Origin of the sequence: Hymenobacter sp. BT18, assembly GCF_012273015.1 — a bacterium.
Classification (GTDB): domain Bacteria; phylum Bacteroidota; class Bacteroidia; order Cytophagales; family Hymenobacteraceae; genus Hymenobacter; species Hymenobacter lutimineralis.
Genome location: NZ_CP050954.1, coordinates 4,267,267 through 4,324,937 on the forward strand (window position 1 = coordinate 4,267,267; position 57,671 = coordinate 4,324,937).

Here is a 57,671-nt window from a genome sequence, read left to right on the forward strand (position 1 = left end):
TTGCCATTCTTGTAGCGCGTGCCAAAGTCTACCGAGCCCAAGTTAGCGGGCAGGGGCGGGCCACTGGGCTTGGGCGACGTTGGGGCCGAGGTGGGTTTCGCGGCGGGTGTAGGGGCCGTCGTAACCGGTTTTGCCGGCGACGTGCTGCCTGCGGGTGCCGGCTTTTTCACGGGCGTCTGCTGAGCTTGGGCACGGGGTGTTGGTCCCAAGGCCGCGCACAGCAGCGCAATCAGTAAAGCATAGGAAGACCTCATAAAATCGAGGAGCCAGAAGATTAGGCGGGAGTACCACGGAGCCGCAACCAGCGCGCCTCCTCGCGCAAAGGTACGTAGTTGTGACGGGGAAGGGCTACGTCGGCAGAACCATTGAGCTACCCGGTAAACGCTGCCGCCACCGGGTATTTTGCCGGGCTGCCCGGGTAGAAAGCTGGCAGCCGTTGGCGTAGCTCCAAAAGATTACGCTACTTAGGGGCATGACGGCCTCCCTTACTTTCCTGTCCATGGCTCAGCCCCAGCTGCGGCAGCGCCTTAACCTGCTGCTAGTGCTGGGCGCCTCCCTGGCGCTGAGCGTGGTACTCATTACGTTTCGGGTGTTCATTACCCAAAAAATCACGTTCGTCTTTCTCCTCTGGAACCTGTTTCTAGCCCTGATTCCCTTTGGGCTGAGCACGCTGCTACGTCTCACGCATGGCCGGCTTAAAGCGCGGGTACTGCTGCCGGTAGGAGCGGTATGGCTGCTGTTTTTCCCCAATGCGCCCTACATCCTCACCGACCTTTTTCACCTGGAGCCCCGCGCCGGCGTGCCTTACTGGTATGATCTGGCGCTGATTCTGACCTGCGCCTGGAATGGGCTCATGCTGGCGTATGCCTCCCTGACGGACATGCAAATGCTGGTCACGCGCCGCCTCGGCTGGTGGGCCGGGTGGAGCTTTGCGGCGGTGGCCTTGCTGCTCAGCGCATTCGGCGTGTACCTGGGGCGCTACCTGCGTTTTAATAGCTGGGACATCATCACCAACCCGCTCACCCTGTTTTTCGACATTCTGAACCGCTTGCTGCACCCCTGGCAGCACCCCAGCACCTGGGGCGTTACGCTGCTGTTTGGGGCCTTCCTGCTGTTGGGCTACATCACCGTGGGCCTGCTGGGCCGGGTAAATGATGAGCCGCTGCGTGCCGCGTAGCCGGTTCGCCGCCAACTGCCGCAGGAAGGCAAATTGTTCGTTGCAGTGTACCTTGAGCGGGTTATGATGCACCTCCAGACCGATTCCTCTGCTGCCCCCGCCATGTCGTGGGAGAAGCTGCTGAGCCGCCGCCGCTACCCCGAGCAGCCGCAGCTGCACGTCGTAACGGATGCTCTGCCCGTGCGCGGGGCCTTCGTGGCCGACTACGACCGGGTGGTGTTCAGCTCGTCCTTTCGGCGGCTGCAGCGCAAAACCCAGGTAATGCCTTTGCCCGAAACCGACTTCGTGCACACGCGCCTTACCCACTCGCTCGAAACGGCCTGCGTGGGCCGCTCCCTGGGGCGGTTGGGTGGGCGCCTGCTGCTGGAAGAGTCGGAAAGCCTCCGGCAAAGCCTGCCGTATCTGGACAGTGACTTTGGGGACATTGTGGCCGCCGCCTGCCTGGCCCACGACATCGGCAATCCGCCCTTTGGGCACAGTGGCGAGGCGGCCATTTCGGCTTACTTCCGGAGCGGGGCGGCGGAGCCCTTTGTGCGGGTGCTCAACGCTGCCCAGCGCGCCGATTTACAGCAGTTTGAGGGCAATGCCGCCGGATTTCGGGTGCTGACGCACACGTATCCAGCCCACAGCAGCGGCTCCTCCGGGCTGGGGCTTACCTACGCTACGCTTGGCGCCTTCACCAAATACCCGCGTCCCTCGCTGGTACCTGAGACTAACCGGCCCCAAGGCACCAGCGAGAAAAAGCACGGCTATTTTCAAACCGAGGCTCCTCGCTTCCGGGAAATGGCCGGGGAGCTGGGGTTGCTCGCCAAGTCGGCTGAGGGGGCCGAGGGGTTCTTTCACCGACATCCGCTGGCCTTCCTGGTAGAAGCCGCCGATGATCTTTGCTACCGCATCATCGACTTTGAAGACGGCCTGAAGCTGGGTCTTATTCCGCGAAAAGCGGGCCTGCGCCTGCTGCGCGAAATGCTCGGCGACGCGCCCGACCGGCGGGGCTCCCTGGAGTGGCGCGACTGGCGGGAGGAACTGGGCTACCTGCGGGCCCGGCTCATCAACCACCTCGTGCTGCAAACAGCCCGGCGCTTCGCCGATCAGGCCCCGGAGCTGCTGCGCGGCCGCGCCGATGAGCCCCTGGTTCAGCAGCTCGACTGCTGGGAGCAGCTGCAGCTCATGCACCGGCTCACCGTTGAGCATCTGTACCAGAGCCGGCCGGTGCTGGAAATTGAGGCAGCCGGCTTTGAGGTGCTGGCCGGGCTGCTCGACGCCTTTTTGCATGCCACCTTCGATCCGCAGAGCAGTGCCCGGTCCCGCAAGCTGTTGCAGCTGCTGCCCGAGCAGTTTCGCGCCGTGGGTCCTCAGCAGTCCGCTACGGCCTACGAGCAAATTGTCCTGCTGACGGACTACATCGGTGGCCTCACCGATCAGAACGCCCTCTGCCTGTTCCGCACGATTCGCGGCATCGACCTGCCCAAGATGTACTGAGGCCTGTTTTTGGGTTTATTTCTTACTGCAGGAGCTGCAGCGTGGTATCCAAAGGTTGCTGCCGAAGCAGCTGCTGGTACTGCTCCAGGATGGCGGCCTGCTGGCGACGCTGGGCTTTTTTCTGAAATGGCCGCACCTGGTAGCGGCTGCCGGGCGCGCGGCGGAGGTGCACGTAGATGAGGCCGCGGCTGGGACGTTTAGCGGCTTCCCCGGTTTGCACCCGGCTGACGCGCTGGCGGTTGTCGCCGAACAGGGTCTGCATCGGGCTCAAACCCACAAACAAGTCTGCCCGGCCGTCGAGGGTGTATTCCCCAGTCACGGCCATATCTGTGAGGTTGCTGCTCAGGCTAAGGCTTGGAATGAGCAGGCGGTTGCCATCCAGGATAAACCGGGAGCGGACGGGCTCAAAGTACACGTGACTGGTGCGGCGCTTGCGGAGCATTTTCAGGGTTTGCATCAGGGCTTCCACATTCAGGAGCTCCAGGCCCTGCAAGTCCGTGCGCAGAAAGGCCTGGGTAGAAGCCAGGCGCGGCAGAAACGTCGCGTCCAGCAGGGTGTGGACATCAGCCTCGCTGCGCATCGTGCCCCGGATGTTGGCCGGCTTTAGTACATCAAGTCCCAATTCAGAAGCCAGGCCAAACAACTCGGGCAGCTGAATGTCCTGCAGCCTTACCTGGGTGTGCAGCGGGAGCTGGCCTTGTTCAGTCACCAGGGTTTGCAGCTGGCCCCGCAAATGCAGGGCGCCGCCCAGGGCTTGCAGACCACACTCGTGTACAACTACCCGCCCTGCTTCCAGGCTGCTGCGCAAGGAAAGTTGGCGGCCACGCAGCGCCCCGTAGCGGATATCATCGGCCAGCACGCGTACCGTACCCGTGACCGTACCATCGAGAAATGGCTTAGGCCGGGAAGCCGGGCGCGGCCCCCGGCGGCGCAGGGAATCGGGGGCGGGCTCGGGCACCGTGCTTAGGGCAGCCAGCAGTTGCAGTAGGTGCTGCACATCAAGCGTGGCGTAGCGGAGCTCCAGGTCGGCGTTGGCCGAGAGCAGGCGGCTGCCCTGAAGCTGCGCCGTACCCGCCAGCAAGCCAGTGCCCCCGGTCGACGTCTGAAACGTTAGCCGGGGTACTCTAAATACCGGCCCGTTCTTGTCGATACGTAGCTGCAAATTGGTGAGCTGGTCACCACCCGGCAGCAGCAGCGCCCCAATGGTAGCCGTGGCCTGACCGTTGGCAGCCAGAAGCAGCTCGCGGAGGGTTGGGTCGGTGGGCGCTTTAACTGCCCGCCGGGGCGGCTGCGTGATGCGGCTCAACAGCCGCGTGTACTGCATCTGGCGGAAGTGTACCGTGAGCCGTGCTGCCACGGGCTGGGGGCGCGTAATATCCGTGGGCCAGCTCACGGCGCCCTGCAAGTCACCGCCCCAGGCCTTGGCCCGTAAATCGGCCAGTTGCACGCGGTAGCCATTGTGGCGTACGGTGGCGGCCAGGTTTTGCAAGGTATCGGTGGCCAGGACCAGACGTCCACACTGGAGCTGGATGTTCAGGCGCAAGCCCGGCGGTAGAAAGTTGAGGGCACGCGTAACCACCCCTTGCGGATGCTTACGCCGTAAGGCCCGCGTTTGGGGCCGGATGCCCTGCCGTGCAGCCGGGGGCGCCACTAAGCGGCGTAGCTCCGCCAGGCGCAATTCATTGACCCGAAACGTGCCGGTTATATTGGTGGTGGGGTGCTGCCCGCTGAAATACGCCAGTAAATACTGGGTGGTGGCATTGGCCTGCACCTGCATGCCATTGAGTTGGCCCGTCAGGTTTTCCAGGCGCCAGAGGCTGTCCTGGAGCCGGACCAGTACATTCAAGCGCCGGATATCGGCCCCCCGACCCGGAATGAGAAACGAAGCATCTTCCAGACGCACCGTACCACGCGCGGCAATAGGTGCCAGCTCTTCGTCGACCTGCCGGACCTGGCGGGCAGCGCGGCTAGGAATTGTCGGGAAAGTGCCGTTCAGGTACAGATCCAGCGCCGCCTCGCCCCGGCGGGCCCGCCATAGGCTAGGCACCAAAACACTGGCCAGGGTCTGCAACTCCGTGCGCCCCTGCACCCGCCCGTACAAGTGAGGCTGAGTGAAGTCGTACACCGTCAGGCGGGCCGACAGCTCCCCGGCGTGCGAATACAAGCGGCATTTCTCGAAGGTGAGGGACGTAGTGCGGGGCGAGTGACTGACACCATTGTCGAACACTCCGCGGGCATCCCAGCGCCGGATGCGCCGCGCCGAGTCGGCCCACTGCACTTGCGCATTGTGGAGGGCGAACCGCAGAACCGTGCGCGGCCGGGCCGTGGGGCCGCTCAGGCCCCGAATGGAGTACCAGATCTGGGCGTGGCTGGGGCTGCGGGCTTTTTCCAGAAACCGGTCGAGGCCGGGAGGGAAGGCCACGCGCAGCACTTCCAGCAGGGGCTGGCGCCCGGCAAAGCGCAGGTTTAGCTGGGTGCCCCGGGGCTGGCCGGGGGCTGCCCCCTGGTGGGTGCCGCTCAAGCGGATGGTGTCGCCGTTGAGCGTGGCGCGGGTGCTCAAAAAAGTTCCGGTGCGCTGTCGGAAGGCATACTTGTAGTGCACTAACGCTACCATGGGCTCCTGCGCAAACAGGTTGCCGCGCCCACTGCGCAAGTATTGCAGTTCCCCCTGCAAGCGTCCTTTGGTATGCGCCACACCGTGCCAGACCGTAGCGGCAAGGCTGCCCCGGCGCACCAAGGCGGCAAAGCCACTGCGGTGAAGCTCATTGCGGTCCTGGAAATGCGCGTTAACCAGGATCAGGGAGTCGAGTTGGAAGCTGGGCGGGGTGGCGGGGGTGGCTTTGCGGGGGCCCTTGCCGCGCAGGCCCCAGTCGTGCCCTACCGAATCGGTGTACTGGCGGAAGGCCGCGTCGCGCACCGTTAGCCGACTCACACGGAACTCCCCGCGCCACAGCTTGCTGACTTCCAGGCGGGCATCGGCCCGGCGCACGCGCAGTACTTCCACCCGGCGCCCGTAGGAGGTGTCGGTGAGGCTGAGGTGGTGCAGGGAGGCTGTAAGGTGCGGGAACTCGCGCAACAGGGAAAAGCGCACGTCAAACGGCGCCAGTACCAGTTCCGAGTGCTGGCTTACCCGCTCGCGCACCAGTGCTTCTACCCGGCGCTGCCCCCAGCGGGTGCCCAGCAGCCAGGCGGTGCCCACTACCACCAGCAGCACGACCAGCACAAGCACAGCCAGCAACCGCGGAATAGTAGAGCGTTTCATGTAAAGCGTAAAGAAAAAGGCCGCACCAGGGAGAAGCTTCTTACGCAGCAAGTGAATCGGACAGCTAAGCCAAAGACAAGCGGCCGGGGCGCGGCGTAGGGCGTTCAAGGTAGAAGTTGTGAGGCTACTTTCAGCAAAAAGCCTGCGGGGTAGAAAACAATTGGGCTTTATTATTTAGAAAAATTCTAAATAGTTATACTTGCCGGATCATTCCTCAATTCCTCGCGTTTATGGCGCAGTTCTTTCACCACAACGAATTTGGCTACTGTGCGCGGTGCCCACGGACGCAGCACCTGCACGTGTGTTTTGGCAATGTTGCCCTGGCTACCACCGCCGCAGAGTTTGCGGAGTTTCGGGCATACGTAGCGCGTACCTGGCAGCACCACTGCCTGCACACCCAAGACCCCGAAGTGCGCTGTATTGCCCTGCGTACCCCGGTTTGCCGCATGGCGCTGGTCTTTTCGCTGGTTGAACTTACCCAGCTCCAGGAAATCCTCGAAAATACGGCGCTGCTGTTGGAAGTAGAGGAGCTACTCCGCTAGTCTGAGGGGCGCCTGCCCGTTAACAAACTCAATAAAAGGGTCGTTCTTGCCGGGCATATTCTCTGCTATGGCTATCAAACTACCCTCCCTCCAGCGCCTTACTGCCGAAGCAGCCCGGGTGGCACGGCGCTTTCCTCTCACGCTGCTGTGTGCCTTCGTGCTGTGCGGAGTTGGCCTCTACGTTATTGACCTCGACAATGAGGCCGAGCAAAACGTGCAATGGCTTTTTCCGGCCCTGTCGGCTGCCGGGCTGGGTCTTTCGCTCACGCTGGCCCTGGCTCTCACGGCCGAGCGGTACCACTGGCGACCAGGGCTGCGCTGGGGCAGCCTAGCTGGGGCATTGGGGCTGTTGGGCTTGTGGTTTGGCTTGGCGCCCGCTCAGCTGGATACCACTTGGGGAATACGGCTGGCGCTGCTGCTGCTGGCGTTACACTTGGCCGTAGCGGCCGGACCCTACGTCTCGGAGTTGCGCGGGCGGGCCGATACACCGGGCTTCTGGCGCTACAACGAAACCCTGTTTCTGCGCATTCTCACGGCCGGCTTGTATTCCGGCGTCCTGTTTGTGGGTTGTTCCCTGGCTCTGGTGGCCATTGATAACCTGTTCGATGTAAAGGTGAACGAGCGGCTTTACGCTTACCTGTTCGTGGTGCTGGCAACGGTATTCAACACGTGGTTTTTCCTGGCCGGTGTTCCCCGGAATTTTGACGAGCTGGAACAGGAGGCCGTTTATCCCAAGGGCCTCAAGCTGTTCACGCAGTTTGTGCTGCTGCCCCTGGTGGTGCTGTACCTGGTGATTCTGTATGCCTATCTGGCGCGCATCGTGGGGCTCTGGACGCTGCCCAAAGGCTGGGTTTCCACGCTGATCCTGGCGCTGGCCGTAGCGGGCATTTTCGCGCTGCTGCTGATTCACCCCATCCGGCAGGCCGCCGAAAATACCTGGATCCGGACTTTTGCCCGCTGGTTTTACCTGGCGCTGTTTCCGCTTCTGGGACTACTAGCCGTGGCTATTGGCACCCGCGTTGGGGAATATGGCGTGACGGAAGAGCGGTACATTGTGCTGGTGCTGGCCGCCTGGCTTTTCTGCATGGCCATCTACTTTCTGGTGCGCCGGGGGCAAGGCATCATCTGGATTCCGGCCTCGTTGGCGCTGGTGGCCTTTCTAGCGGCCGTAGGCCCTCTTAGTGCCTTTGCCGTTGCCCAGCGCAGTCAGCGTGGGCAGCTGCGCGAAATCAGCCTCCGGTACAAGCTGCTAAAAGATGGCAAGCTGGACGACGCCGGTGCAAGAGTGATGACGCTGCCTTTCGCAGTGCGTCAGCGCATTTCGTCCATCTTCTACTTCTTCGCCGAGCGAAATGCTGCCGAGCAGCTGCAGCCTTTATTTACCGCTTCGCTGCAGCTCCCGGATTCCTTGCTGGCCGGCACAAAATGGGAGCGAGTACAATGGCAGTCCAATCGGTTGTTTACTATCAGCCTGCTAGCCTGGACCGACTCAGAGGCTACTGACCAAGCCCAGGAAATTTCAGCCTCTTTTGCCGCCGATGCGACGGAATACTTGAAGCTGGGAGACGGACGTTATTGGTGGGCCAATGTGCGCTTTACCCAGTATACTCATGATTCAACCGACAAGGTTGTGGCCACGGCTTCCGTGCGGGAAGGCTCGTTCCGGCTACGCACCCAGGAACGTGGCCGTACATTGCTGCTGGAGCAGCTGGGAGCCAATCAACGCTGGCAACCGCGCCTCTCGGTGTTTCCCGGCCGCGTAGCCGACTCGCTGGCTCGCCAGCACGGCCACAATCAGCGCACATACTTGCAACTGCCAGCTACGAACCTCACGCTACGAGCCACGGCCGGTAACATCCGCTTCCAGCTGTTTATGAGGGAACTCACTCGCCATCAGCAGCAGAACACCGTAGGTTATGACTTAGAAGGCCAGGCCTTGCTGGAAATAGCTCAGCCCTAAAACGTCAACCGCCCGACCAATGGCCGAGCGGTTGGTAATGTCTACAAGTATGCTTCAGGTTGGCTAGGCAGCGCAACTCGCGCATTAGGACAGTAAAGCCAGCCGAATGGCGCGGGGCGGCGCCCCGCTACTGCCCGCGAACCGTCCCCAAAATCCGCGAAATCCGCCCAAATCCGTGGTTTCTATTCCCACTCAATCGTCGCTGGGGGCTTGGAGCTGATATCGTACACCACGCGGTTGATGCCGCGCACCTGGTTGATGATTTTGTTGCTCACTTCGGCCAGGAACTCGTAGGGGAGGTGGGCCCAGTCGGCCGTCATGCCGTCTACGCTGGTTACGGCGCGCAGGGCTACCACCCGCTCGTAGGTTCGCTCGTCGCCCATCACGCCCACGCTTTGCACCGGCAGCAGCATCACGCCGGCCTGCCATACTTTCTCGTAGAGGCCGTGCTCTTTCAGGCCGTTGATGAAGATGGCGTCGGCGCGCTGGAGCAGGTCTACTTTCTCGGGCGTAATATCGCCCAGGATGCGGATGCCCAGGCCGGGGCCGGGGAAGGGGTGGCGGTGCAGAATATTTACCGGCAGCTCCAGGGTATGGCCTACTTCCCGCACCTCGTCCTTGAACAAGGCCCGCAGCGGCTCCACAATGCGCAGGTTCATCTTCTCGGGCAGGCCGCCTACGTTGTGGTGGCTTTTGATGGTCACGGCCGGGCCTTTCACCGACACCGACTCAATGACGTCGGGGTAGATGGTGCCCTGGGCCAGCCAGCGGGCCCCTTCTACTTTCTGGGCTTCGCGGTCGAATACTTCAATAAAGGTGCGGCCAATGGCTTTGCGCTTCAGCTCGGGGTCGGTGAGGCCGGTGAGGGCCGCGTAGAACTCTTGGGAAGCATCCACACCGCGTACGTTCAGCCCCAGGTCTTTGTAGGAGTGGAGTACGTCTTCGTACTCATCCTTACGCAGCAGGCCGTTGTTCACGAAAATGCCGTGCAGGCGCTTACCAATGGCCTTGTGCAATAGCAGCGCCGCCACTGAGGAGTCCACGCCGCCGGAAAGCCCCAGAATCACCTGGTCTTCTTCCCCGATAGTGCGCTGCAGAGTAGCGACCATCGAGTCCACGAAGTGCTCCGGCGTCCAGCTCTGGTCGAGCCCGCAGATGTTCACTACAAAGTTCTGCAGCAGGGTTTTGCCGTCGGTAGAGTGCGTTACTTCGGGGTGGAACTGGATGCCATAGGTTTCCTGCTCCGCAATTTTGAAGGCAGCCACGGCCACTTCTGGGGTGCTGGCAATGATGTCGAACCCTGCAGGCAGGCTCTTAATGGTGTCGCCGTGCGACATCCAGACCTGCGACTCGGTGGGCACGCCGTGGAGTAACGGCGACTCGTGGTTTACGCGGGCCAGGCGGGCGCGGCCGTACTCGCGAATGGTCGCGGGCAGCACTTCGCCGCCCTGCTGGTGGGCCAGCAGCTGGGCCCCGTAGCACACGCCCAGCACCGGCACCTGGCCCAGGTAGCGGCTCAGGTCGGGGTTGGGCGAGTCGGCGTCGCGCACGGAACAGGGGGAGCCCGAAAGCACCACGCCCCGAATATCCTCAGTGAGGTTCGGGGCGTGATTATACGGATGGATTTCGCAGTAAACGTTCAGTTCCCGGATGCGTCGGGCAATGAGCTGGGTGTACTGCGACCCAAAATCGAGAATGAGAATCTGTTGAGGCATGGGCAAAGGTAAAACGCAGATTGCAGACCTAACACTGCCTGCGAGCATTCCGCGGGAAGAATATTTAGCCGCCGGCTGATGCTACCGTTACAGTGGAGTTGTCACAACGTACCGACAAATACCGGGATTTTCCTGCTGCCCAGCCCCAGTGCATGGCTTTTGCACAATGGTTATAGGAAATGTGCAAGTTTTTGCATCCAGGGTACTTGTCACGGGAAGGTCACAATCTGCCTTGATGCAGGCATCCGGTACGTGCACCTTTGTTCCGTTCCCTGTCTCACTAACCCCTTTGTCCGCCATGCGTTACGCTACTCTCGTTCTCGGTTTACTAGGGTTTGCGCTGCCAATCGGAGCAGCCCAGGCCCAGACTGCCACGCCAGCTCCGGAGCCCACTACGGCCACCATGGCGGCGGTACTGAAGCCCACTACGCCGCCCGATGAAATCCGGGACCCGGTACTGAGCAGTGAAGAAGAAATCACAGCGGATGCGGTGCTGGCCGCCCCAGCCCCCGAAAAAGTTACCCTCACCGGGCGGGTGATGGACGAGGATAGCCAGCCCCTGATTGGCGCTACCGTGTACGTGCGGGGGGCCGGTGTGGCCGCCAGCACCGATGCCAAAGGCTTCTACACCCTGCAGGTGCCGGCCGGCGTAAACAAGCTCCTCTTCAGCTACGGGGGCTACGTCGACAAGGAAATTGATGCCAGCAACTACCTGCCCGTAAATGTGAGCCTGGCGCCGCAGGCTGATAAAAAGAAATAACCGGCCTGGCCTTTTTCGGGCCGGCCTTCAATCTGACGCTACGAAAACAAACCAAAAGGAGCACGCAGGTGCTCCTTTTTTGGCTTCTGCCTCAGCTACATGGCCTGGGTTTGGAGTTAAAACAGAAAAAACCTTGCACCGGCCCGGAATCCGTGCGTATATTTGCAACGGCGAATCAGTACGACCAGCTCCTGCTGAACTCCCCCAGGACCGGAAGGTAGCAAGGGTAGGCGGTTGAGCGGTGCGATATTGGTTCGCTTTTTTTTGTCCATGCCCCAACGAAACCGCGCGCGGCGTTTGCCCGCAATCGGTTAGCTTTGGGGCATTGTTTTTTTCAAACTGTTCGCATGAAGTTTTTCATTGATACGGCCAACCTGCGCGAAATCCAGGAAGCAGTAGAGCTAGGCGTCCTCGACGGCGTAACGACCAACCCGTCCTTAATGGCTAAGGAAGGCATCAAAGGCACGGATGCCGTGATGAGCCACTACCGCCAGATCTGCGAGCTGGTGGAAGGCGACGTATCGGCTGAGGTAATTGCGACGGATTTTGAAGGCATCATCCGGGAAGGGGAGGCGCTGGCCGAGCTGCACCCCAACATTGTGGTGAAGGTACCCATGATTCGGGACGGCGTGAAGGCCATCCGCTACTTCTCCGATAAAGGCATTAAAACCAACTGCACGCTCATCTTCTCGGCCGGGCAGGCGCTGCTGGCCGCCAAAGCCGGAGCCACCTACGTTTCGCCCTTTGTGGGCCGGCTCGATGACATCGGCCACGACGGCCTGCAGCTGGTGCAGCAGATTGTAGACATCTTCTCCAATTACGGCTACCCCACGCAGGTGCTGGCGGCCTCGGTGCGCCACGTACCCCACCTCATTCAGTGCGCTGAGTTGGGTGCCGACGTGGTAACCTGCCCGCTCAACGTCATTACCGGGCTGCTCAACCACCCCCTCACGGACAAAGGACTGGCTACCTTCCTGGCCGATCATAAGAAAGTAAATTCTTAATGTGCTGATGTGGTTGAATGTGCTAAGGTGTTAATTTACAATCGAGAGCATTAGCACATTCAATCACATCAGCACATTAGCACATTGACCTAGATGTACATCATCAAAGTAAAAGGCAAGGCCAAGATTCCGGACTACATCCAGCTGCGCGACGAAAACTTCGTGCTCATTGCGTACTTCCGCGCCGACCGTCCCCTGAAAGATCTGCATCGGTACGGGCTGGAAGGCAAGGAAGTACCCCTGGCCTCCGTCATCGAGCAACTTGAGTTTGGCAAGCTGCAGAAACTGACCTTAGGGTCTTAGGGCTTAGGTGGCAAGGGCCTGAATGGCGTTCTGTTAGCCACCGGCTTGCTGCACCTTTGAACCTTATCCAGGATCCGAACTACCAAGACTCTCGTTCCTAATTCCTAAGTCCCTCAGCCGTAACCGCATGGCCGTAATAGAGCTCCACGACGCGTATATCATGCAGGAGGTGAATACCGTGCTGCAAAAGGTGTCGTTTCGGCTGGAAAAGGGCGAGTTTGCGTACCTGGTGGGCCGTACGGGTTCCGGCAAAAGCTCCTTGCTGAAAACACTCTACGCCGATCTGCCCCTGGGCGGAGGCACCGGCACCGTAGCGGACGTGCCCCTGCAACGGCTCAGCCGCAGCCAAGTGCCGCAGCTACGGCGCAAGCTGGGTATCATCTTTCAGGATTTTCAACTACTCTTTGACCGCTCCGTTGCCGACAACCTGCTGTTTGTGCTGAACGCTACCGGCTGGACCGGGAAGGCCCGCAAAAAACAACGCATTTCGGAAGTGCTGATGCGCGTGGGCCTGGCCAACGTAGCCGGCAAAATGCCCCACCAGCTTTCCGGCGGCGAGCAGCAGCGGGTGGTAATTGCCCGCGCTCTGCTCAACGAGCCCCTGCTGCTGCTGGCCGATGAGCCCACTGGCAACCTCGACCCTGATGTAGCCGACAGCATCATGCGGCTGTTTGTGGAAATCAACCACGCGGGCACGGCCGTACTAATGGCTACGCACAACTACCCGCTGCTCCGCCAATACCCGCAACGCATTCTGCAATGCAAAGACGGCCACCTGCTGGACTCCGCTACGGCCAACCTGGAGCTGAGCGGCCGTTAAGCTCCAGGTTGTATCAGTTACCCTAGCTTTTCGTTCATGTCTGGCCTGTCGGTTCTGCTACCTATCTATAACCGGGATGTGACCCGGCTGGTAGAGATGCTGGCACAACAAGCTCGTCAGTGGCCCGGCCCCGTGGAAATTCTGTGCTTCGACGACGGTTCTGAGGACGCGGTGCGGGCTCTGAACCGACCCATGGTCGCGTGGGCGGGGGTTGTCTACCACGAACTACCGGCAAATATTGGCCGCTCAGCTATCCGGAACCGGCTGGCGGCGGCGGCTCAGCACCCCTGGCTGTTGCTGCTGGATAATAATATTTCCCTGCCGGACGACCAGTTTCTGGCCCGCTACGCCACGGCCCTCGCCACGGCACCGGTGCTGGTAGGCGGCACAACCTATGCTGCCGAAGCCCCAACCGGGCCCCAACTGTTGCGCTGGCATTACGGCCGCCTGCGCGAAGCCCGCGCCGCGAAGAGCCGCCAACGGCAGCCCTATGCGCAGTTCAACCTGAAAAATGTGCTGATGCGCGCCGATGTGTTTCGCGGCATCGGGCTGGATGAGCACCTCACGCGCTATGGCCACGAGGACACCAAGCTGGGCTGGGCGCTGCAGGAACAGCAGGTACACGTACACCACCTCGATAACCCCGTCCTCCACGATGCCCTGGAGCCAGCGGCGGAGTTCCTGCGCAAGTCGCGGCAGGCGGTGCTCAACCTCGCGCAACTGTATCGGGCCGAAGGACTGGGCACCGATACTAAGCTCCTGCGCTCGGCTTTGCGCCTTCGTAAGATGGGCCTCGACCAGGCGTTCTGCCGGGGGTTTGCGCTGGTGCAGCGCCGGGTGCGCCGACAGCTGCTGCAAGGCGTACCGGGAAGCTTACGGCAGTTCGACGCGCTGAAGCTCTACTGGCTGCTCCTGGCCCTCGGCCGCACCAGGAAAGTAGTTAGCTGATGGCGCTTTCCTGTTAGCCACGACAGCCTACGCCTAAAAACAAACCGCCAGCCCCGTAGAGGCTGGCGGTTGAAACACGATATACAATAGGCGAACGGCGAAGCGCCATTGGCTAGGAGCTAACAGAAAGCTAGTCGTTGTCGGTATTCTTCACTTCCGACTTCACTTCCTTGTAGCCTTCCTTGGTTTTCTCGCCTACTTTTTTGGCGGCATTACCGATTTTCTGGCCTACAGTTTTACCGGCATCTTTCACGTCAGAAGCGGTGTTACTGGCGGCTTGGCCTACTTTGCTGCGCTCATCGGCCGTTTCAGCGCTTAATTCCTTCGCCTCACCACTCACGGCGTCGGCGCCCTGGGCCGTGCGGGCCTCAGCTTTGTCGTACGACTTGAAGGCCGCGTACTTCAGCTTTTCCTTCTGAATTTCGGCCAAATCTTTGGCTGAAATGTCGCCTTTGATTTTATCGTAGGCCTCATCAAGGGCACGCCACTCAGCATTGATGTTGCGCCAGTCGTCGATGTCGTACTGGTTTTCGTTGGCTTTGATGTTGTTCACGAAGGCCTCATAGGTAGCGCGGGCATTGGCGGCCGTAATCTGGGCAGCAGGGGAGGAGGGCTTGTAGTATTTGCCCAGCTTGATAGGCGTGCCCGAAGACGCCGAAGCCCCGGCGCGGCTGCTCCAGGCGGCGGCGCGCTTGTCGTACGCCGTAGTGTAGCGGGTTTTCAACTGGTCGTACTCGGTGCGGCGGGCCTCATCCCAGCTCGACATACCGGCTTCGGCAGCGGCTACGCGGGCATCATAATCGGCCTTCAGCTGGGTAGTTTCCTGGTTCCACTGCTCTTCGGTTTTGTCGCCCACCATTTCGGCGTTGGTTTCGGCGTTGGTTACAAAGGTGCGGAAATCGGAATAAGCCTGTTCGCTATCCTGAGCAACTTCGGCTTTTTCGGTTCGGGAGCAGCTTGTTTGCGTCATGGCGCCGGTCAGCAGCAATGCAGCCAGCGCGGGTAGGGTGATGAATTTTTTCAACATGGCAGTAGGGAGGAGAAAGTTGAACGGGAAATAGTCGGCTCATTCTGGAGCTGAACTGCTGCCATAACGACGCCATGCCGCCCGGGGTTACGCACGCGGCGGATAGCCCCGGACTTCTATCTTTGGCGTCCACCCTCGATGCCCTGCCTTCCTTGCCTGCGCTTATTCGTCCTTCCTCGCCCATTCAGTTGCTCGATTTGCCGGCCCAGCACGCGCCCATTCAGGCCGAGCTGGAAGCGGCGGTGCGCCAGACGCTGGCCGAAGCTGCTTTCATCCAGGGGCCGGCCGTGGGGCTGTTTGCGCAGGAACTAAGCCACTACCTCGGCGGTGCCCACGTCATTCCCTGCGCCAACGGCACCGATGCCCTGCAGCTGGCCCTGATGAGCCTGAACCTGCCCGCCGGGGCCGAAGTCATTGTGCCCGCCTTCACCTATGTAGCCACCCTGGAAGCTGCCGCCGTGCTGGGTTTGCGTCTCGTGCCCGCCGACGTGCTACCCGATACCTTTAACCTCGCCCCCGCTGCCGTGCAGGCCGCTCTCACGCCTCGCACTGGCGCCATTGTGGCGGTGCATTTGTTCGGCCAGTGTGCCGATTTGCAGGCCTTACGGGCGCTGGCCGACGCGCACGGCGTGGTCCTCATTGAAGACAACGCCCAGGCCATTGGGGCCACGTTTCAGCCTGATTCCGGCGAAACGTGGATGGCTGGCACGGTAGGCGAGGTGGGCACCACCTCGTTCTTCCCCAGCAAAAACCTCGGGGGCTTTGGCGACGGGGGCGCCCTGTTTACTCGGGATGAAGCCCGAGCCGCCTACTTGCGCCAGCTTGCCAACCACGGCCAGACGCGCAAGTACCACCACCAGCACGTGGGCCTCAACTCCCGCCTCGATACCCTGCAGGCCGCCTTGCTCCGCGTGAAGCTGCCCTACCTACCGGCCTGGACCGCCGCCCGCCAGCGCGTGGCCGCCCGCTACGACGCCCTACTTAGCCCAATAGCAGGCATCACCATCCCGGCCCGCGACCCGCGCAGCACCCACGTGTTTCACCAATACACCATCTGCGTGGCCGACGAGCCCGGCCGCCGCGACGCCCTGCAGCAGCACCTGCACCGGCACGGCGTACCCAGCGCCGTCTACTATCCACTGCCCGTGCACGAGCAGCCCGCTTACCAATACCTAGGTTACCGAGCCGGGCAATTCCCCGTGGCCGAGCAGTTGTGCCGCACGGTACTGTCGTTGCCCATCCATCCCACACTCTCGGAGCAGGAGCAGGTGTATATCAGCGCGGTGCTGCAGGCATTCTAGGTGGCGCTGCCCGGTCGTATTGCCACCGCAGCAACGTGCGAAAACGCGCTAGGGGGCGAAGGCAAGCCTCACTCCCTAGCGAGTGTGACAGTTTGCAGCCAAAATGCAGCCAGTCAATTTGTACTGTTTTTCGCAAAAAGTCCGACCTATGGATACCAAAAGTCCGCCGACCGGATACCAAAAGTCCGATGTGTGGGCGCAGTCGTCGCGGGGCCGGACGCAGTCGTTGCGGGCCAAGATTCACTCGATGCGGCCTTGGACTCACTCGATGCGGATCCGGATTCAGGTGTCCGCGGTGTCGCCCCGGTCGTCGCGGCCTTGGATTCAATCGTCGCGGGCCTCGCCGCAGTCGTTGCGGGTTCAGTCACGGGTTTCGCGCAGAAGAATAGTTTTTCGCGCGTTGTCTAGCCAGCCAGATTTCAACGCAAACCAGGCTATGCCAAATACTTTAAAAGGTCAGGCTGAGGTAAACGTCTTTTCAGGCAGCGCTCAGTCTGCGTCGGGCGGGGCACCGGGCGTGAGGTGGATGCGGTTCAACTCAGCCTTGTAGTCTCTCCAATCGGGCATGAATTGGTCCATTAGCCCCCAGAAACGGGCATTGTGCAGCCGCTCGTGCAAGTGGTTTAGCTCATGTACCACCACGTACTCCAGGCAGAGCAACGGCCGCTTCATCAGCTCTAGGTTCAGCCAGATGCGCCGGGCGCCAATGTTGCACGTGCCCCAGCGCGTGCGCATCTGCCGAATCCCCCAGCTAGCCGCCTGCCGCCCCACCACTGGTTCCCACTTGGCCAGCAGCTGCGGCATTAGCGCCCGCAGCTGCTGGCGGTACCAAGCCGTGAGTAAGGCCGCGCGCTGTTCCGGGGTGGCCTCGGCCGGCACGTAGAGGTGCAGCTCCCGGGTTTCGGGGTGTAGCTCCACCCGGGGACGGTCGGCGGGGTGTACAGCCAGCGTGTAGGCTTGGCCCTGGTAGAAATGCGTTTCGCCCGCTTCAAACTGTAGCTGCGGGGCAGGGGTGCGGGCCGCAAACTGCTGCTGATGTTTTTCAATCCAGGCCCGGCGCGTCCGCACAAACTCCTCCACCGCCGCCAGGGGCGTGTGCAGCGGCGCCGACACGCGCACGCGCCCGGCGGCGTACACCGTCAGCCGCAGACTGCGCATTCGCTTGCGCACCAAGTCCACTTCAATACCAGCCAGCTGCGTCAGGGCCATACAAGATGATGTTTTGGCAAAGGTAGGGGTGAGCCTCGTCCCCGCCGTTCCAAATAAATCAGAACGTCATTCCGAGTATGTGGCGTATCAAGCCAGTGTCCGAGGAATCTTGCGTGCTGATGTTGCCAAATAATCCGTCAGGCTGAGCGGAGTCGAAGCATCTCTACCGCTTTGTTATGATAGCAGTGCAACGAAGCGGTAGAGATGCTTCGACTCCGCTCAGCCTGACGTTCTATTCGGAATGACGGTCCATAAAACTCCTTACAGAACATACGCCCACAACCGCCGGTTTTTTCGCAGCTTGCGGGCTGTTTATGTACCCTGCCAACCGAGTCCGTGGCCGATTCTTTACCTGACATTCGATTCGCTATCTGCGGCGTGGGCCACATTGGCCGCCGTCATGCCTCCCTAGTGGCCCGCCAGCCCGGTGCCCGACTCGTCGCCCTCATTGATATCCGCGCGGAGCTGCAGCCCGACTTGGCCACCGAGTTTCCCGGCGTACTGTTCTTCCCGTCGCTGGAGGAGTACCTGCAGGCTGGCCCCGCCGCCGACGTACTCACGGTAGCCACGCCCAACTACCTGCACGCGCCCCAGGCCATTCAGGGCTTGCGGGCCGGCCTGCACGTGGTAGTCGAGAAGCCGATGGCCCTGCGCACGCAGGATGCTCAGGCTATTGTGGACACCGCCCAGGCCACCGGCCGCCGCGTGTTTGGGGTGATGCAAAACCGCTATTCCCCGCCCGCCGCCTGGCTTAAGCAGATCTATGATGAAGGCCGCCTCGGCCAGATTTACCTTGTGCAGCTCACCTGCTTCTGGAACCGCGACGAGCGGTACTACACGCCCGACTCCTGGCACGGCTCCCGCCAGCACGACGGGGGCACGCTGTTCACCCAGTTCAGCCACTTCGTAGACTTGCTGTACTGGGTGTTCGGCGACATCACCAACATCTCGGCCCGCTTCCGTGACTTCAACCACCAGCACCTGACCGAATTCGAAGATTCCGGCCTCGTCACCTTCGACCTCGTGCGCGGGGGCAGCGGCACGCTGCAGTACAGCACCGCCGTGTGGGACCAGAACCTCGAAAGCTCCCTCACGGTGGTAGCCGAGCATGGCAGCCTGCGCCTCGGCGGCCAGTACATGGACAAAGTAGAGCACTGCCACCTGCGCGACTATCAGTTGCCCACGCTGCCGCCCACCAACCCAGCCAACCACTACGGCGCCTACCAGGGCTCCGCCGCCAACCACGTCCACGTCATCGAAAACGTGCTGGAAACCCTGCAAAAAGGCGGTTTGGCTACCACGAATGCGCTGGAAGGCCTGAAGGTGGTAGAAATGATTGAGCGGGTGTATAGCTTGAAATAACTCTTATCCAGAAACACTTATTCAATGCAGGTCATTTTGAGCTTATGGCTGGGTTTCTTGGCAGGCTATAATCCCAGTACTACAGTACTGCAACCATCTACGTTGCGTGCGAAGCCAGGATATACTTTACAAATCAGTACGAAAGCTGCATTTGATAAAGCGCATTATCTGGCAAAACCCAGCATTGTGATGAATTGGCACAACGTCACAGTTTCCAAGAAATCAGTAAGAATAAAATTAAGTAATGGTAAAGCCGTAAGCTTTGTAGGAAAGCCGGCGGAGAAATATGAGGTTGATCAGGAAGAGTTCAGTTATGCAGGCAGCATAGCCGCTATTCATAAGTGCCTGGTCCGCTGCCAATACTGGGAATCTTCCAGAACATACATTGTCGATCAGCAGAGTGGTCGGGTCGATACCTTATGGGGCACTCCTGCGCTTTCGTCTGATCTTACCAGAATGGCCTCCTTATACGCTGGTTGGGGTATGGAGGAAATTAACGGAGTGCAGATATATAAGATGGTAAATGGAAGGGTAAAGCCATTAATAACCATTGATCAGCAGGATTGGATACCAATAGATTTATGTTGGAGCGGTAGCCAAGTAGTGCTTTTAAAAGTAGTCCCGGCAGCAGTTGCCGAAAAGGAAGCGGGGCAGTTAGCAAGGTTGCCGGCAAGCAAATACAAGTACCTGCAACTTACGATACGATAGAATGCCTAGCCCCTACGACCATCAAGCCCTACCTGACTTTGAAGCTTGGCAGCAACGGATGCAGCGGAAGCCCACGCTGCTGGGCCGCCTTACCCGCCGGGTGCAAGCGCGACTCAACGCCCTGCTGCCCGAAAAGCTGCACAAGGCCCTCACCGTCGCCATCCAGAAAATGGTGCAGGGCGTGCTGTTCGGTTCTATGCACACCACCCGCAAGCCCCTGCCCGATACCGCTCTGGCCGAGCGCGAAGCCCTGGTGCGCACCCGCATCCGCTACTACCGCAACACAGCCGCCGCCGAAGGTGCCGCCACCGGCGCGGGCGGCTTCCTGCTCGGCCTCGCCGATTTTCCGCTGCTGCTCGGTCTCAAGCTCAAGCTCCTTTTCGACGTAGCCGCCCTCTACGGGCACGATGTACGCGACTTTTCCGAGCGGCTGTTCCTGCTGCACATCTTTCAGCTGGCCTTTAGCTCCCAGCACACCCGCAACGAAATCTACCAGCGCGTAGCTACCTGGGAAACCTACCGCCACACCCTGCCCACCGATGTCAACGAGTTCGACTGGCGCACCTTCCAGCAGGAGTACCGCGACTACATCGACTTGGCCAAGCTGGCCCAGCTCATTCCCGTCATCGGGGCGGCCGTGGGAGCGGTGGCCAACTACAAGCTGGTCGAGCAGCTCGGCGAAACCGCCATCAACTGCTACCGCCTGCGCTGGTTTGCGGCCGAGAAGGAACAAGAACGACTACCATAAATACGCGTCATGCTGAGCGTAGCCGAAGCATCTCGACCGCTTCGTTGCAATGGCAATTGATTAGTAAGAGGTAGAGATGCTTCGCCAAGCTCAGCATGACGGTCTATTAGGTCATAAAAAGGCCCCGGCGTTTCCGTCGGGGCCTTTTTTATGCGTGAACCAGCAGCTTAGCTTTTGCCTTGCTGAGGAGCCGCCATGTGCTGGCGGTGAGCTTTGCGCTTCTGCATCCGCTCGGCCTGCAGCTGGGTGTATTTGGCATACTGCTCGGCACTCAGGATTTGCTTAAGCTGCGCTTCGTAGCGCTGCTTGCTGGCTTTCATGGCCGCGTGGTGCTGCTTTTTGTCGGCAGGAGCGGGGGTGGTGCCGGCCTGGGCCTTGTGGGCCTGCATTTCCTGGAAACGGGCCAGGTGCAGCTGGCGAACCTGCGTAGTTTGAGTGGCCGAAAGGTTCAGCTTCTCAGCCATTTTCTTGGCGGCTTTGTCGGCGCGCTGCTCGGGCGTGAGGTTGGCTTTCTGGTCTTTGTGGCCGCGGTGCATTTTAGCCGGTCCAGTTGGAGCCGTGGTGGTTTGGGCCGACGCTACGCCAGCGGAAATCGAGAAGGCAAGAAGGAGAACAAGAAGCTTTTTCATGACGAGAGAAGAAGTGAATTGTGCAACTGAGGAGAAGAAGCCCGCGTCAAGCTGAATCAGCAAAACCGGCTTTGGTGGGGTGGTTTGCAACTCCGGTGCCAGTTTCGGCGAAATCAGGCTAAAACTCCTTCTGAAAAAATTTAAATTTTCGGGTTAAACTTTCACCCTGGATTATCATCGGGTAGAGCAGAAGGTTGTTTAGCAGTGTATTACGTCTGGCCAAGGCTTGAAATTGCGACTGAGGTGGCGGTTTGCAGGCCGGAAATTCCGGGGCTACCTTTGCGGCATCAATTCTTTCTAGCCCGAAGGATTGTTTTTATACAGAGGCGCCGAGAGACAGGCTCGACGACGCGCCGGCAACCACCCGCACTCCGCGGAACGGTGCCAACTCCTGACCATATAAAAACAAGTTGCTGTGGACTTTTTGCCTCGCCGTACTGCTCTGCCTATCGTTTCTGCTGCCTTCGTGTGTCTGACTGGTGCTGCTGAGGCTTGTTGTAGCGCGCGGTGTTGTTGCTGAGCTAATCTGCCTGCGGGCCTGAGCTAGCTGTTGCCGGCTCCTTTCTCTGTTTTTCCTGTTGCGCAAATGCCCCGGTCGGATCAGACTGGCTGGACTGGTCTGTTTTGCAGCTGCCAGAAACCAGGTTGCGCCATTTTCTTCACTTACCCGGGAAGCTCAGGCTTCTCGCCACCCCTGTTTATGCTTAAAAAGTCCCTGGAACTCCTGCGGCTGGAAGCCGCCGAAACCGGCGCGGGCACGCTCAAACGTACCCTCAACGGCTTCAACCTGATTGCCATCGGCATCGGGGTTATCATCGGTGCGGGTTTGTTTTCGCTAACGGGTATTGCGGCGGCCAACAACGCTGGTCCGGCCGTTACGCTTTCCTTCGTGGTAGCGGCCGTGGGCTGCGCCTTTTCCGCCCTGTGCTACGCCGAGTTTGCCGCCATGGTGCCGGTAGCTGGCTCGGCCTATACCTACGCTTACGCCACTATGGGCGAGTTGTTCGCCTGGATTATCGGCTGGGATTTGGTCCTGGAATACTCGGTGGGTGCTGCTACGGTGGCCATCAGCTGGTCGCAGTACCTACTCAAGTTTCTGAGCAAGTATGGCATTCATCTGCCCCCGCAGCTGGTGATGTCGCCGTTTGAAACGGCCGCGCTGGCCGATGGCAGCACCGTGCACGGCTTCGTGAACGTGCCCGCTATGCTCATCGTGCTGGCCATTACGCTCATCATCATCCGCGGTACCTCGGGCTCGGCCTGGTTCAACGCGCTGGTGGTGACGCTGAAGGTAGCTGTGGTGCTGGTGTTCATTGCCTTGGGCTGGCAGTATATCGATCCGGCCAACTACCAACCCTACATCCCGCAGAATACCGGTGTATTTGGGGAGTTTGGCTGGAGCGGCATTCTGCGCGGGGCGGGCGTGGTGTTCTTCGTGTTCATCGGCTTTGATATTGTGGCCACCATGGCCCAGGAAACCAAGAACCCCCAGCGCAATATGCCCATCGGCATCATCGGTTCTTTGCTCATTTGCACCGTGCTGTTCGTGCTCTTTGGCCACGTGATGACGGGGCTGGCCAACTACACCGAGTTCAAGAACAGCGCCGCGCCCGTGGCCATTGCCATCGAGAAAACGCCCTACGCCTGGCTTTCCTCGGCGGTTATTCTGGCCATCATCATCGGCTACACCTCCGTCATTCTGGTGGACTTACTAGGTCAGAGCCGGGTGTTTTTCTCCATGGCCAAGGACGGGCTGCTGCCCCCGGTTTTCGCCCGCATTCACGAGCGGTTCCGCACGCCCCTGCAGTCGAACCTGCTGCTCGGGCTGTTCATTGCTTTGTTCGCGGGCTTTGTGCCCATTTCGGTGGTAGGTGAGATGACGAGCATCGGCACGCTGCTGGCTTTCGTGATGGTGTGCGCGGGCGTGCTCATCATGCGCAAAAAAGAGCCCGACGCCCCCCGCGGCTTCCGCACCCCGCTGGTGCCGCTGGTGCCCATTCTCGGCATCGTCACCTGCCTGGTTATGATGTTGTCCTTGCCTTGGGAAACGTGGCTACGCCTGGCTGTTTGGCTGGCTATTGGGCTGGCTATCTACTTCGGCTACGGCCGCAAGCACAGCAAGCTGGGGCAGCAAGCGGCGCAACGAGCGGGCTAAGCAAGCAGCTGAAGTGAATTTACAGCTACGGGCCGGGGTGAAAACCTCGGCCCGTTCTGTTTTATGCCGGGGCGCTACTTAGCTTTACTCCCGATTTAGTTTCATTTATCAGTTTATCGAATGGCAACAACTGTACTTGAGCCGCCGACCAAAGCCCGTAGGCCACCAGCTTACCCCACCATCAAAGAAAGCTGGGCGTTTCTGGGGTGGTATCTGCTCGTGATGCTGGGGGGCGGTATTCCCCTATTACTGCTCTGCGAAAAAGTCCTGCACCTTTCCCTGGCCTCCGGCCTGGTTATCATGACGGTAGTTGGTAATCTGGCCTTGCTGGGTATTATGCGCTGGCAAGCCGGCCGGCGCTGGCTGCCCATCAGGCTGCGCGGGCAGGAGCAAATGTGGCTGTACGTGGCGCTGCCTGTGCTGGTGCTGGCCATGCTTCTGGTGATTTCTCTCGTGGATTTGCTGCACCTGCCTAACTGGGCAGATAAGACGTTTAAAGACCTGGCGAAAAGCCCGATCTTGGCTTTTGTGAGCCTGTGTCTGATGGCGCCCATCCTGGAAGAGCTGCTGCTAAGAGGGGTTCTGCTGCGGGGGCTCCTGCGCAACTACCCCGGGCGGCCGTGGCTGGCCATCGGCTTATCGGCAGTGGTTTTCGGTCTTATCCACATCAACCCGGCGCAGGTAGTGGCTACAGCATTAATCGGCCTCGTGCTGGGGTGGCTCTACTACCGCACGCAGTCCCTGTGGCTGTGTATGGCCGGGCATGCCCTGAATAATCTGCTGGCTTTCGCGGGCATGATGAGTGGCAAGGAGCTGGAGGAAAAGTCGGCCGTGGAAGCCTTTGGCTCCTGGGGAGCATACCTCGGAGCGGTAGCACTAAGTGCGTTGGTGCTGTACTGGTTGCTGCGGCGGATTCAGCGTACCACAGTGCCTGCGAATTCGGCTTCCAATCCAGGAGAATCTGCGGGTGAAGTCACATTGCCGGAAGCTGGTTGATACGATACCCGATTATAATTAAAAAGCCTCACCAAGCATTTGGTGAGGCTTTTTGCTGCATATTAGGTACGTCACGATGCGCTTTGCTTTTATAGAAACAGCTTGCGCAACGACCACAGGCTCCACACAATGACCATCAAGCCCACGCCCACGAACATCCAGCGCGTGGGAATACGGCCGGCGAGACGGGCGGCAAAGGGCGCGGCGGCAATGCCACCCACAATCAGCCCGAGGATAATCTGCCAGTGTGAAATGCCAATGGTGGCGAAAAAGGTGAGGGCGCTGGCAAACGTGACGAAGAACTCCGTGACGCTCACCGAGCCGATAACGTACTGCGGCGTACGGCCCCCGGCAATGAGGGTGCTGGTGACCAACGGGCCCCAGCCACCGCCGCCAAACGAATCCAGGAAGCCCCCGGCGGCCGCCAGAAAGCCCAGCTTCTTGTGCTTTTTGCGCGGCCCGGGTTTGGAAAAGGCTTTTGAAATAATGCGAATTCCCAGCAGCAATAAGTACACGGCCAGGAAGGGCCGTACGTAGCTGCCGTAGGTTTCTCCGAATTTAGACAGCAGAAATGCGCCCAGAATAGCGCCCAATACCCCCGGAATCAGCAGCACTTTGAACAGCTTCTTGTTCACGTTGCCGAAGCGGTAGTGGTGGTAGCCGGAGGCCCCGCTGGCAAACATTTCGGCCGTGTGAATGCTGGAGCTAACGGCCGCTGGCGAAATGTTCAGCGTCATCAGGCTGATGGCCGTGACCACGCCGTAGCCCATGCCCAGCAGCCCGTCAATGAGCTGGGCTCCGAAGCCGATGGCCACGAAGATGTAGAACGTCTGGGAAGAGCTGGCCACGTCCCACACCTGCTGCCAGGTGAAGTAGTACGACAGGATGTTGAACACCAGCATGGCCGCAAACGCCAGCAGCGAAGCCGTGGCAATCTTGCGCCAGCGGGTAGCAGCCGGCGACTCATACGCCGGCCCACCCGTCAGCTCCGCCGTCACGGCGTTCAGGGACTTTACCTTGTGGGCAAAGTCGCCGCCCACTTTCTCCCGAATCTGGGACATGCGCTGGAGCACATCGTGCAACTCGTCGGGCAGGGTGTGGGTAAGCATTTCGCGCAAGCGCTTGGCAATGGTGGGCGACTTGCCGTTGGTGCTGATGGCAATTTTCAGGTCGCCCTTCTGCACGATGGAGCCGAGGTAAAAGTCGCAGGCGGCGGGCGTGTCGGCTACGTTGCAGAGCAGGCGCTGGCGCGTGGCGTCGGCCTTGATGCTCAGGTTGAGCTCCTTGTCGTTGGTGGCCACAATCACCAGGTCGTGGCCCACAAGGTCGGTGGGGTGGTAGGGCTGCTCGCGCAGCTGCACGGCAGGGTGCCGCTCGGCCAGCAGCCGCAACTCCGGCGAAAACCAAGTGGCCACCACCGTTACAGCCGCGGCGGGGCTGTTGGCCAGCATAGCCGACAGCTTCTCAAAGCCCACGGCCCCGCCGCCCACCAGCAGCACGTGCAACTGCTCAAGCTTCAGAAACACCGGAAACAGCCGGTTGACATCCGGCTGGGGCGGCGGCTCCGATTGAGGTAGAACGTTGTTAGAAGTTAGAGGCATTTGGTTGTGGTCGAGGTCAGAGAAGAAAGGCAACCAACCTCTGAGGAGGTTGAAGGTGTCATGCTGAGCGTAGTCGAAGCATCTTGGGAGTGTAGTAAACTTCCCGAAGCGGTAGAGATGCTTCGACTACGCTCAGCATGACAACTACTTGATGATACCGGCTACTCGTGGAAGGTGAGGCCGCTGAGGGTGGGCTTAACGTAGCCCTGGCGCACCACAAAATCCCCGAAACGCTCCTGCGGCTGACGGTTTTGGGCGTAGTCGGCGAGCAGGGGCGTGAGCTCCCGCACAATGCCGTCTTCGTCCAACATTTCCCGGTACAGCTTGTTCATCCGCTCCCCGTTGAAAGCGGCGCCGAGGTATAGATTGTAGCGGCCCACGGCCCGGCCCACCAACCCGATTTCGCCCAGGTAGGGGCGGGCGCAGCCGTTGGGGCAGCCCGTCATCCGCAGCAGAATGTCGTCCTGAGCCAGGCCCTGCGCGCGAATGACTTCCTCTAATCTAGCCAAAAGCTGGGGAAGATACCGCTCCGCCTCGGCAAAAGCCAATGAGCAAGTGTTCAGGGCTACGCAGGCTAAGGCCCCGCGTCGCAGGCCGGTGTGCACTTCGTTGGATTCCACCAGCACGCCGTGTTCCGTCAGAATGGCCTGCACCGCCAGCTCGTGCTGGGGTGCCACGTTGGCCAGAATCAGGTTTTGGTTGCCGGTAAGGCGGAAGTCGCCGGTGTGGAAGCGGGCAATTTCGCGCAGAGCGGTTTTCAGGCGGCTGGCTTCGGTGTCCAGCACGCGTCCGCCTTCCACGAAGAGCGTGAGGTGGCGGGCCCCATTAGGGCCGGTGCTCCACCCGAAGGCGTCGCCGGAGGAGCGGAAGGTGTAGGGGTGGGCGGGCTCCAGGTCGAAGCCCAGGCGGCGGTTCAGCTCATCTTTGAACACGTCGAGGCCCACGCGGTCCAGGGTATACTTGAGGCGGGAGAACTTGCGGTTTTCGCGGTTGCCCCAGTCGCGCTGAATGGTGACCACCTGCTCGCAGACCTCCACTACCTTATCGGCAGGCACGAAGCCGATGATATCAGCCAGACGGGGGTAGGTATCAGGCATCCCGAACGTCATGCCCATACCGCCACCTACGGCTAAATTGAAGCCAAGTAGCTTGCCGTTTTTCTCAATGGCAATCAGCCCCAGGTCGTTGGCGAAGATGTCGGTGTCGTTGTAAGGCGGCACGGCCAGCGCAATCTTGAACTTGCGGGGCAGGTAGGTTTTGCCGTAAATCGGCTCGAAGTCGCCTTCGCCGTCGTTCAGCACGCTGCTGTACTTCGATTCCCCATCGAGCCACAGTTCCCAATAGGCGGAAGTGCGCGGCGTGAGGTGGGTGCTGATGGCCTTGGTGACTTCGTATACCTGCTCGTGCACCCGCGAAAGGTGCGGGTTGGGGTTGAACATCACGTTGCGGTTCACGTCGCCGCAGCCGGCAATGCTGTCCAGCAGCACATCATTAAAACCCTGAATGGTGGCTTTCAGGTCGCGCTTGAGGACGCCGTGCAGCTGGAAAGCCTGGCGGGTGGTGAGCTTGAGCGTGTGGTTGCCGTAGGCGTCGGCCAGCTCGTCCATGCGCAGCCACTGGTCGGCCGTAGCCACCCCACCCGGCACCCGCACCCGAATCATGAAGGAGTAGAGCGGCTCCAGCTTCTGGCGTTTCCGCTCCGAGTCCAGGTCGCGGTCCGTTTGCTGGTAGGAGCCGTGGAACTTGATGAGGTGGGTATCGTCGGGGTACAGGGCGCCGGTAATCGGGTTCTGCACGCTCCCGACCAGGGTGCCACGCAAAAAGTTGCTGGCATCCTTCACGTGTTCAACTTCGGAGAGCTTGAGGGTATCAGCCATTACGGTTGTGAGGGACTAGGAGTGGGGACGGGCGGGGGCGTAGGCCGCAAGTCAAAATTGTGGAAGTAGAACAGCCGGATGGTGTGCTGATTGCGGTAGGTGCTGCCCGCCGGCAGCTGCTGAAACAGGTGCATGTAGCCGCCCTGCAGCTGCCCGTGCTTGCTTACCTGATAGGATAGCCCGGCGAAGAAGCGGTTTTGGTCGAAGTAGTTGTAGCGGATTTCCCTGCCGAGGTTCATCATCACCTCGTTGTTGAGCAGGAACTGCACCCCGCCCGGCTCGAAGCCGCGTTTGGTAAGCGGCAGAAACAGGGCTGCGTTGTAGCGGATGCGGTAGTTGAAGTCGAAGTCGTCGGTGCGCTCATTGCTTTGAATGGTGCGCCGAAACCTTTCTTCCAGCCGCACCCACTGCATCAGGCGGGCTTTGGGAAACTTGGTAAACCACTGCACCTGCTGCCAGGGTCGGTGCTCGGGCTGGGCTACAGTGCGGCTTCCATCGGGGTAGTGGTGTACGTAGGCGTAGCCGCCGGTCAGGCGCACGTCGTCCGTGAGGTAATAGGTGAGCCCAACGCGGGCCAGGGCCTGAAATTTCTCCCGCACGAAGTGGTCGTGCAGGCGCAGGTGCAGGTCGGTCCAGGAGCCCCAGCGCTGCGAAAACCGCGTTTGGTTGAACACGCCTAGCCAGGTCTGCTGCTCCCGCACATACTGCTTCTGCGCCCGCAGCGGCGCGGCCGCGAGCAACAGAAGCAGCAGAACAAAAAAGGCGCGTGGCATCGAGCGGAGCAGCTAGCGGATGATGTTGTTGTCGAAGGTGAGGGCCACGTAGTAGAGGCCGCCAATGGTTGGGCCTGCCGCGTACTGGATGTAGCGGTTGTTGAGCAGGTTGGTGCCACCCAGCTTGATGGTCGACTTCAGGGCCGGAATACGCACGTTCACCTGGGCGTCTACGGTGGAGTAGGCCGGAATCTGGCCGTTGGCCAGCTGGCTTTCCCAGTAGAAGGAATCCTGGAAGCGCCACACCACATTAAAGCCCACGTTGCGTACAATCTCGCGGTTGCCGAAGCTCAGGTTGGTGGTCCACTTCGGCGTGTTGAAGCCCGTGATGAACACATCCTTTTCCTCGTTGGCGGCAATGTTGTTGTAGTTCACGTTGCCGGCCACCGTGTACTTCTGGTAGAAGTTGTAGGTGATGCCCAGGGCCGAGCCGTAGCTGCGGTAGGTGTTGCGGGCGTTGGTGTACACGCGGTAACGGTCCTGCTTGGAGCGGGAGAGCATGTCCAGCACGGCCGCGTCCGTCAGCACCGGCCCCGATTTCGGTACGGCTACTTCCACCTGCCCCAGGAAGCCGGAGTACTCGTTGTAGTAGGCGTCGATGTCCAGGGCCAGGCTGTTGTCGAGCAGCACGCTCTTATAGCCTACCTCGAAGGCGTTGATGTGCTCAGGCTCTTCCGTGGGCAGGTTAGCTACCTGCAGCACGTCCCGGTTTTTTAGGGCGGCCTCGTTGCGGGGAGTACCAGCGGCCACATCCTTGTTCACAGCGGCCGTGAAGTTGTCGAGCGAAGTCAGCGTGTAGGAGTTTTCGAGGAAGCCCAGGCCTTCGTTTACGCGGGCCAGGCCGCCCACACGGCGCACGTTGCCGTTGTTCACAAACGACAGGGCCTCAAACAAGGCCGGGAAGCGCCAGCCGTTCTGGAAGGAAGCGCGCAGGTTGTGGCGCTGGGCAATGGTGTACACGGCGGCCACCCGCGGGTTCAGCTTGGGGTTGAACTCGGGGTTGTAGTCCACGCGCAGGGAGGCGTTCAGCTTGAGGCGGTCCTGGAACAGCAGCTTGGTGGCCTGGGCGAAAGCGCCGTACTTTTTGTAGTACAGGTTATTGCCGCCGGGCGTGTTGCGGTCGGCCAGGGGCTTGGAGAAGTCCACGAAGTTGTTGCCGTCGGGAATGACCTCGTAGATGCGGGCGTCGGCGCCCATCACCACGTCAGCAAACTTGATGCGCTGGCCCAGGTTCCACTGCGCTTCGTTGTGGTAGGTGCGGCTGCGCTGCCAGAGGGCGGCCCCGCCGGTGGCCGGGGCGCCGGGCACGTTCACGCCGCTGTCCCAGTTGTTGATGCCCGTGATGGTGTTTTTCAGTTGCTCGAAGGCGGCGGTGCCGGGCTGGGCCCGACCAGCATCGGCGGCAGCGCGGGCCGCCTGCATGGCAGCAGCCAGGTCGGTGCCGGCGTCTACCTGCTTCTGCAGCTCGGCCTGAAACTTATCGGCCCAGCTGGTTTTGGGGCCGGAGCCGGTAGTGAGGGCCGTGGCGCCGTTCTGCAAATCCAGGTTCAAAGCCAGCGGGTTCAGGTTATAGGAGTCCCCCGTGTTTTCTACCAGCACGTAGCTGCGTACGTAGTAGTCGGCGCCGCGCAGCTCCAGCTTGTGGTTCTGCACCGACACATCCTTGAGCTGAATTTTGTTGCCGCGTTGGAAAATGCCGTCCATCAGGCCGTAGCGGTAGCCGTAGCTCAGCTCCAGCTTGTCGGTGAACTTGTAAAACAGGCCGCCGTCGAACTTGAGGTTGCGCACGGTGGGCGAAATCAAATCCTTCTCGTAGTAGCCCGTGCGGCGTACGTTGAAGGTTTCCGTCTTGCCCTGGTAGGTGATGGGAATGGCCACGTTGCCGCTGCGGTCGTCGCCGTAGCGGTTCCAGAGGTCGGCAGCGGGGTTGTTAGCCCCGCTCAGCTCCGGGAAGCGTGGGTTGGCCGAGTTTAGGTTCTGCGGGTTCTGGTCAATCTGGGTGTCGGCCAGCCAGTCGGTGCCGTGCAGGTAGGAACCGTTCAGCTTGAAGGCAAAGCGGCTACCAATGGCCTGGGCGTAGCGCACGGCCGTTTCGGTGAGGGCGCTGGGGGCGCGGTCCTTGCCATCCACGTGGTTGACGCCCACTTTCTGGTACACGCTCAGGCCCTGGTAGGTGAAGGGGCTTTTGGTGGTGAGGTTGGCCATGCCGTTGATGGCATTCATGCCGTACAGGGCCGAGGCGGCACCGGGCGTAATTTCCACAGAAGCAATATCCAGCTCCGTGGGCCCGATGGCGTTGCCCAGGGGCACGCCCAGGGTGGCCGCCTGCATGTCTACCCCATCCACCAGCTGCATAAAGCGGAAGTTGTTGGGAATGTTGAAGCCGCGGGTATTGGGCACTTTGAAGGTAAGCGAGCTGGTGGTCATCTGCACGCCCTTCACGTTCTCCAGGGCGTCGTAGAAGCTGGGCGCGGGCGTTTCCTTAATGGCACGGATGTCGAGCTTTTCAATGGCTACCGGGGAGCGGAGCCGGCTTTCCTCCACCCGGGAGGCCGACACGACCACCTCGTTCACCAGCACGGGCTTCGATTCCAGTTGCACGGCAATGGGCTGGCTGCCGCTGGCAATTTCCAGCTCCCGGGGCTCGTAACCGATAATATTGAAGACGATAGTGAAGGGAAACCGCAGGCGGGCCTGGAGCACAAATTTGCCGCTGGCGTCGCTCTGGGCGCTCATCAGGCCGCCTTTTACGTTTACGCTTACCCCAGGCAAGGGCTGTTGGGTGTCTTTTTCGCGGACGGTGCCGCTGATGGAAATCAATTGGTCCTGGGCCTGGGCGGCCATCAGACTGGCAAACAGTAAGATCAGGAGAATCCAGAAAGAAGCGTAGTACTTCTTCATCACAGAAAAGGCGTTTGGAGGAGAAAGAGAAGGGAGTAGACTGGGCTGGGGGAGCCAGCAGAAAAGGAGGGAAGCCGGGGCTTCCAGGGTGCCTTAGGGGCGTAGCGGTAAGCGGCTCGGGTCAGGCACACGGCGGCTTTTACCGGCTACTACAACATCGTCTTTGCGAAACGCGCATCTGGTTGGACTGAGTAAGTAGTGTTTGGGCTAAGGGAGCTTGATTGGTTGCTGGGCTGACTAGTACACGTCTTCCAGGTAGCGGCGCTGTTTGCGCAGCTGTTTGATGTAGTCGGCGGCGTAGTCGGCGTCTTTCCCGCTTTCCTGCTGAATGATGGTGAGCAGCGCCTGGCGCACGTCGGCGGCCATGCGGTTTTTATCGCCGCACACGTAGAAGTAGGCCCCGTTTTCGAGCTGGTCGTAAAGGCGGGCACTTTGCTCAAGCAGACGGTGCTGGATGTACACTTTCTGCTGCTGGTCGCGGGAGAAGGCCACGTCGAGGCGGTCCAGCGTGCCTTTTTTCAGGTGCTGCTGCCACTCGGTCTGGTACAGGAAGTCGGTGGTGAAGTGGGGGTTGCCAAACACCAGCCAGTTTCGGCCGGCCGCGCCGGTTTCGGCCCGCTCCTCCACGAAGGCCCGGAACGGGGCCACGCCGGTGCCCGCGCCCACCAGGATAATGTCGGTAGCCGCATCCTGAGGCAGCTTGAAGTACTCGTTGCGGTCAATCCACACGCGGGCCGTGTCGCCGATGGTCAGCGCATCGGCCTGGTAGGCCGAGCAGGCGCCGTGCTTGCGGCGGCCATTGGTTTCGTAGCGCACGGCGCCTACGGTGAGGTGTACTTCCTCGGGGTGAGCCAGCAGAGAGCTGGCAATGGAGTAGGCCCGGGCCGGCAGAGGCCGCAGCACCGCCGCCAGCTGCTGGCCCGATAGTTCTACCGGAAACTCCGTGAGCAGGTCAGCCACGTCGCGGCCGTAGAGGTAGTCGGGCAGCTGGGCTTTGTTGGTGAGAATGTCGCGCAGCTTGGGGTGCTGCGGGGCCACGGCGGCGTAGCGTTCCACCACGTCCCGCGTGAGCACCGACAGCTCCAGCTTCTCGGCCAGGGCCGTGTGCAAGTCAAATTCCGTGTCGTTGAGCTTTACCGGGGCCGTGGCATTCAAGCGCGCAGCTTGGATTACCTCCTGCACCAAGGCCTCCTGGTTCACGGGCTGCACCATCAGCGCGTCGCCGGCTTCGTAGGCAATGCCGGAGCCCGCCAGGGAGAATTCTAAGTGGTAGGTTTCCTTGGTGGAGCCGCGGCCGTTCAGCTGAATTTTCTCCAGCAGCTCCGCGGCGAAAGGGTTGTGGCTAGTGTATTCCACCTTTTCTTCCACGTCAGCCTCCCCCGCGGCCACCAGCTGGTTTACCTGCACGGAAGGCTGCGCAGTGGCAACTGGGGCAGCGGCCGGAGCCGGCTGAGACACCAGCGCCAGCACCTGCTCGGCCCAGCGGCGGGCTTCGGCTTCAAACTCCACATCGCAGTCTACGCGCTCCAGCAGGCGCTTGCCGCCTAGCTCGGCCAGGCGCTGGTCGAATTCGAAGCCAGTCTGGCAGAACTGCAAGTAGCTTTTGTCGCCGAGGGCCAGCACGGCGAAGCGCAGGTTGGGCAGCTTGGGGGCGCGGTTGCTGAGCAGAAACTGGTGCAGCTCCTCAGCGGCAATGGGCGGGTCGCCCTCGCCCTGGGTACTTACCACCACCAACAGCTGCTGCTCGTTTTTCAGCTCCTTGGTCGGGTAGTCATTCATGTCGCGCACGACCACGGCCAGGCCGCGCTGCCGCGCTGCTTCCGCTACCAAGCCCGCTGCCTTCTTGCTGTTGCCGGTCTGGGAACCGAAGAGAATGGTCAGGCGGGGCGTATCAGCAGCCGGCGCAGCGGCAACTAAGGTAGCAGGCAAAGACGCCGGAGCTGCCGCGGCACCAGCCGAGCGGCCGTAGAAGTACCCACTCAGCCACAGCAGCTGCTGCTCGGTGAGGCCGCCCGCGAACTGCTGAAGGCTGGCGTCATCCAGACCCAGGGGCAGCGTGAAAGTTGAGGTGATGGACATGGCAAAAACAGGATGACGGCGTAGAGGGAAGTCAGTAGAAAACCGGCCGGAAATCCGTCCGAGTAGGTAAATCAGGCCACCTCGGCGTAAGAGGCATCGGCAAAAACGGTGGGTAGGGCCTGCGTCAGCACTTCGGGCGTGGCCAGCCGCGTCACTTCCCCAATGATGATGATGGCCGGGGCCCCGATGCCGGCTTCCAGCGCCCGGGCCGGTAGTTCGGCTACGGTGCCTGTTACCAGCCGGGCGGTGGACAGGGTGCCGTTCTGAATAATGGCGGCGGGCGTCTCGGCCTGGCCCTGCGCGCAGTAGAGTTGCACAATATTGGGCAGCTCACCCAGGCCCATCAGTATCACGGTGGTAGCGCGGGAGCGGGCGGCTTCGGCCACGCTGGAAGCCAGCTCGCCGGTAGCCGTGGTGGCCGTAATCACCCGGAAACCTTCACTGGCGCCCCGGTGCGTGACCGGAATGCCCACGCTGCCCGCCGCCGCTACCGCGCTGCTGATGCCGGGCACGTAGTCGGTGCGCAAGCCATGGGCTTCGGCATACAGCATTTCCTCCCGGCCCCGCCCAAATACGAATGGGTCCCCACCTTTCAGGCGCACCACGTGGCCGGAGCGGTGGGCGTGCTCTACAATCAGGGCATTGATTTCGTCCTGGGAAAAGCTGCGCATGCCGCGCCGCTTGCCCACCGATACCAGCACGGCGTCCGGCCTAGCGTGTTGCAGTAGCTCCCGGTTTGCCAGGGCATCGTAGAGGATGACGTCGGCTTCACCCAGCACCCGCGCCCCTTTGAGCGTGAGCAGCTCCGGGTCGCCGGGGCCGGCTCCAAGGACGGTCAGACGGGGCGTTTTCATGTATTGAAAGAGGAATGCGTAGATTAAAGGGAGGCTATTATGCTGAGCGAAGCCAAAGCATAATGGGCTGGAGGGCTAGATGGAAAAGGCTACCGGCGAAGGCTCGGGGGCGGTGAAGTAGTTGGCGTTGGCCGCGCCAATGAGGCCAGCTGCCAACGTGTCGCCGCTGAGCTCGTCTACCAGAATAAAGGAGCCGGTGGCCCGGTTCTGGTGGTAGTTATCCACGGCGACTGGCACGGCCGTTTTCAGGCGCACCCGCACAATGTCGTTGAGCTGGGCCGAGTCGGCGGCAGCACGACCGAAGGTGTGCACGTTCACTTTGTGCAGAATGGTGGGAATGGCCGCTTTCACCAGCGCCGAGTGATGCTGAAGCAGCAACTTCCGACCCGGCCACAGGGGCTGCTCGCTCATCCAGCACAAGGTAGCTTCCAGCTCCCGGGTAAGCGTGGGCTCGTCGCTGGCCGGTACAATGGAGTCACCGCGGCTTACGTCCACATCATCGCGCAGCCGGATAACCACCGCCTGCGGGGCCGAGGCGGCTTCCACCTCCTGCTGATTTACTTCAATTGCTTCAATGGTTGTCTCCGAGCCGGAGGGCAATACGCGCACCCGGTCGCCGCGACGGTACTGTCCGCTCAGCACCTGGCCCGCGTAGCCGCGGTAGTCGGGTAGCTCAGGCGTTTGAGGGCGGATGACATATTGCACCTGAAAGCGAGGAGCAGCTGCGGTTTCTACGGCGCCAGGCACGCTTTCCAGGTGCTCCAACAGGCTGGGGCCCGTATACCAGGGCAGGTGCTTGGAGCGGCTTACCACGTTGTCGCCATTCAGGGCGCTGAGGGGAATGGCCGTGGCCGTGGGAAGCTGGAAGTGGTCGGTGAGGGCGGCGTAATCGGCCGCAATCTGGTCGAAAACGGTTTCATCGAAGTTCACCAAATCCATCTTGTTCACGGCCAGCACGAAGTGGCGGATGCCCAGCAGGGCAGCAATGAGGGTATGGCGGCGCGTCTGCTCAATCACGCCCTGGCGCGCATCTACCAGCACAATGGCCAGGTCGGCGTTGGAGGCGCCGGTCACCATGTTGCGGGTGTACTGCACGTGGCCGGGGGCATCCGTGATGATGAACTTGCGGCGGGGCGTGGTAAAATATTTATAGGCTACATCAATGGTGATGCCCTGTTCCCGCTCGGCGCGCAGGCCGTCGGTGAGCAAAGCCAGGTCCACCACGCCGCCCGAGGCCTGGCGCTTTTCCAGGGCCGCCAGCACATCCAGCGACACGGATTCGGAATCGTAGAGCAGGCGCCCAATCAGGGTGCTTTTGCCGTCGTCTACGCTGCCGCAAGTAATAAATCGGAGAAGGTCCAAAGTCGTTAGATCTTAGAAGTTAGAGCTTAGAACTGAGAAGAGGGAGACGGAACTATCTATGTTCTACGCTCTAACTTCTCACCTCTATTAATCAGAAATACCCGTTGCGCTTGCGGTCTTCCATGCCGGCTTCGGAGATATTGTCGTCGAGGCGGGTAGCGCCCCGTTCGCTTACCTTGGCCAGGAGCAGGTCCTGGATGATGTCTTCCACCGTGGCCGCGTCGCTTTCCACGGCGGCCGTGCAGGTGGAGTCGCCCACCGTGCGGAAGCGCACCTGCCGGGTGACAATCTCATCGTCTTTTTCCAGGCGAATGTGCTCGGTAAGACCTAGCAGCTGGCCCGAGGGCAGCACCACGCAGGTGCGCTCGTGGCCGAAGTAGATGTCGGGCAAGGCAATGTTTTCGCGCTGGATGTAGCGCCACACGTCCAGCTCTGTCCAGTTGGAAATCGGGAACACGCGCACATTTTCCCCCTTCTGAATGCGGCCGTTGTAGATGTTCCACAGCTCGGGGCGCTGGCGCTTGGGGTCCCACTGGCCAAACTCGTCGCGCACCGAGAAGATGCGTTCCTTGGCGCGGGCCTTTTCCTCGTCGCGGCGGGCTCCCCCAATGCAGGCATCAAACTCAAACTCCTCGATGGTCTCCAGCAGAGTGTAGGTCTGCAGCGGGTTGCGGCTGGGGTATTTGCCCACCGGCTCGCGCAGGCGCTGGCGCCGGATAGTATCCTCCACGCTGCGCACAATCAGCTTTTCGCCCAACTGCTCGGCCAGCGCATCGCGGTAGGCCAATACCTCGGGGAAGTTGTGGCCGGTATCTACGTGCACCAAGGGAAAAGGAAAGCGGCCGGGACGGAACGCCTTTTCAGCCAGGCGCGTGAGCACAATAGAATCTTTGCCACCCGAGAACAGCAGGGCGGGCCGCTCAAACTGGCCGGCTACTTCCCGCAGGATGTGGATGGCTTCGGCTTCCAGCCGGTCGAGGTAATCGAAGGAAGGGGTACTCATACGAAACGGGTATTGCTTGTTACTTAGTGGGTGGGCACCGGCTCTACCACCGGGTCGGGGCCGTTGTGCACGGCGGTGGCGTGCAGGCCGCACTCCTTGGCCGAAAGGTCTTCCCACCACCAGCGGCCGGCACGGAAGTCCTCGCCCGGTTTGATGGCGCGGGTGCAGGGCGCGCACCCGATGCTCACGAAGCCTTGTTTGTGGAGCGTGTTCACCGGGATGCCGTGCTCCTGGGTGAAGGCCACGGCCTCGTCCCAGGTCCAGTCGAAGAGCGGGTGTACTTTAATCAGGTTATGCGCTGCATCCCACTCCACGGGCTCCATGGTCTGGCGGTTCTGGGACTGCTCGGCCCGGATGCCCGTTACCCAAGCCTGTTGCCCGGCCAAGGCGCGGTTCAGGGGCTCTACCTTGCGGATGTAGCAGCACTCCTTGCGGTTTTCCACGCTTTCGTAGAAGGAATTAGGGCCTTTCTCCAAAAGCAGGGTCTGCACGCTGTCCTGACGCGGGGCAAACACCTCAATCGGCTTCTGGTACCGGAGCAGGGTCTTGTTCCAGGTGGCGTAGGTTTCCTGGAAGTTGCGGCCCGTATCGAGCGTGAACACCCGGATGGGCAAGTCGAACTCAAAAATCAAGTGGGTGATAATCTGGTCTTCCAAGCCAAACGAGGTAGAGAAAACCGCCGAAGTAGGGTGCAGGGAAGCTACCAGGCGCAACCGCTCCAGGGCAGTTGCTTGCGTGAGCTGAAGGCGTAGGTCGTCCAGCTGCGGAACGGCCAACGCGGCTGAGGCTGCGGGCATACGAACAGGAAGTGGGGAGAAGAACCCGCCGTAAGAGGGCAGGGGTTCGGCCAGATGGAGCCCCGAAGTAGCGGCCAGCGTGCGGCAAAGGCAGCTGGGCAAGTACGGCAGGGCGTGAATGGGCGTGGGCAGGGATAGTAGCTGCCACGCATGGCAGCTCCTTACAAGGCTGAGCTTAGCCTAGGCGCCGGGAAAGGGAGGGGTGTGAACTAGCAACAACACGCCATGCCCATCATAGCACAACACCCATGCTGTACAGCAATGGAGGTGGCGGAGGCAGTGGCGAGGTTGGACAAGTAGTTCACGGCTTGTTGTTTTTATATGTTCAGGACTTGGCACCGTTTCGGATGGTCCGCTGGTTGCCGGCGTTTCCTAGAGCCTGTCTCTCCACGCCTCTGTATAAAAACAATCCTTTGGGGGGTAAAGAATTGGTAAGACAAATGTACGAGCCGAAATTTTATAGTTCCAAATTTTCTTTTCTCGCGAGCCGCTGCCTACCAGGGAAGAGAGCCGCTGATTTATCGGAAATATCTAACTCAGGGGGCTCTAATCGACTACTTAGAGAATAGTGGTTTTCAATCTGGCTGCCAGCTGGGTAGTGTGGTAAGAATACAATTTCTACGACTGCTGCTTTGCTTAGGACCAGCCAATAGATAGGGCCCATCTACCATCCTGAAAAAACTTTATTGGCGGGTTATGCCATTTCACCCTAATGATTTCCAATGAGTGTCATCAACTAGCCTGGGCTTCCCGAAGTTCATCGGAGAGGCCCTTGACTGCGGGCCTGCACTAACCGGCGAGAGTGCAATCAGGCTGGCGGGTTTTGGCGGCGGAATTTTTGCAGCAGCGCCGTGGCTTCCGGGGCTGATTTGGTGAGCAATATCAGCGCGGCGTACACTATCGTCAGTACCGTAGAGCGCAAGAGCATGGTGGCCAGCGCCGAATTGAAAGTTGGCATTAGCCAAGCCGCGCCGCCGGCAACGGCCGCGCTGAGCAAAATCAGCGGGATACGGGCCGTGAAGGGCTGCATGCGGTAGCTGTGCCACACAAACCAGGTGCGGGCCAAGTTGATGCTGACAATAGCCAGCAGAAAAGCCACGGCGGCGCCCGTCAGCCCCAGGCGGGGAATGAGCAAGGCGTTCAATCCAATGGTGACCAACGCCAGCGACACGTTGAAGAGTAAGTCGTAGCGGTAGCGGGGAGAAGTGACGACGATGAGCCCGTTCAGCCCGGTGATGCCATCAAACAGACGTGCGGCCAGCAGCACTAGCACGGCCGTGGTGCCCGCCTGCAGGGCCGGGTTGTTCATCAGGCCGTAAATGAAATCCAGGTTCAGGCCGATGCCCAGGGCCAGGTAGCAGCCCAGCACGGCGTTCAGGCGGGTAGTGTCGCGGTAGAAGGCAGCCATGCGCGGCAGGGCATTTTCCTTCCAGTAGTCGGCCAGCAGCGGAAAGGCAATTTTGTTGAGCGAGCGGGCCGGCAGCGTGAGGGCTGTGCTGATGAAAAAGGCAATGCTGTACACACCCGCCGCCGCCAGGTTCAGCTGGGAACTCACCATCAGCGTGTCAATATTCATGATGATGGTGCCCGAGATATTGGCCAGCAGCGCAAACGCCCCGAAGCTCAGAATACCCCTTATCGGTTGCACCCGCAGAGCCGCCGTGGTTGGCCGCACGTGCAGCTCACCGATGTACGCCAGATAAACCGTGAGTAGCAGCGCAATGCCGCTCATAGTGCCGATGTACGCCAGCACGTAGCCGTGAAATGACAAGTAGCCCAGCCCGTAGAGTACTGCCGCGCCGGCCTGCAGCACCCGCAGCAGGATTTCCTGCACAAACGACGAAAACGCCGTGTGGTACAACCCTTTCAGGTAGGCATCCTGCAGGGAATAGAGCATCACAAACAGCGCCAGCCCCGCGGCCCAGCCGTAGTAAGAACTAATAAGGGCGCGGTCCTGGGCGTGCTCGTAGAAGCCCAGCACCAGCGGCTTTCCGCTCAGGTAGAGCAGCGTGACCAAGCCAAACCCCAGCAACGGAATACCCAGCAGCAAGGGCAAGAAGCCTTGGTGCCCGGCCTCCCGATTGCGGAAATACGGGAAAAACCGGATGCCCACGCTGGCAAAGCCCAGGGCGGAGAGCTGGGCGTAAATGGTGGCAATAGACAGCAAGGTGCTCGTGAGGCCCAACTGGTTGGCGGCCAGAAAGCGCGGCACGATGAAGGCCGTGTTGAGAAAACCCAGCGCCAGCCCGAGGTAGGAAATAATGGTATTGCGCAGCCCCTGCCGCTGAACGATGCCCAAAAGTGAATGAGTGAATGAGTGAATAAGTGAATGAGTAAGGAGCCATTCGATGTATGGGTCCTGTCACATCCACTCACAAATATCCCGGCCGTTGACAAAGGACGCGTTGCGGCTGCGAAGGTACTTCATGAGGGCGTGGAACTCGCGGGGGCCGTTGTGGTGGTTGACCGGGTCGAAGTTCTCGTTGTGCCAAAGTACCGTGCACACGCCCCCGAACCGCACTATTTCCGTCAGCATGGGCAGCAGGGCCGGCAGCACTTCCGCTGGTTTCAGCTGCAGGTAGCGCGGGTGGTAGAGTGTGGCGTCCATCACGTTCAGCGGAATTTCCAGGAAGTCACAGGCAGCGCCGGTCTGAAAGTTGAAAGGGTAGAATGGCTGGCAAAAGGAATTCCGAAAGCCAAAATGCTCGGCAAACCCCAAGGTGGAGTCATAGGAAAACCCCGCCTGCTGCACCAGCTGCGGGGTGGAGCGCGGTTCCCAGCACAGGTAATGAAACCGCAAGCCCAGAGGCGGCACCGTAGCTTTGCCTACCGCGGCGGCCTCGGTTTGTAGCTGGCTCAGGTTGCGAGCAGTGCCGATGCTGGCGTGCACCGCCGCCTCGGCACCGGCTGCCTGCAGCGCAGGCCACTGGGCCTGGATAGTAGTCAGCTGATAATCTGCATTGGGAGTGCCGTTAGCGGCTTTTTCATTTTCAGGCAGAATGAAAAAAGTGCTTTTAGCTCCGTAGCCTGCCACGGTTTGCTGCACCTCCGCCAGATTATCCCAGGTGTCTTTCTCCTTAAAGTGCCGCCAGAACTGCCGGCCAAAGCTGAGTAGCCGCCCCTGGCGCAGGGCTGCTTTGGCCGGAGCCTTCCAGGCACTGTGCAGGCTGTCGATGTCGTGGGTGATGAAGGCGGCCCATTGGGCATTGCCAGCCCAGCAGCGCGGGTGCAGTAGCTGGCCGGTCACGTGCTCTATGGCCTTTCTGAGCACGTCGAAATAGTAGTTGACGACGGGCACGGCTACAAAGCCATAGCGCTGCTGCACGCTGGCGGCGTATGGAAACCGTCCGTGCTGATCACGCTCCGCGGAGAAATACTCCTGCCAGCCGCTGAGCAGATAGAAAGCCGCCGAAATGAGGTCGGCCCGAACGAGGACCTTTTGTTCCGGCAGCAGTTCCAGCAGCGGACCTTCCGACGTGAAGAAGAACGGTATCCGCTGACCGAGCCACTCGTGCCAGGTGGGCTCGGGTGGAAAAGGCGCTACGTCATCGAAAAAGCCTTGGGCATGATCCTCTATCTGCAGTTGCTTGCCCATTTGCCCTTCCACGGAAGTGCGCAAGGCTTCGGGGCCTGGGTAGCACTGCCAGAAGTGCTGTAGCACGTACCGCGTTTGGCTGGCACGCGAAACACCGGAAGCCGCCGCTTCCGGAATGTCACGGCCGTACAGGGTGTCGATTTCCATGCGCCGAAAATACGGGAATACAGCGCCTTACCGTACCACTTCTAGCCAGCCTTTGTAGGTGCTCCGCGTATCGGCCCGCTGCAGCACGAAGTAGTAGGCACCCGCGGCGGCCGTAGCGCCCCAGTCGTTGGCATACCGGCTGGTGGTATACACCTGCTTGCCCCAGCGGTTGAAGACCGTTAAAGACCAGGTACCAGTAGCCGTGGCCAGCAGCTGGAAGGTGTCGTTTTTACGGTCGCCGTTGGGCGTGATGATGTTGGGTACACACAGCTCAAGCTGGATAGACCGGGAGGCCGTTTGGGTACCACAAGCATTGCTGACCTGCACCGAGTAGGTGCCCGGCTGCCGCACCGTGAGGGTGCGGCCCGCAGTACCATCGTTCCAGCGGTAGGTCAGAAATTCGCCCTGCGGTGCCCGGAGCGTAATGGCTTCTCCCTCGCAGGCGGTTGTGTCGGCCCCGAGGCTGAAGTTGGGAATAGCTGCCGCCGCCCGAACCGTTACGCGCTTGCTGATGGAGCAACCCGATGGATAGGTAGCCGTGACGGTGTACGTGCCAGTGGCTGCAAGGGAAACATTGGCGGTGGTGGTGCCATTGCTCCACCGGTAGGAGGTAGCACCCTGCCCAACGGCCTGAAGGACTACGGCCGCGCCCGGGCATAGCAGCGAGTCGCCGGTAATCGTGAGTGTGGGCTGGAACAGCATGACGGTGTGCTCATCCGTGACCGTGCACCCGCCCGGGTAAGTAGCCGAGACGGAGTACGTGCCGGGTTTGGTTACCGAAATAGCGGCTGTGGTGGCCCCGGTATTCCATTTGTAAGCAACGCCCTTGCCCTCCGTCGCCTGGAGCTGTACCGAGCCGCCCGCACAAATCTGGGTAGCTCCGGCAATAGCCACGGCTGGCTGAATAACCGTGCGCTTCGCCGTCAGGGTACAGCCATTGGGGTAGGTGACGGTGAGGGTATACGTACCGGCTTGCGCTGGACTGATGCTGGCTGTGGTGGCCCCGGTGCTCCAGCGGTAAGTAGCTCCTGCCACGGTTAGCGTTGGGGTGAGAGAAAGCGCCCTGCCAGCGCATAATACCGTATCCGCCGACAGCGTGAGCTTGGGCTGAACCACGGTGCGGCGCGCTTCTACCTGGCAGCCATTCGGATACGTGGCTACCAGGGTGTACGTACCAGGCTGAGCTACGATGAGGGCTTCGGTGGTGGCCCCGGTATTCCAGCGCACTCCCGTAGCCCCCGCCGTAATGGCCTGAACGCGGAGCTGCAACGTGCCATTGGGGCACAGGAGCGTATCAGCACTCAGCTTCAAGGCGGGTTGTACCACCGTGTGCTGGCTGGTGACGGTACAGCCGCTGGGGAACTGAGTGGTGACGCGGTAGGTGCCCGGCTTGGTTACCTGAATGGCCGCCGTAGTGGCGCCGGTGCTCCATTGGAAGGTAGCACCCGTAGCTGGAGTAGCCGTGGCCTGTAGGGTAGTAGTGCTGTTGGTGCACAACAGGGTTGCCCCCGTAACGCGTACCGTCGGCGCGCTGAGGGTAGTGGACGAGGTGAGCGTGCAGCCATTGGCAAAAGTGGCCGTCACGGTATAGGTTCCTGCCTGCATTACGGGTAGCGTAGCGGTGGTGGCCCCGGTGCTCCATTTGTAGGTAGCCGTAGGCGCGGCCTGCGCTTTCAGCTGCACGGTGGTGCCAGGGCATACAAGCGAGGGACCAGTAAGCTGTAATGTGGGAATACTGATGGTGCGGCTGCTGGTCAGCGTGCAGCCGTTGGGGAAGGTGGCCGTTACGGTATAGGTACCGGCTTTTGTTACCGCCAGGGTGGCGGTAGTCGCGCCGGTGTTCCATTTAAAGGAAACCCCGACGGTTGGCGTCACGGCCCGCAGCTGAACACTGCTCCCGCTGCACAGCAGGGTTTCGCCTTCCAGGGCCAATGTGGGGGCTACCACGGTTTGACTACCCGTGATGGTACAGCCCCCGGCCAGCGTGAACGTAACGGAGTAAGTACCTGCCTGGGTAACGGAAATTGTGGAGGTAGTGGCCCCGGTGCTCCACTTGTACGCAGACGCGCCGGGCACGGAAACACCCAGCTGCAGCGCGCTGCCCGGGCAAAGCAGCGTTCCACCCGTTATGTCAACTTTTCCTCCATCCCCGGCGGAGGATACCGGAATGTACTCGCTCCGGTACGACTGAGCCGCTAGTACTAAGCTCTCATTGCTGAACACGGGCGCCGCTTCCGTCCAGGTGTTGGTGTTGGTCGAGCGGGTGTAAAGGTCCGTGCAGCTGCTGGCACCAGCCTCGGGGTGTAGGCGCAGCTGGTAAGTGCCAGTGCTGCCCCGGCTAAACACACCAAAGTAAGTATCCGTAGCACTGCCGGCGGGCTTTATTGACGGGGCCTGATTCACGGCATACAACTGCACCCCATCCGTAAGTGCTAGGCTGCTGACAATGGCCGAGTCTCGATTAGCCGCTTTTAAACCCAGCTTGGCTTTGCTAAGGTTACTGCCGTAAATCGATGCTGACAAGTCGCCGATAGGCGCACCGGAGAGCTTCCAGGGGGCATTGCCAAAATTCTGCAGGGTGCCATTCACCGGCACACTTCCTTTATCGATAACGGTGGTGCCGCTGCTTTGGTCAAACGTGTAGTAACCAACCAGCTCCGCTGGAGGCGTCGTCAGCTTGCGGCACATGTTGGCCTGAATCTGCTCGGCCGTAAGGGCCGTCCGCCACAGCTTTATCTCGTCAATTTCGCCGGAGAAGTACCAGTTATCAAGCACATAATAGCTACCTAAAGATAATGGGTAGTTACTCGCTAAGTTTCCCCCTGAATACGGATATGTTGTGGTACTTTCAAGAGCTCCATCTACATAAATTTTCCAAGTGTTGTCATCACATACGCCAGCTATATGGTGCCAGAGACCATCGGCTACAAAGGTGGACGATGAGCCGGATCCAAAATACTGGCCCTTTCCAGCACGGCCATTGAAAATGGCTTTACCAGCGGAAGTTCCCAATTGAAAACCCTTATCCTCAAAATTGGAATTAGAATATTTTGTAGCTGCAAACTGTATTGCGAGTGAAGTGGTTTTTATCCAAGCTTCTACAGTAATTCTACTCGTTATTCCTCGGTTGCCAACTCCACCGTCTATATAAGTATTATACCCATTGAAAGTCAATGAATTGCCAGGGCCAGGTAATGTTTGTGCCAAACTTGGCTTACAGGCTAACAGAAAGATCGATACTCCAAGCCAAACCCATGAAACAATAACTGATTTAAAAGGTAAATATGGTAGCATAGAAGTATCTAGCGTGAAATGAGAATTCTACAAAATAACTTTATTCCAGCCAGTCCACCAACTTACGAAGTGCAACTTCTTTGCTACGGCCTTCATCGGGGGTACCCAGGGTAGCGTTGTAGTAAGTAGCCCGCAAGTACAAATCAGCTGGTTTATACTTTTGATAAGCTCGCAAGGTGTTCCCCAATTCGGGTAAGGTATCGGCGCGGTCAATGAGGCCATGCGCTACATACCCATAGTAATCATCGAAGGAGGCTGGGCTACCCATGCGGAAGTAAATGCTGGCCAGATTCAGCAAAGTAGCTTCCAGGTGGGTGCTAGTGTCGGCCGCAATCAGCGCGTCGTGCTGGGCTAAGAACTCAAAAACGGTTTGCCCGCGCGCATCGGAAATGCGGAGTTGCGGGTGCTGGCGTTTGAGCTGAGTAAAGTCACGATTGTCGCTCGGGTGGGGGCGTAAGGTGACGGACAGGTCGGGTAGCTCCTGCTGCAAGTAGGCTACTACCTGCGCTATGGCAGCCAGATCATCGAGCAAGTTGCAGGCTAAGCCCACCTGCTGGATGTTGGATTTTCTGTTACGGTGGGCCAGAAAGGCATCGGCTTTGGGCATGCCCACCAGCTCCACGGCTCCACGGACTGGTCCACACTGCCGGTATTTATCTAAGGCATCCTGGCCTTCGAGCAAGCTTAAATCAAACTCCAGGGACGGGAAGTTGGTGCTCACGCTGGCGTGCTGCAGGTAAACGGTCGGAATGCCTTCGACGCGGCAAGCCAGCAGCAGGGCCCGGGCATCGTCGTTATGGTCGTTGGCAAAAACCACGGCTTTGGGCCGATAGTGACGTAAGGCCCGTCGATATACCTCGTAATAGCCGATGGCGCTGAATATCAGGTCGCAAAACCGCCAGGCTCGCCCGCCAACTGCCCGCAGAAGGCCAAGCAAAACCAGCGGGAACTGCCAGTAGTACAGGAGCTTTCGCCGCAAGGATAGTCGGTTGACTTTCTGGTTGTAGCGCCCGATCTGTTTGCTTTGGCCAGCAACCAGTACACTATCGGGCCGGGCCTCCCGGATGAAATGCAGGGCGTCGTAGTTGTTCTGGCTGACTACGTAGAGCCACAAGGCCCCGCGCAGCTGCTCGGGGTTACGAATGGGCTTGAATACGTTGCCCACCAGCCGCAGCCCCGCGTAGCCAGCCATTTTGGCGAGGCGGCGCAGCGGGTTGGCTGGGGAAATTCCTTCCAGGGTGTGTGCAGGCAGCTGGGCAAATAAGTCCGTGAAGCGGAGCTGCAGGATGTTGCGCAGGCGGGCCGTAGCGGCGGCCAAGACCGTCGCCATTTACAGTGCGTCCCAGGTAAGGGCAGTCCCGGCGCGCAGCGCTTGGCGGGCGGGCTTGCCGAGTACTTGGTCGAAATACCGGGGAGGCAGACCGTCACCGGGCCGAACTACGCGCAGGTTTTCTTTGGTGAATACCTCACCCGCTGCAATGTCCTGGGCCACATACAAAGAGCGTTTGTAGAGGCGGCTTTTTTCCTCGGCCCGCTGAATGCCGTATTGCACCTGCCCAAGTGCCTGCCAGGCCCGTTCCGTTTCCGTAACCAGCTGCGCCACTTCTTCGGGCTCCAGAGAAAAGGCGGAATCTACGCCTCCGTCGGCTCGGCGCAGGGTTACGTGCTTTTCCACTACGCAAGCCCCCAGGGCCACGGCGGCCACGGCCGCTCCCACGCCCATGGTATGGTCGGAAAGGCCCACCAGCGTATCGGGGAAAAGCTGCTGAAAGTGGGGCAGGGTGCGCAGATTCGTGTTTTGGGGCGTGGCCGGATACGTACTGGTGCATTTCAGCAAGATCAGCTCCTGGCAGCCTGCGTCCCGCAGCACCTGCACGGCTTCGGCTACTTCGGCGAGCGTGCTGGCCCCGGTGCTCATAATGATGGGCTTGCCCGTGGCAGCTACGCGGCGCAGCAAAGGCCAGTCGGTGTTTTCGAAGGAGGCTATTTTGTAAGCCGGCACCTCCAGGGTTTCCAGGAAATCGACCGCCGTTTCATCAAAAGGGGAGCTGAAGGCCAGCATACCATGCTCCCGGGCCCGGTCGAAAAGGGGCCGGTGCCATTCCCAGGGCGTGTGGGCTTCCTGGTAGAGCTCATGCAGCTCGCGACCATACCACAAAGACGTGGGGTCGTCGATGCGGTAGGCCCCCGGCAGCGTCATCGTATCGGCCGTATAGGTCTGAAGCTTAATGGCATGAGCCCCCGCAGCGGCCATGGCATCCACAATGGCCAGCCCACGCTGCAAATCCTGATTATGGTTGCCGCTCAGCTCGGCAATAATGAAAGGCGGCTGGTCGGGGCCAACTAGGCGGGAGCCAATGGAGAAAGTCATAAGACAAAAATACGAAGCCAGCAGCTAGGCTCAGTATTCTTCCTGCGTGGGCAGTAGTTCTTGTGCCTTGGCCTCCTCCTGACCTAACGTTCCAACTTGGAGGCGGTAGGAAGCTTCTTGTTCTGCTTCATGCACGTAGCGGACCACTATTAGCGTAAGAATAGCGGAGGCTATATCAAAAAACGTTGAGATTAGTGCCCAGGCCGAGTTGTCGTCCGTGGCATTCGCTGCACTGCTTGACTCATAGTTAATGGTAACACTGTGCACTAGATACGCTATCCACCACCACCGTAGTAAGGTGTGGCCGCGGTAACGGCCAGCCATCTGCAGGGTGCCATACCACACTTCTTTCATAATGGTGTATGGGCGCACAAAATTTAGAAAAGGTATAAACCAAGCTCCTACTGCCCAACCATCAGTGTGCTGGGTCCGGATTCCAGCCTCCCGGATGTTGAAGTATGCCCGCCGAAACCACTGCAGGAAAAACACTGAGCCCAGAAAAGTAGCAGCCACTTGACTAAGCCCAAGAAGGGTTGCTACGATTCCCCATATTTCCTCCGTGCCAAATCCGGTTGCAGTTTCTGAAAAAGCGTTAGGAAATGCTGCTGCTTGCTTAGTCAGCAGTATCGAGGCAATATTGGTGAGAATAATCGACCAGAATAAGGCAATAGTTAATTGGGCACGTTGGGAGTTATCACGTACTTCAGGAAGGGTATTCATCCGCGAGATATAGACTGTAAATTAAGAATGTAACCATTCAAAAGTCAGGGAAGCCATATGAGCGGGTGCATCCTGTGCTAGCATAAACCCAGCCCGCTCAAAGGCCTTCACCGAGGCAACGTTAGCGGCCTGCACGTGGCCCAGCACCCGCCGAACCGCCGGAAAATGCTCGACCAGACGGCGCACCCCGGCCAGCAGCAGCAACGGCGCTAGTCCCCGTCCCCGAAACCCGGCATCCAGCTGATAGCTCAGCGTGGCTTCGTCGCCTTCGATGGCAAACCGGATAAGGCCTACGGGCTGGTCGGTAGCCGCTTCCTGAGCCAGCAAAAGCAGGGAATGCCTATCCTGCAGCTTGGCCGCCAGCCATTGCGCGTGCTGAGCGGGCGTAATGGGCGTGGGGTTAAAGGAGAACTGCCTTACCAGTGGGTCATTGGCCCAGGCAAGCAGTAGCGCTGCGTCGGCAGTTGTTACCGGACGAAGATAAAAAGGAGGTGGGGGCAACAGCAGGGCCTTGAACTCCTGCCGCAGGCGGGTAGGAGCCAGGCCATCGAAGACCCGTTGCTGAGCAGTGCGTAAGCGCGCCGCTACCCGATGCGCCTCCGGGGATGTCAGCACGTTAGCAGCCGCGGTATACGGCAGAGCGAGGCCGGCTTCGCGCAGATAGTGGTCAATATCGTACTGATTATCGGCGGTAGGCAGCAAAAAAAGCAACCCGCCTCGGCTGGCATACTCGTAGCTCACCGTGCTGGCTGAGCAGACGGCCGCCCCACACTGCTGCATCAGGTTGGCCAGGTCGGCCCCCGAAAGGCTGCGGTGCAGGGTAAGCCGCGGCTGCTCCTGCGCCCAGCCAAGTAGGCTTTCCCAGCCTTGGTAGGCGCTGCCCACGACTACATGCACCTGCTGAACGGTGGGTAGCAACAGTAAAGCCGCAGCCACCCGTTGGGTTTGGTGGGTAGGGTCGGCTCCGCCCAGGCACACGAGCACCGTTTGCGGAGCAGCGGCTTCCCCGGTAGCCGGGGCACGAAAAGGGGCGCGAAGCGGGGCATATGCGGGGCCGCTGAGCAGGCGGGCTCCCGGCTGGCGCAATTCATACTGTTGTCTGGTAAGGCCGCCCGCTGGGTTCAGTATTAAGTCGGCCGCAGAGGGATAGGCGTGCAGATCGTCCAGGCAGACCAAGCGGTTGACAGCACCTCGGAGCGTATTCTGGTAGTCGTAGCGAAACTCGTACCCGTCCAGCACAACGACATCGGTAGGCCGCAGTTCCTGACGCACTAGGTAAGTGGCTTCTTCTACTAAGGGCTGAAGCGGGAGGGAAACTACGGCTAGCCCTGTAGATTCCAGCAATTCCTGTAACGCGGGATCAGGCTCCCGAAGCAGAAACCTAATTTCCGGGAAATCGGGCCGCAGAATTTCGGCCAGGGCCAGCAGCCGCATCACGTGGCCCAGCCCAATGCGGGCGTTGCCATCGGCCCGGAGGATCAGACGGGGCATTCCAGATTGGTTATAGCCCCTGGTTTGCTCCATTTCAGGAAGCATAAATATCTTTCATAGAAAACCAGAATGGCTTACAGCTTTTTCTGCTCAATATGCGCATTGATAGCTACTAACTCTGGGTGATTATCCAATAGCGAAATTACCTTATTTACTCCCAGCTTATCTGCCCCGTACTCCTCAATCAGGATTTTCATTAAGCGAAAGTCTTCAGCTGTATCCACCGTAAGCCGATATTGGCTGCGGTCATCTGGGTGGGTCACATGCCGGAAGTTTACTTTTCCGCTACGGTTCTGATGTATATAAGGGGTAACATGCTCTCGATCAGCAGGTAATTTTGCGTGTAGAAAAGCCTCCTCTAACAATTCCCTTGAGAAAATCTCGAAGTCCAGGCCTCGCGGGAATGTTCTGGTTAAGACGTTAGAAAGGTAGAGCCGATGGTCTGCAGCTTGTTTATACTCCTGTATGCCAGCCTGAATAAGCTCACCGTCGATAAGTGGACAATCGGAGGTAACACGCACAATGATATCTAGCCCGTAAGCCCGGGCACAAGCATAGTAACGGGATAATACATCTGACTCGGAACCACGGATATAGGGTATGTTGTGACTTATTGCGTAGTCGACCAGTATATCATCCGTTTGATTTTCAGTAGTAGCCAAATAAACAGTCTCATTGCTCTCGTGTAGACGGGTCAAATGATAAGCCAACATTGGTCGCTGACCAATGAGCTGCAGTACCTTGCCGGGCAAGCGCGTGCTCGTCATCCGCGCCTGAGAAATTATACCAACTTTACTCACAGTAAACCGGATTAGGCTAATCGAAGGCTATGAGGGAGAGGCTATTGCCCCACAAACTCCCGGATGCACGCCACCACGTATTGCTGCTCTTCGTCCGTGAGGCTGGGGAACAGTGGAATGCTCAGGCAGTGCGCGTAGTAGGCTTCCGCGCGGGGAAAGTCGCCGGGCTGCCAGCCTAAGCTTTGGTAGTAGGGCATGGTATGCACCGGGATGTAGTGCACCTGCGCATAGATCTGCCGGGTACGCAGGAAGTCGTACAGCCCTTTGCGGTCGGCAACCTGAATCACGTATAGGTGATAGGCATGGCCCGCGGCTCCCGCCAGCGGGCGGACGCCCGGCGTAGCGGCAAAGGCGGCATCATAGTACGCCGCCAGTTGCCGCCGTCGGGCCAGCCCCGCCGCGGCCCGCTCCAGCTGACTGATGCCCAGGGCGCAGAGCATATCGGGCATACGGTAGTTGTAGCCCAGCTCTTGCATTTCCATGTACCAGCCCCCGTCGTTGCGGCTCATGTGCGCGGGGTCTTTGGTGATGCCGTGGGTGCGCAGGCGCAACAGGTGTTCGTACAGGTCGCGGCGGTTGGTGGTAATCATGCCACCTTCTCCCGTAGCAATGTGCTTGACGGGGTGAAAGCTGAAAATGGCCAGATCGGCAAACTGCCCGTTGCCGCACCACTGCTCCTGGCCCTCGGAGTCCGTGAAGAAGCCGCCGGGGGCATGGCAGCTGTCTTCTATCATCCACAGGTTAAAATCCGTGCAAAGTTTCCGGGCCTCTTCCAGATCCACGGGCAGCCCCGCAAAGTCCACCGGAATCAGGCCGTGGAAATAGCCTTGGGGATGACTTTCTAGCAACCGGCGCACGGCTTTGAGGTCAATCAGCGCGGTTGCGGGGTCGATGTCGGCAAAATGGACCTCGCCGCCGCAGTAGCGCACGCAGTTGGCCGAGGCCGAGAAGGTGATGGGCGTGGTAATGACGCGCTGCCCCGGCTGCACGCCTAGGGCTAGGGCGCACAGGTGCAAAGCCGCCGTACCGTTGGCCACCGCTACGGCGTAGCTGGCTCCTACGTAGGCGGCAAAGCGTTCCTCAAACTCGGCTACCTTCGGGCCCTGGGTCAGGTAGTCGGAGTACAGGGTTTCCGTCACGGCCTGCACGTCGGCGGGGGTGATGTGCTGGCGGCCGTAGGCGATGGGGCGGGTAGGCTGAAAAGCAGAGTCGGACATACAGCCCCAAATGTACGCTTCGGCGCCGGATGGCCCGCAGGCAGGCAATAATTGGCCGGTCCTCGGCGGCCTAGAAGTTGAGCTGGGCCTGGAGGCGTAGCAGGCCGCCCCGTTGGCGGTTGTCGGGTTTCTGATGATCCTCAAAGCGGCGCGCCGACAGCGTGTACATCGTCACCAGCTCGAAGCTGGGTACGGGCTGCCACTCCACGCCCAGCTCGGCTTCGCGCACGGTGTAGCTGCGGGCATCTCGCTCGTGCTTCTTGCCCCCATCGTAGTACTGCACGCGCAGAAAGGGGTAAAACTGCTGCTGCTGGTAGCGCAGGCGGTAGTTGAGCAGCAAGTAGCCCCCGTGCAGGCGCTGGGTTTCGATGCTGTCGGTGCGGGAATTAAACTCGGGGCCACGGCCCACGTTGTATTCGGCCTGGAAGCCGAACGGCTGCGGATACAGCACCAGCGTGCCAGCCACGCGCTGGTCGGGGTAGCGCAGGTCGGGGCGGTGCTTCACGCCGCTGGATAGCTGGTCCCGGTTTACCACGTATTCCCCGGAGTAAGCCTGCAGCCCCGGCTCTACCAGCTGCCGGCCCAGCTGCAGTGGGTAAGAAGCCCGGGCGACCACGTGGCGCTGGTTGTTGAGCTCGGGGCGGTTGGCCGTCTGCCCGTTGAAAACGCCCACGCCCACCACGCCATAGTCGCCCGAGCCCTTCAACCCGTCTTTTACCAGCTGACTGAAAAGCCGGCGCGTGGCTTTGGGGGCCCAGTACACGAAAGCGCCCAAATCCCGCTCGTTGGAAAACGCACTGTTGATTCCGTCACTGCGGTCCAGGGGCAGGCGGTTCTGGCTGGACTGCATATTCTCGAAGCCGTAGGGAATCTTGCTTTGGCCCAGGCGTACCCGGAAGCGGTTGGCCTTATCGAGGCCCAGGTCCAGGTAGGCATCCCGCAGAAGGGCCGTATTCAGCGTAGAGCTGCCACTGACGGTGCTGGCAAAGTCGGGCTGGAGGTAGAAGTAGACCCGCTCGTGGAGCTGCCCGAAAAAGATGATGCGCATCCGCCGCAGCGAAAAGCCCCCGTTGCGGCCCCACGACCGGTCGCACTGCTCGCACTGCAGGTCGGGGTTGGTTTCCAGCAGGCGGTTGTAGCGCACCTGTACGTAGCCCCGAATGGATACCGCCTGAAACCACTGTTTCGGCGGCGGAGGCACTGATTTGGCGGAGTCGGGCGCCTGGCAGAATGCCGCGTTGCTGAGCAGCAACAAGACCAGGAGTAATGATTTGTTCATGAAATAATAATCTGGCCGTAAAGTGCGGCATTAGATATTACTTCACTGTGTCCGGAATATTACGGGAATGTTATCAATGGCAAAAGGTCGCCAAAAAGCCCCGCTGCCAACTCAGCTGAGTCGGTAGCGGGGCTTTTTGGCGGCCGGCAGTAAACGATACAAATCAGGCCTAAGCCTCAAAATCGGGGTCCACGTGCAGGCGGATTTCCTCGCGGATCTGATCCACGGTCAGCCATTCGGTGTTGTTGCTGGAATCGTAGTGAAAGCCGGGCTCCACGCGGCGGCCGTTGAAGCGCTGAATAAACTCCTCCACGTCCCAGCGCGGCGTGAAGGGCAGGATAACGTAGTACTTATCCAACTCCACGGTGCTCAGGGCATCCGTTTCCGTTATCATCTCCTCGTGCAGCTTCTCACCGGGCCGGATGCCCACAATTTCCTGGTGGCAGTTGGGGCCAATGGCTTTGGCTACCTCCGTGATTTTGTAGCTCGGAATCTTTGGGACGAAGATTTCACCGCCCCAGGCGTGCTCCAGGGCATACAGCACCAGGTCCACGCCCTCTTCCAGGGAAATGTTGAAGCGCGTCATGTCGGGGTGGGTGATGGGCAACACCCCGGAGGCCCGCCGCTGCAGGAAAAAGGGCACTACGGACCCCCGGGAGCCAATAACGTTGCCGTAGCGCACCACCGAAAACCGCAGGTTACGGGAGCCTTTCATGTTGTTGGCGGCCACAAACAGCTTGTCGGAGCACAGCTTGGTAGCGCCGTAGAGGTTGATGGGCGCGGCGGCCTTGTCGGTGCTCAAAGCCACCACTTCCTGCACGCCGCAGTCCAGGGCGGCGTTTATCACGTTTTCGGCCCCGAAGATGTTAGTTTTGATGCATTCCATCGGGTTGTATTCGGCTGCGGGCACTTGCTTGAGGGCGGCGGCGTGTACGATAATATCGATGCCTTCGCAGGCACGCTTCATCCGCTCCGGGTCGCGCACGTCGCCAATGAAATACCGGATGGCGGGGTACTTACTGTTTGGGAAAGTCTGCGACATTTCGAACTGCTTGAGCTCGTCGCGCGAGTACACCACCAGGCGCTTTACCTGCGGATACTTCTCGAATACCGTTTGCACAAACTGTTTGCCGAACGAGCCGGTGCCGCCGGTTACCAGAATAGATTTATGATTGAGGTCGAGGGACATACTTAGAAAACAAGGCCAGGCAGCGTGCTGGCGGGAGGAAGGGTTGCAAAAGTAGGCATTCCGCCGCGAGCTTGCGTAGTTTTGTACCAAGGACAGAAAGCCCGCTTCCTGTCATGCTGAGCGAAGCCGAAGCATCTCTGCCGCTTCGTGGCAGCCTTACTCCAACGAAGCGGTAAAGATGCTTCGACTTCGCTCCGCATGACGCCCGATATTTCCACTTCTGCTTTCGTTTTCCCCCAGCCCATCAAACTCGTTATCTGGGATTTGGATGACACCTTCTGGCGAGGCACTCTCTCCGAAGGAGCCGTGGAAGGCATTGAGGACAATATTCAGCTCGTTCGGGACACGGCCGCCCGGGGCATCGTGCACACCATCGTTTCCAAAAACGACTTTGCGCCCGCCGAGGCCAAACTCCAGGAGTTGGGCATCCGCGACCTGTTCGTGTTTCCGCAGATCAGTTGGCAGCCCAAAGGCCCCATCATCCGGCAATTGCTGGAGCAAATGCAGCTGCGGGCGCCCAATGCCCTTTTCCTCGACGATAACCCCGTAAACCGCGCTGAGGCGCAGTACTACAACCCCGAGCTGCAGGTGGCCGACCCTGCCGACCTGCCGATGCTGGTTCCTTTGCTGCGGGCCAGCGGCAAGCCCGACCCCACGTTTTCCCGCTTGGAGCAATACAAGCTGCTGGAGCGGCAGCAGCAGGCTCGCACCCAGTACAACGACAACCTAGCCTTTCTGCGCGACGCCGAGGTGCGAATCCGATTTGCGGAAGGAGAGCAGGTGCTGCCCGACCTCGACCGGATAGAAGAACTCATCAACCGCTCCAACCAGCTCAACTTCACCAAGCAGCGCGTAACCGCCGAGGAGCTTCAAGTCAGCCTGCGGGACCCCGCCCGGCGGTGGGGCAGCGTGCGGGTGCAGGACCGGTTTGGCGACTACGGCCTGGTGGGCGTGTACTGCCTGAGAGTGGTCAATAACCGCCTGGAGCAGTTCGTTTTTTCCTGCCGCATTCTGCACCTAGGCATCGAACAGTTCACGTTAGCTTACCTGGGCTTCCCGGCGCTGGACGTACGGGGCGAGGTAGCCACAGTGCTGAACCAGCAGGACAGGCCCGATTGGATTACCGTAGAGGACGGCCCGGCCGTAGTACCCGCGGCGCCCACGTCCGGCAGCCGCCTGCGCGTTTTGCTGAAAGGGGGGTGCGACCTAGGCCAGCTCACGCCGTTCCTGCAAGCCTTTTCCTTGGAAGTGCGGGAGGAGTTCAACTACAACAACGAGCATCAGATTCCCGTCCATCTAGAGCATACGGCCCTGCTGCGCGCTAGCCGGGAGTGGCCCGCCACGGAGCAGCAGCGCCTCGCCACGGCGCTGCCTTTCCTGGGCCAGGAAGCATTCAGCACCCAGCTCTGGGCTGCCGACTACGACGTGTTGGTGTATAGCCCGTTGATGGACTACACCCAGGAGCTCTACCGGGAAAACGCCACGGGCCGGCTGGTGCCCTTTGGCGGCTACCAAAACCTACAACAAGTCGACCCAGCTACCCAGGCTACCAAGTTCGCCCAGCGCCGGTTTCTGGGCATGGACGAGGCATTTCTGCGCTGGTTTCAGCGGGAGTTTACCTGGAAGGGGCAAAGCAGCCCCGAGCAGTTTACCGAAAACCTGCGTTGGCTGCGTGGTCAGGTACCGGGGCACATCCCCATTTTCTTTCTGAACGGGGCCGAAGTAGAAGTGCCGGGCTCCGGAGAAGCCGGAGCCGCCCAGCGTCATGCCGTGATGAACCAAGCATTAGCTGAATTTGTGGATTCCGCCCCGAACTGCTTTATCATCGACGTGCGGGAGTTTGTGCACAGCTCCGACCACGTAACCAACAACCTGCGGCATTATCAACGTCAGCAGTATCGTACCCTGGCCCAGCGCCTGGCCGCCGCTATTGGCCAGTGGCAAGGGCAGCAACTGGCGCATTCTTCCTGGACGGATTTGAAGGCACGGGCTAGTAGCCTGGTGCCAAGCAAGCTGCGCGGCGTTTGGCAAAAGCTAAGTAAGGGCTAGGCCGAGAGCAGTGCGGCCAGCTGGGCGGTGAGGGCGCGGCGCGAGTAGTTAGCGTACTGCTGCGTCGGCAGGTCCAGGTTGGTGTGCTGCTGCCACTGGGTGGCCAGCTCCTCCAGCCGGGCCAGCATGCCCGCATAGTCGTCGTAGGGTAGGGCGCGGCCGGCTCCACATTCCGTCAGCAGCGTGTCCGCGTCCGAGCCCAGCGGCCCCACGCACAGGATGGGCTTTTTGGCCGCCAGATACTCAAACACTTTGCCCGGCAGAATTGCCAGGTTGTTGGCAACATCCGGAATAGCCATCAGCAGCACCGTGCTGCGCAGCAGGTAGCCCACCGACTCATCGTGGGGCACGAAGGGCACAAACTCGGTTTGCTCCTGCAGGCCGGCTTCGGCTACTTGCTGCTGCAGCCCGGGCGACACTTTCCCCACGAAGCGTAGCCGCAGGGGCACCTGAGGGTGCTGGCGGCTGCACGCCGCGCAGGCCGCCAGCAGCTGCTCGATGTGGTAGGTTTCGGAGATGGTGCCCGTGTGCGTAATCAGCAGCGCATCCGAGGGTGGGGAGCTGGGCAGCTGGAAGTCGTCTTCATCGTAGCCATTGGGCAGCACCCGAAACTTCTCGGCCCGCAGCCCCGGCGACTTGCTCAGAAACAGGCGCTTGGTATTGGGGCTGGTTACCAGCACGGCGTCGGCCTCTTCCAGTACTTGCCGCTCGTAGCGCGCATCCAGCCAGCGGGCCGGCGGCAGGTGGTTGAGCTCTTTATAATAATAGATGTCCGTCCACGGGTCGCGCATGTCGGCCAGCCAGCGCAGCCCGTAGCGCCGCTTCAGCTCCAGGCCAATGAGCTGGGTAGAGTGGGGGGGCGAGGAAGTCAGCACGGCATCGAACTGCTCGCCCGCGGCCAGCAGCTGTTCCACGGCCTGCAGGACATAGCGGTTCCAGCCCCGACGGGCATCGGGGATGAACACGTTGCCGCGCACGAACTTGAACAGGCGCTGGGTGAGACTGGTCTTGCTTTCGCCCACGAAGCCGCCGTAGGGTACCTGTTTGCGCCCCGTCAGCTTTTTGTAGCTGTCGAAGGGCTCAAATGTACCCGTTCGGATGACGCGCACCCCAGCCGGAATGTCGGCCGCCAGCGAATCATCCAGAACCGGATACGCGGCCTGGGCGGGGTCTACGGTAATGACAGTAGGCTCCACGCCAAATTGGGGCAGGTGCTTCACAAACTTAAGGCTGCGCTGCACGCCGGCCCCGCCGGAAGGGGGCCAGTAGTACGTAATTACGAGCAAACGAAGGGAGCGGGCAGCAGGCACGGGCACGAAGGGGAGTAGCAAGAAAGCAGCGAAGGTACACAGCCGTGACCTTTCGGGGTTTTCTGGTTACTTTTGGAGGCTGAATTCTTGAGAACCGGGCGCAGTGCGGCCGGTAGCCTCTGCCCAGCATATCCCGTTAAATAAAGCGCAAACGCTGCGACTCCATGTTCGATAACCTTAGTACCAAGCTCGATAAGGCCTTCAAAACGCTGAAAGGCCAAGGCAGCATCACCGAAATCAACGTAGCCACCACGGTAAAGGAAATTCGCCGCGCGCTGGTAGATGCCGACGTGAACTACAAGGTGGCCAAGGAAGTCACCGACAAAATCAAAGAAGAGGCCATGGGCCGCGACGTGCTCATTAGCGTGTCGCCGGGCCAGCTGCTCACCAAAATCGTCTACGATGAGCTCACCCAGCTCATGGGCGGCGAAAAGCAGGACATCGTTATCAAGGGCGAGCCGGCCGTGGTGCTGCTCTCGGGCCTGCAGGGCTCGGGCAAAACCACGTTTGCCGGTAAGCTGGCCTCCTTCATCAAAAAGCAGAACCGCACGGTGCTGCTGGTAGCCTGCGACGTGTACCGCCCGGCCGCTATCGACCAGCTGAAAGTCCTGGGCGAGCAGATTGGGGTAGAGGTATTCTCGGAGCCGGAAAACAAGAACCCGGTGGAGATTTCGCAGCACGCCATTGAGTATGCCCGCAAAAACAACAAAAAGGTAGTCATCATCGACACCGCCGGCCGCCTGGCCGTGGATGAGCAGATGATGCGCGAGATTGAGGCCGTTAAAAAGGCCATCAACCCGAGCGAAACTTTGTTCGTGGTGGACTCCATGACGGGCCAGGACGCCGTGAACACG

Annotated in this window: 44 protein-coding genes, 1 other RNA gene and 2 riboswitches (2 of these 47 only partly in view); of the genes, 18 read left to right on the forward strand and 27 right to left on the reverse strand. The window is 60.2% G+C overall.

From position 1 onward, the window contains the following. Nucleotides 1-254, reverse strand: partial view of an ABC transporter substrate-binding protein gene (locus HER32_RS18310; protein WP_168682925.1) — the beginning only. Its footprint begins 1,591 nt before the window's first position; the window shows 254 of its 1,845 coding nt (coding positions 1-254); the start codon lies at nucleotides 252-254; the stop codon falls past the left edge of the window. A gap of 218 nt (nucleotides 255-472) precedes the next feature. On the opposite strand from HER32_RS18310, the gene HER32_RS18315 reads away from it, so the two are divergent. Together HER32_RS18315 and dgt are read left to right on the forward strand one after the other, a co-directional pair. Continuing rightward, nucleotides 473-1,177 carry a DUF1361 domain-containing protein gene (locus tag HER32_RS18315; RefSeq protein WP_168682926.1) on the forward strand — a complete coding sequence of 235 codons (705 nt, stop codon included), beginning with the start codon at nucleotides 473-475 and terminating at the stop codon, nucleotides 1,175-1,177. Between the two features lie 63 nt (nucleotides 1,178-1,240). Then, nucleotides 1,241-2,659 carry a dGTP triphosphohydrolase gene (gene dgt / locus HER32_RS18320; protein ID WP_168682927.1) on the forward strand — a complete coding sequence of 473 codons (1,419 nt, stop codon included), beginning with the start codon at nucleotides 1,241-1,243 and terminating at the stop codon, nucleotides 2,657-2,659. A 22-nt stretch (nucleotides 2,660-2,681) separates the two neighbouring features. Here the strand turns inward: dgt and HER32_RS18325 are convergent, their stop codons facing one another. Next, the gene (locus HER32_RS18325; protein ID WP_168682928.1) at nucleotides 2,682-5,921 is read right to left on the reverse strand and encodes an AsmA-like C-terminal region-containing protein; all 3,240 of its coding nucleotides are present in this window, start codon (nucleotides 5,919-5,921) and stop codon (nucleotides 2,682-2,684) included. Between the two features lie 230 nt (nucleotides 5,922-6,151). On the opposite strand from HER32_RS18325, the gene HER32_RS18330 reads away from it, so the two are divergent. After that, nucleotides 6,152-6,463, forward strand: coding sequence for a DUF6686 family protein (locus tag HER32_RS18330; protein ID WP_149070589.1), 312 nt, complete (start codon nucleotides 6,152-6,154; stop codon nucleotides 6,461-6,463). A gap of 67 nt (nucleotides 6,464-6,530) precedes the next feature. After that, nucleotides 6,531-8,423: a DUF4153 domain-containing protein gene (locus tag HER32_RS18335; protein ID WP_168682929.1), complete on the forward strand. Its 1,893-nt coding sequence runs from the start codon at nucleotides 6,531-6,533 to the stop codon at nucleotides 8,421-8,423. A gap of 182 nt (nucleotides 8,424-8,605) precedes the next feature. Here HER32_RS18335 and guaA read toward each other — a convergent pair whose 3' ends face one another. Beyond that, complete coding sequence (gene guaA, locus HER32_RS18340; RefSeq protein ID WP_168682930.1) at nucleotides 8,606-10,138, reverse strand: glutamine-hydrolyzing GMP synthase; 1,533 nt, start codon at nucleotides 10,136-10,138, stop codon at nucleotides 8,606-8,608. 298 nt (nucleotides 10,139-10,436) lie between these two features. Here guaA and HER32_RS18345 point away from each other — a divergent pair, with 298 nt between their 5' ends. The 6 genes from HER32_RS18345 (at nucleotide 10,437) to HER32_RS18370 (ending at nucleotide 13,973) form a co-directional block, all read left to right on the forward strand. After that, the gene (locus HER32_RS18345; protein WP_168682931.1) at nucleotides 10,437-10,898 is read left to right on the forward strand and encodes a carboxypeptidase-like regulatory domain-containing protein; all 462 of its coding nucleotides are present in this window, start codon (nucleotides 10,437-10,439) and stop codon (nucleotides 10,896-10,898) included. A 167-nt stretch (nucleotides 10,899-11,065) separates the two neighbouring features. Further along, nucleotides 11,066-11,162, forward strand: an RNA gene (gene ffs, locus HER32_RS18350) — signal recognition particle sRNA small type. 83 nt (nucleotides 11,163-11,245) lie between these two features. After that, nucleotides 11,246-11,902: a fructose-6-phosphate aldolase gene (gene fsa, locus HER32_RS18355; protein ID WP_149070593.1), complete on the forward strand. Its 657-nt coding sequence runs from the start codon at nucleotides 11,246-11,248 to the stop codon at nucleotides 11,900-11,902. 93 nt (nucleotides 11,903-11,995) lie between these two features. Continuing rightward, nucleotides 11,996-12,205 (forward strand): fructose-6-phosphate aldolase, encoded by a 210-nt coding sequence (locus HER32_RS18360; protein ID WP_149070594.1) that lies wholly within the window; start codon nucleotides 11,996-11,998, stop codon nucleotides 12,203-12,205. Between the two features lie 127 nt (nucleotides 12,206-12,332). Beyond that, a complete protein-coding gene (locus HER32_RS18365; RefSeq protein WP_149070595.1) occupies nucleotides 12,333-13,025 on the forward strand; it encodes a cell division ATP-binding protein FtsE in 693 nt (230 codons plus the stop codon). 36 nt (nucleotides 13,026-13,061) lie between these two features. Beyond that, on the forward strand, nucleotides 13,062-13,973 hold the full coding sequence (locus tag HER32_RS18370) for a glycosyltransferase family 2 protein (RefSeq protein ID WP_149070596.1): 912 nt from the start codon (nucleotides 13,062-13,064) through the stop codon (nucleotides 13,971-13,973). 130 nt (nucleotides 13,974-14,103) lie between these two features. Here HER32_RS18370 and HER32_RS18375 read toward each other — a convergent pair whose 3' ends face one another. Further along, the gene (locus tag HER32_RS18375) at nucleotides 14,104-15,000 is read right to left on the reverse strand and encodes a hypothetical protein (RefSeq protein ID WP_168682932.1); all 897 of its coding nucleotides are present in this window, start codon (nucleotides 14,998-15,000) and stop codon (nucleotides 14,104-14,106) included. 122 nt (nucleotides 15,001-15,122) lie between these two features. Here HER32_RS18375 and HER32_RS18380 point away from each other — a divergent pair, with 122 nt between their 5' ends. Beyond that, nucleotides 15,123-16,301 carry a DegT/DnrJ/EryC1/StrS family aminotransferase gene (locus HER32_RS18380; protein ID WP_232066304.1) on the forward strand — a complete coding sequence of 393 codons (1,179 nt, stop codon included), beginning with the start codon at nucleotides 15,123-15,125 and terminating at the stop codon, nucleotides 16,299-16,301. Nucleotides 16,302-16,790: 489 nt separating this feature from the next. Here the strand turns inward: HER32_RS18380 and HER32_RS18385 are convergent, their stop codons facing one another. Further along, the gene (locus HER32_RS18385) at nucleotides 16,791-17,510 is read right to left on the reverse strand and encodes a M48 family metallopeptidase (RefSeq protein WP_168682934.1); all 720 of its coding nucleotides are present in this window, start codon (nucleotides 17,508-17,510) and stop codon (nucleotides 16,791-16,793) included. A gap of 336 nt (nucleotides 17,511-17,846) precedes the next feature. Here HER32_RS18385 and HER32_RS18390 point away from each other — a divergent pair, with 336 nt between their 5' ends. Genes HER32_RS18390 through HER32_RS18400 form a run of 3 tightly spaced genes read left to right on the forward strand, consistent with a single transcriptional unit; the run spans nucleotide 17,847 to nucleotide 20,328 of the window. Further along, a complete protein-coding gene (locus HER32_RS18390) occupies nucleotides 17,847-18,872 on the forward strand; it encodes a Gfo/Idh/MocA family protein (RefSeq protein ID WP_232066305.1) in 1,026 nt (341 codons plus the stop codon). Between the two features lie 24 nt (nucleotides 18,873-18,896). Next, a complete protein-coding gene (locus HER32_RS18395; RefSeq protein WP_149070600.1) occupies nucleotides 18,897-19,580 on the forward strand; it encodes a hypothetical protein in 684 nt (227 codons plus the stop codon). A gap of 1 nt (nucleotide 19,581) precedes the next feature. Further along, on the forward strand, nucleotides 19,582-20,328 hold the full coding sequence (locus HER32_RS18400; RefSeq protein ID WP_149070601.1) for an EcsC family protein: 747 nt from the start codon (nucleotides 19,582-19,584) through the stop codon (nucleotides 20,326-20,328). A gap of 167 nt (nucleotides 20,329-20,495) precedes the next feature. On the opposite strand, the gene HER32_RS18405 is transcribed toward HER32_RS18400, so the two are convergent. Then, the gene (locus tag HER32_RS18405; protein ID WP_232066306.1) at nucleotides 20,496-20,957 is read right to left on the reverse strand and encodes a DUF4890 domain-containing protein; all 462 of its coding nucleotides are present in this window, start codon (nucleotides 20,955-20,957) and stop codon (nucleotides 20,496-20,498) included. 313 nt (nucleotides 20,958-21,270) lie between these two features. Continuing rightward, a riboswitch (SAM riboswitch) is annotated at nucleotides 21,271-21,363 on the forward strand. 294 nt (nucleotides 21,364-21,657) lie between these two features. On the opposite strand from HER32_RS18405, the gene HER32_RS18410 reads away from it, so the two are divergent. After that, nucleotides 21,658-23,112, forward strand: a complete 1,455-nt coding sequence (locus HER32_RS18410; protein WP_149070602.1) for an amino acid permease — start codon at nucleotides 21,658-21,660, stop codon at nucleotides 23,110-23,112. Between the two features lie 120 nt (nucleotides 23,113-23,232). Continuing rightward, a complete protein-coding gene (locus HER32_RS18415) occupies nucleotides 23,233-24,108 on the forward strand; it encodes a CPBP family intramembrane glutamic endopeptidase (protein WP_168682935.1) in 876 nt (291 codons plus the stop codon). Between the two features lie 89 nt (nucleotides 24,109-24,197). Here HER32_RS18415 and HER32_RS20370 read toward each other — a convergent pair whose 3' ends face one another. From HER32_RS20370 to pseB, 20 genes are all read right to left on the reverse strand, one after another. Further along, nucleotides 24,198-25,709, reverse strand: a complete 1,512-nt coding sequence (locus tag HER32_RS20370; protein WP_168682936.1) for a TSUP family transporter — start codon at nucleotides 25,707-25,709, stop codon at nucleotides 24,198-24,200. Nucleotides 25,710-25,870: 161 nt separating this feature from the next. After that, on the reverse strand, nucleotides 25,871-27,586 hold the full coding sequence (gene cysI / locus HER32_RS18425) for an assimilatory sulfite reductase (NADPH) hemoprotein subunit (RefSeq protein WP_168682937.1): 1,716 nt from the start codon (nucleotides 27,584-27,586) through the stop codon (nucleotides 25,871-25,873). Then, complete coding sequence (locus HER32_RS18430; protein WP_168682938.1) at nucleotides 27,586-28,359, reverse strand: DUF2490 domain-containing protein; 774 nt, start codon at nucleotides 28,357-28,359, stop codon at nucleotides 27,586-27,588. The genes cysI and HER32_RS18430 overlap by 1 nt, the downstream gene beginning before the upstream one ends. Before the next feature lie 12 nt (nucleotides 28,360-28,371). After that, nucleotides 28,372-31,260, reverse strand: a complete 2,889-nt coding sequence (locus HER32_RS18435; protein ID WP_168683327.1) for a TonB-dependent receptor — start codon at nucleotides 31,258-31,260, stop codon at nucleotides 28,372-28,374. A gap of 237 nt (nucleotides 31,261-31,497) precedes the next feature. Beyond that, nucleotides 31,498-33,339 (reverse strand): assimilatory sulfite reductase (NADPH) flavoprotein subunit, encoded by a 1,842-nt coding sequence (locus HER32_RS18440; protein WP_168682939.1) that lies wholly within the window; start codon nucleotides 33,337-33,339, stop codon nucleotides 31,498-31,500. A 71-nt stretch (nucleotides 33,340-33,410) separates the two neighbouring features. After that, nucleotides 33,411-34,193, reverse strand: coding sequence for a uroporphyrinogen-III C-methyltransferase (cobA, locus tag HER32_RS18445; protein ID WP_168682940.1), 783 nt, complete (start codon nucleotides 34,191-34,193; stop codon nucleotides 33,411-33,413). 75 nt (nucleotides 34,194-34,268) lie between these two features. Next, nucleotides 34,269-35,555, reverse strand: a complete 1,287-nt coding sequence (locus HER32_RS18450; protein ID WP_149070610.1) for a sulfate adenylyltransferase subunit 1 — start codon at nucleotides 35,553-35,555, stop codon at nucleotides 34,269-34,271. 91 nt (nucleotides 35,556-35,646) lie between these two features. Then, nucleotides 35,647-36,558, reverse strand: a complete 912-nt coding sequence (cysD, locus tag HER32_RS18455) for a sulfate adenylyltransferase subunit CysD (RefSeq protein WP_149070611.1) — start codon at nucleotides 36,556-36,558, stop codon at nucleotides 35,647-35,649. Nucleotides 36,559-36,581: 23 nt separating this feature from the next. Next, nucleotides 36,582-37,355 carry a phosphoadenylyl-sulfate reductase gene (locus tag HER32_RS18460; protein WP_168682941.1) on the reverse strand — a complete coding sequence of 258 codons (774 nt, stop codon included), beginning with the start codon at nucleotides 37,353-37,355 and terminating at the stop codon, nucleotides 36,582-36,584. Nucleotides 37,356-37,669: 314 nt separating this feature from the next. Further along, nucleotides 37,670-37,761: riboswitch (SAM riboswitch) on the reverse strand. A 402-nt stretch (nucleotides 37,762-38,163) separates the two neighbouring features. Beyond that, a complete protein-coding gene (locus HER32_RS18465) occupies nucleotides 38,164-39,654 on the reverse strand; it encodes a polysaccharide biosynthesis C-terminal domain-containing protein (RefSeq protein WP_168682942.1) in 1,491 nt (496 codons plus the stop codon). A 63-nt stretch (nucleotides 39,655-39,717) separates the two neighbouring features. Beyond that, on the reverse strand, nucleotides 39,718-41,097 hold the full coding sequence (locus HER32_RS18470) for a DUF7033 domain-containing protein (protein ID WP_168682943.1): 1,380 nt from the start codon (nucleotides 41,095-41,097) through the stop codon (nucleotides 39,718-39,720). A 27-nt stretch (nucleotides 41,098-41,124) separates the two neighbouring features. Beyond that, nucleotides 41,125-44,391 carry a LamG-like jellyroll fold domain-containing protein gene (locus tag HER32_RS18475; RefSeq protein ID WP_232066307.1) on the reverse strand — a complete coding sequence of 1,089 codons (3,267 nt, stop codon included), beginning with the start codon at nucleotides 44,389-44,391 and terminating at the stop codon, nucleotides 41,125-41,127. 40 nt (nucleotides 44,392-44,431) lie between these two features. Next, the gene (locus HER32_RS18480) at nucleotides 44,432-45,721 is read right to left on the reverse strand and encodes a hypothetical protein (protein ID WP_168682945.1); all 1,290 of its coding nucleotides are present in this window, start codon (nucleotides 45,719-45,721) and stop codon (nucleotides 44,432-44,434) included. Continuing rightward, nucleotides 45,722-46,762 carry a pseudaminic acid synthase gene (pseI, locus tag HER32_RS18485; protein ID WP_168682946.1) on the reverse strand — a complete coding sequence of 347 codons (1,041 nt, stop codon included), beginning with the start codon at nucleotides 46,760-46,762 and terminating at the stop codon, nucleotides 45,722-45,724. It lies immediately after the preceding gene. A gap of 30 nt (nucleotides 46,763-46,792) precedes the next feature. Further along, nucleotides 46,793-47,482 (reverse strand): DUF4328 domain-containing protein, encoded by a 690-nt coding sequence (locus tag HER32_RS18490; RefSeq protein WP_168682947.1) that lies wholly within the window; start codon nucleotides 47,480-47,482, stop codon nucleotides 46,793-46,795. Between the two features lie 21 nt (nucleotides 47,483-47,503). Next, a complete protein-coding gene (gene pseG, locus HER32_RS18495) occupies nucleotides 47,504-48,973 on the reverse strand; it encodes a UDP-2,4-diacetamido-2,4,6-trideoxy-beta-L-altropyranose hydrolase (protein ID WP_168682948.1) in 1,470 nt (489 codons plus the stop codon). A 74-nt stretch (nucleotides 48,974-49,047) separates the two neighbouring features. Beyond that, nucleotides 49,048-49,773, reverse strand: coding sequence for a cytidylyltransferase domain-containing protein (locus HER32_RS18500; RefSeq protein ID WP_197748850.1), 726 nt, complete (start codon nucleotides 49,771-49,773; stop codon nucleotides 49,048-49,050). A gap of 41 nt (nucleotides 49,774-49,814) precedes the next feature. Continuing rightward, entirely contained in the window at nucleotides 49,815-50,990 is a 1,176-nt protein-coding gene (pseC, locus tag HER32_RS18505) for a UDP-4-amino-4,6-dideoxy-N-acetyl-beta-L-altrosamine transaminase (RefSeq protein WP_168682949.1), read from the reverse strand. 70 nt (nucleotides 50,991-51,060) lie between these two features. Next, on the reverse strand, nucleotides 51,061-52,269 hold the full coding sequence (locus HER32_RS18510; protein WP_149070624.1) for a porin: 1,209 nt from the start codon (nucleotides 52,267-52,269) through the stop codon (nucleotides 51,061-51,063). A 169-nt stretch (nucleotides 52,270-52,438) separates the two neighbouring features. Continuing rightward, complete coding sequence (pseB, locus tag HER32_RS18515) at nucleotides 52,439-53,458, reverse strand: UDP-N-acetylglucosamine 4,6-dehydratase (inverting) (protein ID WP_149070625.1); 1,020 nt, start codon at nucleotides 53,456-53,458, stop codon at nucleotides 52,439-52,441. A 198-nt stretch (nucleotides 53,459-53,656) separates the two neighbouring features. Here pseB and HER32_RS18520 point away from each other — a divergent pair, with 198 nt between their 5' ends. Next, on the forward strand, nucleotides 53,657-55,507 hold the full coding sequence (locus tag HER32_RS18520) for a hypothetical protein (RefSeq protein ID WP_168682950.1): 1,851 nt from the start codon (nucleotides 53,657-53,659) through the stop codon (nucleotides 55,505-55,507). Here the strand turns inward: HER32_RS18520 and HER32_RS18525 are convergent. Then, on the reverse strand, nucleotides 55,504-56,838 hold the full coding sequence (locus HER32_RS18525) for a glycosyltransferase family 4 protein (RefSeq protein ID WP_232066308.1): 1,335 nt from the start codon (nucleotides 56,836-56,838) through the stop codon (nucleotides 55,504-55,506). The two genes, HER32_RS18520 and HER32_RS18525, sit on opposite strands and share 4 nt — an antisense overlap. A gap of 143 nt (nucleotides 56,839-56,981) precedes the next feature. Here HER32_RS18525 and ffh point away from each other — a divergent pair, with 143 nt between their 5' ends. Next, nucleotides 56,982-57,671, forward strand: the 5' portion of a protein-coding gene (gene ffh, locus HER32_RS18530) for a signal recognition particle protein (RefSeq protein ID WP_149070627.1). The gene runs 660 nt beyond the window's last position; 690 of the gene's 1,350 nt are visible here — the first part of the coding sequence; the start codon lies at nucleotides 56,982-56,984; the stop codon falls past the right edge of the window.

Excerpts from the sequence above, each read along its gene's own strand:
- HER32_RS18315 (WP_168682926.1), top strand. The coding sequence starts at position 473 with ATGACGGCCTCCCTTACTTTCCTGTCCATGGCTCAGCCCCAGCTGCGG.
- dgt (WP_168682927.1), top strand. The coding sequence starts at position 1,241 with ATGATGCACCTCCAGACCGATTCCTCTGCTGCCCCCGCCATGTCGTGG.
- HER32_RS18325 (WP_168682928.1), bottom strand. The coding sequence starts at position 5,921 with ATGAAACGCTCTACTATTCCGCGGTTGCTGGCTGTGCTTGTGCTGGTC.
- HER32_RS18330 (WP_149070589.1), top strand. The coding sequence starts at position 6,152 with ATGGCGCAGTTCTTTCACCACAACGAATTTGGCTACTGTGCGCGGTGC.
- HER32_RS18335 (WP_168682929.1), top strand. The coding sequence starts at position 6,531 with ATGGCTATCAAACTACCCTCCCTCCAGCGCCTTACTGCCGAAGCAGCC.
- guaA (WP_168682930.1), bottom strand. The coding sequence starts at position 10,138 with ATGCCTCAACAGATTCTCATTCTCGATTTTGGGTCGCAGTACACCCAG.
- HER32_RS18345 (WP_168682931.1), top strand. The coding sequence starts at position 10,437 with ATGCGTTACGCTACTCTCGTTCTCGGTTTACTAGGGTTTGCGCTGCCA.
- fsa (WP_149070593.1), top strand. The coding sequence starts at position 11,246 with ATGAAGTTTTTCATTGATACGGCCAACCTGCGCGAAATCCAGGAAGCA.
- HER32_RS18360 (WP_149070594.1), top strand. The coding sequence starts at position 11,996 with ATGTACATCATCAAAGTAAAAGGCAAGGCCAAGATTCCGGACTACATC.
- HER32_RS18365 (WP_149070595.1), top strand. The coding sequence starts at position 12,333 with ATGGCCGTAATAGAGCTCCACGACGCGTATATCATGCAGGAGGTGAAT.
- HER32_RS18370 (WP_149070596.1), top strand. The coding sequence starts at position 13,062 with ATGTCTGGCCTGTCGGTTCTGCTACCTATCTATAACCGGGATGTGACC.
- HER32_RS18375 (WP_168682932.1), bottom strand. The coding sequence starts at position 15,000 with ATGTTGAAAAAATTCATCACCCTACCCGCGCTGGCTGCATTGCTGCTG.
- HER32_RS18385 (WP_168682934.1), bottom strand. The coding sequence starts at position 17,510 with ATGGCCCTGACGCAGCTGGCTGGTATTGAAGTGGACTTGGTGCGCAAG.
- HER32_RS18395 (WP_149070600.1), top strand. The coding sequence starts at position 18,897 with ATGCAGGTCATTTTGAGCTTATGGCTGGGTTTCTTGGCAGGCTATAAT.
- HER32_RS18400 (WP_149070601.1), top strand. The coding sequence starts at position 19,582 with ATGCCTAGCCCCTACGACCATCAAGCCCTACCTGACTTTGAAGCTTGG.
- HER32_RS18405 (WP_232066306.1), bottom strand. The coding sequence starts at position 20,957 with ATGAAAAAGCTTCTTGTTCTCCTTCTTGCCTTCTCGATTTCCGCTGGC.
- HER32_RS18410 (WP_149070602.1), top strand. The coding sequence starts at position 21,658 with ATGCTTAAAAAGTCCCTGGAACTCCTGCGGCTGGAAGCCGCCGAAACC.
- HER32_RS18415 (WP_168682935.1), top strand. The coding sequence starts at position 23,233 with ATGGCAACAACTGTACTTGAGCCGCCGACCAAAGCCCGTAGGCCACCA.
- HER32_RS20370 (WP_168682936.1), bottom strand. The coding sequence starts at position 25,709 with ATGCCTCTAACTTCTAACAACGTTCTACCTCAATCGGAGCCGCCGCCC.
- cysI (WP_168682937.1), bottom strand. The coding sequence starts at position 27,586 with ATGGCTGATACCCTCAAGCTCTCCGAAGTTGAACACGTGAAGGATGCC.
- HER32_RS18430 (WP_168682938.1), bottom strand. The coding sequence starts at position 28,359 with ATGCCACGCGCCTTTTTTGTTCTGCTGCTTCTGTTGCTCGCGGCCGCG.
- HER32_RS18435 (WP_168683327.1), bottom strand. The coding sequence starts at position 31,260 with ATGAAGAAGTACTACGCTTCTTTCTGGATTCTCCTGATCTTACTGTTT.
- HER32_RS18440 (WP_168682939.1), bottom strand. The coding sequence starts at position 33,339 with ATGTCCATCACCTCAACTTTCACGCTGCCCCTGGGTCTGGATGACGCC.
- cobA (WP_168682940.1), bottom strand. The coding sequence starts at position 34,193 with ATGAAAACGCCCCGTCTGACCGTCCTTGGAGCCGGCCCCGGCGACCCG.
- cysD (WP_149070611.1), bottom strand. The coding sequence starts at position 36,558 with ATGAGTACCCCTTCCTTCGATTACCTCGACCGGCTGGAAGCCGAAGCC.
- HER32_RS18460 (WP_168682941.1), bottom strand. The coding sequence starts at position 37,355 with ATGCCCGCAGCCTCAGCCGCGTTGGCCGTTCCGCAGCTGGACGACCTA.
- HER32_RS18470 (WP_168682943.1), bottom strand. The coding sequence starts at position 41,097 with ATGGAAATCGACACCCTGTACGGCCGTGACATTCCGGAAGCGGCGGCT.
- HER32_RS18475 (WP_232066307.1), bottom strand. The coding sequence starts at position 44,391 with ATGCTACCATATTTACCTTTTAAATCAGTTATTGTTTCATGGGTTTGG.
- HER32_RS18480 (WP_168682945.1), bottom strand. The coding sequence starts at position 45,721 with ATGGCGACGGTCTTGGCCGCCGCTACGGCCCGCCTGCGCAACATCCTG.
- pseI (WP_168682946.1), bottom strand. The coding sequence starts at position 46,762 with ATGACTTTCTCCATTGGCTCCCGCCTAGTTGGCCCCGACCAGCCGCCT.
- HER32_RS18490 (WP_168682947.1), bottom strand. The coding sequence starts at position 47,482 with ATGAATACCCTTCCTGAAGTACGTGATAACTCCCAACGTGCCCAATTA.
- pseG (WP_168682948.1), bottom strand. The coding sequence starts at position 48,973 with ATGCCCCGTCTGATCCTCCGGGCCGATGGCAACGCCCGCATTGGGCTG.
- pseC (WP_168682949.1), bottom strand. The coding sequence starts at position 50,990 with ATGTCCGACTCTGCTTTTCAGCCTACCCGCCCCATCGCCTACGGCCGC.
- HER32_RS18510 (WP_149070624.1), bottom strand. The coding sequence starts at position 52,269 with ATGAACAAATCATTACTCCTGGTCTTGTTGCTGCTCAGCAACGCGGCA.
- pseB (WP_149070625.1), bottom strand. The coding sequence starts at position 53,458 with ATGTCCCTCGACCTCAATCATAAATCTATTCTGGTAACCGGCGGCACC.
- HER32_RS18520 (WP_168682950.1), top strand. The coding sequence starts at position 53,657 with ATGACGCCCGATATTTCCACTTCTGCTTTCGTTTTCCCCCAGCCCATC.